Here is a 55,930-nt window from a genome sequence, read left to right on the forward strand (position 1 = left end):
AGGTGAAACACATGCCAAACATTAAATCAGCGATTAAACGTACAAAAACAAACAACGAACGCCGCGCTCATAACGCGACAATCAAATCTGCTATGCGTACTGCAATCAAACAAGTTGAAGCTTCTGTTGCTAACAACGAAGCGGATAAAGCGAAAACTGCTCTTTCTGAAGCAGCGAAACGCATTGATAAAGCAGTGAAAACAGGTCTTGTACACAAAAATGCCGCAGCTCGATACAAATCTAGACTTGCGAAACAAGTGAACGGACTTTCTGCATAATACAAAAACGATCCCTTTAACGGGGATCGTTTTTTTCATTCAGTCCGGAGAAGCTCAAGGAGAAAGAGCTCCAGCAAGAGCTGCTTGTCCTTTTTCCCCGTTTTCATTTCATAATCCATTACTGCGAGCCTTTCTATAATACGCCGCAGCTCTTCTTCAGAAAATAGCCTCGCCTGATCCATCGCCAGCTTTACCCGGAAGGGGTGCACCTTTAAGTTGGAAGCGATTTGCTTTTGGCCGTATCCTTGTCCCGCAAAATACTTTGTCTGCATAATCAGACGGAATTGGTTGGCGATCAGCGCCATAATTTTGATCGGTTCTTCGTTTTGTTTTAAAAGATCATAAAATATTTGAAGACTTTCCGTCCGTTTTCGGTTCACGATTTTGTTGATCAGCTCAAAAATATTCTGCTCCAAACTTCTTGCGACAAGCTCCCGGACATCTTCAAGCGTGATCTCATGTCTGTCACCGGTGTAGGCGGAGAGTTTTTGTATTTCCTGATATATGGAAGACAGATGGCCGTTTGCAAGCAGAACCAAATGCTCGGCAGCTTCTGTATCCATCGTTTTATTTTCGGATTTCGCCAGATTAATCGTAAAATCAGTCGTCTCCTTTGCATTCAGCTCCTTAGCTTCAATCATAAGGGCTTTTTGCTTCAGCGCTTTCGTCAGCTTTTTCCGTTCGTCCAGCTTTTCATACGGAGCCACAATCACAAAGACCGTATAAGGCGCAGGCTCCTTCAGGTAAGTCTCCAAAGCGCTTGTATTATGCTCTATTTTTTCTTTCTTTTTTTCCCCTGTTAAAAAAGACGGATTTTTTACGATAACCAGCCGCTTCTCTCCCATAAACGGAAACGTTTCCGCATCGGTTATGGCCTGGTCAAGCGGATCCTCTTCAAGATCAAAAACAGACAGGTTAAAATCTTTAGTCTCCTCATCAACGACAGCTTGTCTGATCCGGCTGACAGTCTCTTGGAGCAGATACGTTTCTTTTCCGTATAAGCAATAAACGGAGCGGACATCCCCTTTTTTCAGGGCTTTCCAAACATCAAATACCATGATCGTATGACTTCCTCTCTTTCTTGATCCCCTTCTATCCTAAATTGAGTTCGGCAAATAGTAAAGAGGAAGCTTTAAAAAGGACAGCTTCCTCATTTATAATAAACGCCTGATTCACAAGCTCCCGGGTCTGCTTGTAAAAAGGCGATAATCACAAGAACAGAAAACGTTACCATCACTTCTAGATTTTTCAAAACAATTCCAGTATACTTAGGGAAGTCAGGAGGGATGAAATTGAATGATTTTGAAAAAAACGTTCAAAGCAAACGAAATGATGCTGTTGACTCAGCTGTCGGTTTTGTCGTGTCCTTCGGATTTTTCGCCTTTTTGTTCGTGATGGCAACAGCCATCCATCTTATCGGCTCTTAGCCGCATTCCGGGCTGCTGTCAATCGGCAGTCTTTTTTACTTCTTGCGCCCTGGTTTCTTCTATATCATATGGAGGGAAGACGGAAAACGTTCCGGCGCCTTTTTCAAATCTGTATTGAATCGTTCCGCTGATATCGGTGCGAAGCACATTGACAGAGTACGCCTTCAAACGATCCAGCACTTCTTCGTGCGGATGATGGTATCGATTCTCTTTTCCTGCTGAAATCAGCGCTGCTTCCGGCTGAAGCTGTTTCAAAAAGGCTTCACTCGTTGAGCTTTTGCTGCCATGATGACCCGCCTTCAATATATCAGCCTTCAGTTTCGGATACGTTTTCAGCACTTCTGTTTCGCCGTCCGATTCTAAATCTCCCGTCAAAAGCCAGCTCACTCCGCCTAAGACCGTCCAAAGCACCAGTGACGAATCATTTTTACTCTTTCCGTCAGACGACTCCGGAGACAGCACCTGAAACTGAAGATCACCGGCTGTAATGGTGTCGCCCCGCTTTGCTTCGGCAACGGGAATGTTGTTTTCTTTCGCCATATTTAATATGTTCTGATCCTTCGGTTCTTTTACGAATCCCACGGGGACAATTAACCGTTTGACTCTATGATTTTTGATTAACACTCCGGCTTCCCCGATGTGATCCTGATCCGCATGGGTTAAAATCAGCGCATCCAGCTTTTTCACCCCTTTTCCGTTTAAAAACGGAATCAAAACCTTCTCGCCGATAGAATACGGGTGGCGTTTTTCTTTCCATGATTCTCCGGGATAAGCAATCACTCCCCCTGTATCAACCATTACGGTCCCTTTGCGGTGCGGCGCGCTTATAAACAGCGAGTCTCCCTGCCCGATATCAAGCATATCCGCTTCTCCCCATGGGCTGAAATACGGACGGCATATTAAATAAGCCAAAACCGCGCAGAAAAAAAGAGCCGATTTCCTGAGTTTTAAAAAACCTCCCTTTTCTAAAGCCGCAAAAAGCGTAAAAACGGAAACCGCAAGCAGAAGAAGGGAAAGAAAGTCAGGCTTTAACACAATCATAGTAAATAAATCAATGGATGCCGCATATGTAATGAAATCATGCACAGGCTTCATCACAAGGTCAAACATATTAAACAAACATTCTCCCATCTGCCTTGAAAGTAAAAGAAGAAGGAAACCGATGACAGAAACCGGAATGACAAATAACGTATAAAATGGCACCATCACCATATTCATCGGAAAACTGGCAAGTGAAATTTGCTGAAAATGATAGAGAAGAAACGGAAGTGAGCTGAGCTCTGCGATGAATGAGGCCATCGCAAGCCCGGCAAGTCTGCTTTTCCCTGCTTTCTTTAAAATGGGGGATGACAGAATTAAAGAGGCGCTTACCGCAAAGGAAAGCTGGAAGCCCGCCTGCCAAAGGAGGTAAGGATTAAACAGCAGGAGCAGCAGATAAGACAGAGACAATGCAGCAGAGGAATGAATGCCGCGTTTAACAAGAGTTCCGGCGATATAAAATCCCAGCATGAGGGATGCGCGCAATACGGATGGGGCGGCACCGCTCAGCAGCGTATAGACCGGCAAAAACAGCAGCAGCAACATCCCCGCCTTTTCTCTAGTCAGCCCGATTCTGATCAGAGCATAAAATAGTCCCGCCGTAATAAGACCGACATGCATTCCGGAAATCGCCATTAAATGAACGACTCCCAAATTTTGATATGCACTCAGTATATCGTCTTCTATAGAAAATCTTTCACCTAAGGTCAGCGCTTCAACAATTCCGGCGGAAGATTCAGGCACGTGATTCCGAATGATCGAAATCAAATTTTTTCTGATGCTCAGCAGTTTAAACAGCGGCTGTTTGGATTTTTCACACTGCTGAATAGAAGTCACGGTAAATAACCAGTGAATCTGCTGAGAGTAAAGATAATCCTTATAATCAAAACCCCCGGGAATCGTCGCATGTGCAGGCTGTTCCAGAGAGCCTGTAAACGTGCAGCGCATCCCCGGTTCAAGCTGTTCAATGAGTCTCTTTTCCTCAAGAGACCGGATTTTGTACGAAGCCGCCCATTTTTCCTTGTCATGTGTACGGATAACGGCTGACATTTTCGCTCCGTCAACCTTCGGAATATTAGTGATGACGGCCTGTTCAGTATAACTGCCGGCCTGATACCGCGTTACATTCGCAGCGTCACAAACCGTATAAAGAAAGAAATAAACACAAAAAGAAACGAGGCAGACAACAACCGGAGCAGGCTGCTTTGTTTTTATCATAATAAAGAGAAGATACAGAAGAAAAAGGAGCAGAACCCAGAAGACATGAGCGGCGGCAATTCCCGCAGTTGCAGAAACCGCCGCCAGAGGCAGAAGAAGGTATTTATATTTCATTTATACGTAACTGGTAAACAGCTCATTGGCCTGTTCATGAATTTTTTTCAGTTCATCTGCCTTAACTCCCGCATCAGATAATTGCTGAATCAGACCTGCGACAAAAGACAATTTTTCGCGGTTTTTCAGATCGATGATCATTTCATCAAGTTCGACCTGCTCCACCTTGACTCCGGCTTGGCTGAACAGCTCTTTTGCATAAGGCTGTGTTTTGTAATCTTCGGCATAATAGACCGTTTTGATGCCTGCCTGGATAATTGATTTGCAGCATTGAATACAAGGATAATGTGTCACATAAATTTCGGCGCCCTCCGTCGGAACACCGAACTTAGAACATTGCAGAATCGCATTCATCTCTGCATGTATGGTCCTCTGGCAATGATTATCTATTAAAAGGCATCCTTCATCAGCGCAATGGACGCCGCCGGCGATTGAGCCGTTGTATCCGCCGGCAATCATCCGCTTATCTCTGACTACGGTTGCCCCGACTGACAGTCTCGGACATGTGCTTCTCAGCGCCAGCAAATGGCTTTGCGCCATAAAATATTGATTCCATGAGATTCGTTCCACAAGTGTTCCCTCCAAAAAGTCTTGTTGCTTTTCTAAGTTTACATAGATTTAAGCAGAACCGTCAATTCACTTTACCGTAATGGAAGTTTTTATCCGCTCAAATGACTTTTCTCCAAAGCCTGATACCTTCATCAAATCTTCAGCAGTCTGAAACCGTCCGTTTTCTTCTCGGTAGGCGATAATGGCTTCCGCTTTTTTCTGCCCCACCCCGGAAATTGCCTGAAGTTCGTCCAAAGATGCCGTATTGATATTGACAGCTGCATTTTCCTTTTCACCAACTGCTGTTTTCGGATGATTCCCCTCTTCGCCTTCACTCGGAATATAAACAATCGTCCCGTCCTGCAGCTGCTCTGCTAAATTAACATTCAATTCATCCGCCTTTTTCTTCAGGCCGCCGGCTTTTTCAATGGCTTGCGTCACTCTGTCTCCCGCTTTCATTTCATACACGCCGGGATTTCGGACCGCTCCTTTCACATCAATCATAATCTTATCGTCTGCGGTGTCTTTTTTGTCCGCGACGGATGCGGAGGCTGTTTGACCGAGCACGGACTGCTGTTTGACCGGCTCTTCCTTTTCAGAACGAAACAGCCAAATACAGATAAAAACTGCCCCTGCCGCAAGACAAGCGCCCAGAATTTTCAGGTTCCGCCGCATCCGCTCCGTCATCATCGCTTTCGTCATATTGCATTGCCTCCCCGCATAAGGTTTAGAGGATTAAGGGAAAAAGGAGGGGAATTCATTGAAAATAGGCTTTATCGGCACCGGAAACATGGGAACGATCCTGATTGAATCGTTTATCGAATCAAACGCTGCCGATCCCTCACATATCACCATCACAAACAGAACAATCGAAAAAGCATTAAAACTAAAAGAACGTTTCAGCGGCATCCACGTCACCGAGGATCAGGAAAAGCTCGTACAGGATAATGAAATCATATTCATTTGTGTAAAACCGCTGGATATATATCCTTTGCTGAAAAAACTCACACCGCATTTACGGAAAGATCACATTTTAATCTCCATTACCAGCCCCGTTCAGACGGATCAGATTGAACATACGGTTCCGTGTCAGACGGCCCGCGTCATTCCGAGCATTACGAACCGCGCCTTGGCCGGCGTCTCGCTTGTTACGTTCGGCAAAAGCTGCAGCGAGTCTGCAAAAGCGGATATTCAAACGCTGTTCACTCATATTTCAAAACCTGTGGAAATCAGCAGCGGCATTACAAGAGCGGCGTCAGACATTGTCAGCTGCGGGCCCGCTTTTATGAGTTATCTCGTTCAGCGCTTTATTGACGCGGCAGTGGAAGAAACGGACATCACCAAAGAAGAAGCCGTGATTATGTCGACAGAAATGCTTGTCGGTCTCGGAAAGCTTCTTGAAACGGGGCATTACACGCTTCCCGCCTTGCAGGAAAAAGTATGCGTAAAAGGCGGCGTCACCGGAGAAGGACTGAAGGCTCTCGAAAGCGGCGTTCAGGATATGTTCAATCGTGTCTTTCAGCGTACACATGACAAATACGATGAAGATATATCGTTAGTGAAGAAGCAATTTCACGTGTAACTGAGTATGCCATAAAGAGCTTTATCGCGCCAATCGCAAAAAATGCATTTTAAAAACCATCGTTCCGTTTAAACGATGGTTTTTGGTTTGCCTGCCGTAAAGAAAAGACGTTCAGACTCTGTTGAAGGAGGCCGGTCTGTAAAATCAGCCGTCACTTTCTTCAATTCAAATCCGGTCTCTGCAAGCATTTGTTTATATTCTTCAATGTAAAATGTTTTTTGCTCATGCGTCTCGTCATAGCGGTCATAAGATTGTCCGTTCCATACGAAAAAGGACATATCATGGATGACAGAAAGCTCTTCATCGCCGGCAAAGCTTTGCCAGATATAGCTGATCTGCTCATCCTGATCCGCATGGGTGCTGTCCGGAAAAAGCTCCGTCATTTTATACGGGGAATGGACGTCAAACAGAAGCAGGCCGCCCTCCTTCAAAACTTGAAAAACACTTTTGAAGGTGCTTAAGACATCATTTTTCGTTTTTAAGTAATTTAGGGAATCACAGCAGATGACTACGGCATCAAACTGTTCTTCAAAACCGGAAAGCTCTCTCATATCCTGCTGGAGAAAAAGAATCGGCTTTCCCGTTTTTTTCTGCTGGGCACAGCTCAGCATATCTTCACTCAAATCAATCCCCGTGACTTCGCAGCCTTTTTCAGCAAGCCTGATGGATATTTCTCCGGTTCCGCAGGCAAGATCAAGCACCCTTCCCTTTTCCGGAAGAGACGCTTCGATCCAGCCCGCCCATTCATCATACGGCGCATGGGACATTAACTCGTCATATACACCGGCGAAGCCTTGGTAGATCATGAGTTCAAGCCGAGTTCAAGCTCTGCGAGCGGCGCGTCGCCCCATAGCTTTTCAAGATTATAGTAGCTTCTTTCATCTTTATGGAAAACGTGGACAATGACGTCGCCGAGATCAACTAAAACCCAGCGGGCCTCATCAAACCCTTCCATCTTTTTGACATCAATGCCGTTTTCTTCTGCCTGATCTTTAATTTCGCGCGCAATGGCCTGAACCTGTTTATCAGAATTCCCGTGGCAGATTAAAAAGTAATCCGCTACAAGTGAGATTCCTTCCATGTCCAGCGCTAAAATATCTTCTGCACGTTTATCGTCGCATGCTTTTGCCGCGATTTTTAATACGGAAGCTTGATTCATTTTCCATATTCCTCCTGTCGTTTTTGAGACACCAGCCAGTTATAGGTTGCAAACGTCTCCGGAAAGACCGGCTGGTTTTTTTTCATCAGAAATATCATTGTATTTTTCATCGCTTGTATGAGCGCTTCGTTCAGATCTGTTTCCGCCAGACGGCGCACCTCTTCCACTCCGGGAAAGTGGCGGCCGGGTTCAATGTAATCCGCAACGTAGATGACTTTGTCTAAAAGGGTCATTCCGGGACGCCCTGACGTGTGATAGCGGATCGCATCCAAGATCTCGGGATCAGTGATCCCCGCTTCTTTCTCAGCCAAATACGCTCCCACAGGGGCATGCCACAGCTCGGCATTGTAATCCAAGAGCTCAGCCGGCATTTTTTCCCGCACGATGATCTGCTTCATTTCTTCTTTCGGCCGGAATTTTGCATAATCATGAAAAATAGCCGCCATTTCCGCTTTTTTCGGATCTGCTCCGAATCGGCCTGCGAGAATAACCGCCGTATCTGTCACGCCGATTGTGTGGATGTAGCGATGCTCGGTCAGCTGTTCTTTGACGCAGGCAAGTGCTTCCTCACGATTCATATAAATCATTCTCCTCTATATACTGCCTCACTTTATCCGGCATTAAGTATTGCGTCGGCTTTTTTGCTTTGAGACGTTCTCTAAGCATCGTTGACGAAACGTCAAATTCCGGAACGTCGGCAAAAAGCAGAGGGTACGGGGTCTCGATATGATACCCCGGGCGCCGCACTCCGATAAATTGAATGAGCGTGAGCAGTTCGTCCAATTTGTACCATTTCGGCAGATATTCAATCATATCCGCCCCGATAATAAAGAAAAGCTTGTCGTTCGGGTGCCGCTCCTTCAGTAAACGGACGGTATCATAGGTATAAGAAGGGCCTTTCCGGTCCATTTCCGCAAGCTCAAGCTTAAAGAAGGAATTAGAGCTGATGGCAAGCTTCAGCATCTCCACCCGGTGCCGGCTGTCTGTAAAGTCTTCATTCTGCTTATGCGGCGGGATTTTATTGGGCATAAACCAAATCTCATCGAGCTCCGCCTGATGAAGGACTTCATTAGCCATCAGAAGATGTCCGTTGTGCGGAGGGTCAAATGTGCCCCCGAATATTCCGATTTTCTTCATGTCAACCACCTTACGGAAGCTCGATTTGTTTATTTTCCTTTGATTCCTTATACAATACGATCGTATTTCCGATCGTCTGCACCAATTGTGAGCGGCTGCCTTTCACAAGGGCTTCTGCGACATCGTTTTTATCGTCTTCGCAGTTTTGAAGCACGCTGACTTTAATCAGCTCTCTTGCTTCTAAAGCCTCGGCAATCTGTTTCACCATGTTTTCGTTGACTCCGCCTTTTCCCACTTGAAAAATAGGCGTTAAATGATGCGCTTTTGAACGCAAAAACCGTTTTTGTTTTCCTGTTAACATTGTGTTCCTCCTAGTTTTCCTTCAACAATTGCTCTCATTAAGCCGCTGTCAGGCTCTTGTTCCGTCCACAGCTTGAAAGACAGTGCAGCCTGTTCCACAAACATGCCGACACCGTCAAGGGTTGTTAAACCTCTTTTTTCAGCTTCTTTTAAGAACGCCGTTTGAATCGGGTTGTATACGATATCACAAACGATGGCGCCCGTTTTGGCCCGTTCCAATGAGAGCGGCACGGCATCCGTTTTCGGATACATGCCGACAGATGTTGTATGAATAATGACGTCATATTGTTCAAGCTGATTTTCAGCTTCTTTTAAAGTAAGGGCGCGTTTCTGCTGAAAAGAGGGAGCAGCCGCAATCAGACTTTCCGCTTTTTCCGGCGTGCGGTTGCAAACGTCAAATTGTTTCGGCTCTCTGCGGACGATCGTCGTAAAAATCGCTCTTGCCGCCCCTCCCGCCCCAATCATGAGGATGGAGAGCTCTGATATCGGTTTGTCCAATACTTTGACTAAGGATTTATAAAACCCATCTCCGTCAGTATTATACCCGATGAGCCTGTCTCCCTCTCTTTTGACGGTATTTACGGCCCCGAGTACTTTCGCGCTTTCATGTATTTCATCCAGATGCTCCATGATCGCGACTTTATGCGGGACTGTGACGTTCACTCCGCAGATGCCAAGCGCCTTGATTCCGTTAACGGCGTCCTTGAGATGATGAGGTTCCACCTGAAACGCAAAATACTGCCCGTTGATGTTCTTATCTTGCAAAGCCGCGTTATGAATATCGGGTGACATTGAATGCCCGATCGGATTTCCGATTACTCCGTACAATTGTTTCATGCTCCCTCTCCCCTTCTCTCTATATTAATGAACGGCGGACAAATACGTGTACGCCTTTCGGAGCGTATGCCGTTATTTTTTTATCTGCTTGCTGCACCGTGACCCAGCCGAGTCCGGAAAAAACGATATCCGTCTTTCCTTCTTTAATCGTAAACGTGTGGGCCGTAAGCTCCGGAAATTCATCCAAATGATCTTTTCCGGGCGGGGTAAGCAGTTCTCCCGCATGCTTTTCGTATAAGGCATCAGCATTTTCAAGCTTTGTTCTGTGAATCATCAATTCATTCGGCATATAGCATACAAACGCCGTTTTATCGCCTGATACATAGTCAAACCGGGCAAGCCCGCCGAAATAAAGCGTTTGTTTTTCATTCAGCTGAAAAGTGCGCGGCTTCAGTTCTTTTTTCGGTGTCAGCACCTTTAAGTCACGCTTGTCCACGTAATGCGCCATCTGGTGATGGTTAATGATTCCCGGCGTATCATAAAGCGCAGATCCGTCATCAAGCGGGATTTCAATCGCATCAAGCGTCGTGCCCGGAAATTGAGAGGTGGTAATAATATTCTCTTCCCCTGAGACCTCTTTAATAATCCGGTTGATAAATGTGGATTTGCCGACATTGGTACACCCCACCACATACACATCGCGCCCTTCGCGGTAATGTTCAATGGCGTCAATGACTTCCTTCATCCCTTGTCCGCGGGAAGCGCTGATTAAAAAGACATCAAGGGGTTTTAAGCCGTATTCTTTCGCTTCGCGTTTCATCCATTGGACGAGCCGTTCCCGCTTTACGGATTTCGGCAGGATATCGGCCTTATTACCGACAAGAATGATCGGATTACCGCCGACAAAGCGGTTCAGCCCGTTTATCCAGCTTCCGTTAAAATCAAAAATATCAACGACTTTGACAATTAGAGAGTCAGTATCGCCGATTGTGTGCAAGATATTTAAAAAGTCATCATCCGTTAATGAAACATCTTGAATTTCATTGTAATTTTTCAGTCTGAAGCAGCGCTGACAAATGACATTCTCCTTCGTGAGCGATGCCTTTGGCGCGTATCCGAGACCTTGTTTATCCTCGGTCTGGATCGTTACTCCGCAGCCGATGCAAACAACCTTTTCCATTCCTAATCCTCCCACTGAATATGGCCTTTACGTTTCAAAGAACTCAATATTCTCCGTTCAATCCGGCGGTTAAAGCGCGTCATGACTCCGTCAGAGGAAGCGACAGGCACGACGAGGATCGTATGATACCCGTTTCTGTTTCCGCCGAGAACATCAGTAAGCAGCTGATCGCCGATGACCACACAGTCTTCTTTTTTCAGCTCCATGCTGCTGACAGCTCTTTTAAAGGCGCGCCCCATCGGTTTTCTTGCCTTATAAATAAACGGTATGCCAAGCGGCTCCGAGAATAATTTCACTCTTCGTTCATTATTATTGGAGACGATCGTGACTTTAATGCCGTGCTCCTTCATTTCTTCAAACCACTCGATTAATCGAGGTGTCGCACTCGGTCTGTCCCACTCCACAAGCGTGTTGTCAAGGTCTGTAATAATCCCTTTCACATTGCGTTCCTTGAGCTTTTCCGGTGTGATATGAAATATATTTTTCACAAATTCGTCAGGTAAAAAAAACTTTTTTAACAAAACCCGCACCCTTCCTTTTCTTTCTATCATCTATATGTCGAAACCTGTCAGATTTAAAAACAAAGTCGGACTCAGTAAAAAAATTTCGACAAAAATTGGGTTTCTTCACCAGTTGTGGATAAAATTACACACATTATCCACTCTTATTACATCCGGATTTATCCAGATTATAAACAAGATACTAACAAGTTATCCACTTACGAGTGTGGATAACAGAACGATTGTTCTTATTTGTATTTCATGGTAGATTAAAGATAACCTCACCATGATTGAAACGCAACCTTCCATCATATGCTTGCGTCTGATGATTGATTACAATTGTAAGGAGGTGCCACTCCCATTAATTGGGTCCCCGGCATGAGAAAGCTTTCTGATGAATTACTAATAGAATCTTATTTCAAAGCCAATGAAATGAATTTGAGCCGTGAATTTATCGAGTTAATTGAAAACGAAATCAAAAGAAGATCGCTCGGACACATTATTTCCGTTTCTTCTTAAACAGAAAAAATTCCCGGGCGAATTTCCTTTTTTTACTCAGATGACTGATATTATATCACTTCGGTTATGCGCATTACTACCACTTTCAACAAAAAACACCCCTAAAATAGAGGTGTTTAAGAGGAACGGCTGCTATATATTGAACCAATACAGACCGCCCAGAACGAGAATGACGACGAGCAGCACAACAAAAAATGCGTACCAGTACCCCGCATTCACCCGAGGAGGCGGGCATACAGGATATTGCGGAGGGAAACCGCGGTTCATAGCAATCGCCTCCAAAAGATGTTTTTTCTACAGCCTATGAAGCAGAAGCAAAACGGTTTAGGCAGCTGACGGCGTCAGCGTTCCAAAACCCGCCCATTTTTTATGCCTTCAATTAAGATTCTTGCGCCTTTTGGCGTCATATGATTTCCGGAGGGATCTATCAGTCCGGATTGGATCAGCGCCCGGTCTGTATCTTTGCCGCCGTCCGCGCGTATAAAGTGTTTCCAGTTATCCACCAGCGGCACTTTCAACTCAGCTGCAACCTGCCTCGTAACGCCGTTATAGGAATTATGCCATGTTCTCGCGCCGCCTTTTTCTTTAAAGGCTGAGGCTTTATATCTCGAATAGTAATAGAGATGATGCGTTCCGTTTCCTTCTATAACCGGGATGCACGTCATTAAAATCGGCTTTATGCCGTGATTTCTGCTTTCGTTTATGAAATAAGTCAGGTTTTCTTTAAACCGTTTCTTTGATACTCGCGGCTGATCTCCCGTCAAAATGCCCGCATCATTTGTTCCGAACATGATAAATAAATATTGGGGCTTACGCTCCAGCACGTCGCTTTGAAAGCGCAGGCGCGCATCCTCAGTCGTCTGGCCGCCTATTCCCGCATTTATAACCGTAAGACGGCCGCGTTCCGCTGTTTTTAAAATGTTTACCCACTGCTGCGCCTTCGGATAATCACGATAATCCCAGTTGGAACCGCGCGTATTGCTGTCGCCGAACGCGACAACACTTTTCTCTTTGCCCGCAGCGCATCCTGATAACAGACAGGTTATCGTAATAAAAAGAACAGCAAACTTCATTTTCTCCCCCCCCAAACCTTACCTCCTATGGTACACATCTCTTTGGCGGCTTTCAACGCGGCGCTCTCTTTACTGGATATGAAAAGGACCGGAATCCTGTCCGATCAAATCCGAGACCTTAACAAACGTGTAGCCCTGCTTTTTCAGCTGGGGAATGATTTCTTTCAAAGCCTCAACCGTCTGGCGCCGGTTTCCTCCGCCGTCATGCAGAAGAACGATATCTCCATCTCTGGCATGTGAAACAACGTGCCTGACGATTTTTCCTTTTCCGGGCCTTTTCCAGTCTCTCGGATCTTGGTTCCATGACCACATGATGATATGATAGCCCTCTTTTAAGAGGCTTTTGAAAGCCGTATGATTCAGCGACCCTCCCGGCGGGCGGAATAACTTGTCCCCTTCCGGCTGCAGCGATCTGATATGATGCGCGGAGCTGTGAAGCTCTTGTAAAATGTCTTTGCGTTTTAAACGGTGAAAATAAACATGGTTCATCGTATGGTTGCCGATTTCATGCCCTTCTTCAACGATGCGTTTTGCCGTTACGGGGTATTTGTCTATACGGCTCCCGATACAAAAAAAGGTTGCTTTAACATTGTGCTGTTTCAGCACGTCTAACACAGCCTCCGTATAGACAGGATGGGGGCCGTCATCGAAGGTTAAAGATAGCTTCTTTTTTTCAGACCTTATATCCCAGTACACGTTTCCCGTCTTCTCCATGTCACTTCTTTTTAAAGATTTCGCATCGGCGGACACGGCAGTGAGACCCGTGAGGACGCATATCATGATGATCAGACGAAAGCATCTCAACGTTTACACCTCCAGTAAACACTACTGTTAACGTGTCCCCTTTTGTATAAAATCATTCTCTGCATCAAATGATGCACATCACCCGCTTCCCGCATGTTTTTGTCCAAACCCGGCTGCCAGCCGTTTCTCATCAAACGGCAAATGCTGATAAACAAGTACGCTTATCGGACAGCTTATTTTAATAGAAGGAGATAGATTTGTGCTGTATACTAATTGAAAAGAGGTGAACGTACAGATGATAAAAAAGGGATTCAGTCTTGCCGTCATCATTGCTGTCGTGATGATCGGCTTTATGCAAAAAGACGTCTGGCTCAGCATGATTCGCGCGGGCGGCATGTACGCCGTGCTTATGAGTATCCTTCTGGTCGCAGCTGACGTATTTTTTCCGATCGTTCCATTCGCCATTATCGCGGCCTTAAACGGAGCGGTTTTCGGGATTGTAAACGGAGTGTGGATTACATTGTCAGGCGCAATGCTCGGAACAATGGCATTGTTTTTTCTCGTCCGGTACGGATTCAGAGACTGGGCCAGAAAAAAACTGGTGGCTTACCCGGCCGCGGCTCAATATGAAGGTTCATTTCATCAGCACGCGTTTACGGCGGTGCTTTTCGGGCGGCTCATTCCGATTATACCGTCGCTTGCCATGAATACCGTCTGCGGGCTGAGTAATATACGATGGCCGATCTTTTTTTCTGCGTCGGTGCTCGGCAAAATTCCGAACATTGTGATCGTGACCGTCGCAGGCGCTTCATTTACAAGCAACAAACTGCTGTCTTTCGGGATTTACGGAATGTATATGCTCGTCTTAATGGCGGTCATTTATAAGAAGTTTCCCGGTCTTTTAAAAACAACGAAAAAATGAAGCGCGTACCGCCTCCTATTCCGGCGGTACGGCTCCTCTCATTCTGAGAACTTTTCCGTTTAATTCTAAATTGATGCAGCTTCGTTCCGCGTTCTCTTTGCTGCTCAGTAAAGGTGCACATAACCGATTTTTTGGCTGCGGTAAAAGTTGATGGAAGCTTCAAGCTGTCCGATCGGCTGCCCGTTATGAAGAAGCAGCTTAAAATTGTCGGGTGAGCATTAGATTTGGGATGACAGCCACCTGAGATACTCATCCTCACGAAATGAAACGGCCGTCTCTTTATGTTTCTTTAAATTGATCCGCTTGAAACACATCGGGAGTCCTCCTTTTTGAGGCCGCAAATAAGAACGAGCATAAAACGGCTGCCAACGCCAGCATAACAGCAGCCCCTGCGATGACGATGACGCGGACGGAAGAACCGACAGCCGCCGCTCCGAAAACCGCCGTTACCAATATAATGAAGACGGCTTCGACTAATGAATAAAAGCTCCCCACTCTCCCCATGATGTCCACCGGAACATTCTTTTGATAAAACGTCAGAAAGCCTGTATTGGCAAACGCCAGAAAAAAAGCGAGAAGGAAAAATCCGAAAGCAGCCGTCCAAAAAACGTCAGAAAACGCATAAATCATATATCCGGCCGCTGTGAATAAAGAGCCCATTCCCATCAATAAAGAAGCCGGCATTTTTTTATTAAAGATTACATTGACAAGCGCCCCCGCAATAATGCCTGCCCCTGAGACACTGACAAGAAAACCGTAATCGGCATCAGTCAGCTGAAGAACTTCTTTTGAAAAAGCGGCTTCAAGCGAATCAAGCGCGGATGGCATAACGGTCATGACCAGACTGAATAAAAAATAAATGATCATGACATTTCGCGCCGTTCGGCTGAAGCGATAGACGAGCTTCCAATCTTCTTTGTACACTGCCAAAGAAAGCTTCCGTGCGGGAGAATGTACGTGGGGCTCATTTTCAAGGTTCGGCAGCATCATCGTGATGAAACCGGACAGCACTAAAGCCGCCGCATTCACCCAAATCGCAAAAATCGGCGTGCCGGCGATAAAAAGCAGCCCGGCCGCAGCCGGCCCGAGGAGAAAAGCCCCTGATTCCGACAAAGCCCTTAGTGAATTGAATCGTTTTCTCCTTTCAGCCGGAATAAGCATCGTCACATACGCCATGGAACACGGACGAAACATCGCATTGGCCATTTGAATCAAAAACACGATACAATAAATGAAAAATAAAGACCTTACAGTAAACATCAGCGGCAGAACGGCAATGAATGCAGCCCGGATGAAATCAAGCGACATCATCATATTCCGTTTGTTACACCTGTCGATGATGCTGCCCGCCCACCCATTTGTCATCAAAACAGCCGCAGGCCTGATTAAATAAAGGATGGAAACCGCAAAAGCAGACCCCGTTTCTTTTAAAACAATAAGATTAAGAGACAAAAAATAAATCCATTCACCAATATTTGCTATCCCGATTCCGGTTAACAGAAGCATCGGGTACCGCCAAGACTTCAGGTTTTTCATCTTATCCCTCCCTTAGAAATAAAAAACGCCCTCAAGACAATAAAGTCTTGAGGACGGGAAACAGCCCGCTATGCCACCTCAATTCGGTTTGGTGCCGGCCTCTTGCCGGGTACAAAGCTTACTCGGTAACAGGAGTATCCGCCGCATCATCCTCGTTTTTCATGATTCCGATGCGAAGCTAAGAGGTTTGTTTCAACACATCCATTCATACTCCTTCACAGCTCCCGGAGCTCTCTGTCATGAATGATATCTGTCTACTCGTCTCTTCAGCGCTTTTCGTTATATTCTTTTCACCCTTACTTTTTTTAACAATATACAGGCTCAATCAGCAAAAATCAAGAGGCTGTAAGAAATAAAACCTGCCTTTGATTAATTTCCCTGTACAGACACAAACAGCCTGACTGCCACATACAGTTACATATAGGCTTTTGCCTACATAACTTTGTGGAGGTGAGGATGGTGACAGGTGTTTTTGCAGCGCTCGGGTTTATTGTGAAAGAACTCGTGTTTTTAGTATCATACGTGAAAAATAATGCCTTTCCACAACCGCTCTCAAATAGTGAGGAGAAAAAATACTTAGACCTTATGGCTGAAGGCGATGAACACGCCCGCAACATGCTGATCGAACACAATCTCCGTTTAGTCGCCCATATTGTAAAAAAATTCGAAAACACGGGAGAAGACGCAGAAGATCTGATCTCCATCGGTACAATCGGGCTGATCAAAGGAATTGAAAGCTACTCAGCCGGAAAAGGCACGAAGCTTGCCACATATGCCGCACGATGTATTGAAAATGAGATTTTAATGCATCTGCGCGCATTGAAAAAAACGAAAAAAGACGTCTCCCTTCATGACCCGATCGGCCAGGATAAAGAAGGGAATGAAATAAGCCTGATTGATGTTCTCAAGTCGGAAAGCGAAGATGTGATCGACACCATTCAGCTCAACATGGAACTTGAAAAGGTCAAAAAATATATCGATATTTTAGACGACCGCGAAAAAGAAGTCATCGTCGGCCGCTTCGGGCTTGATTTAAAAAAAGAAAAAACGCAGCGCGAGATCGCAAAGGAGCTCGGCATTTCAAGGAGTTACGTGTCGCGGATTGAAAAACGCGCATTGATGAAGATGTTTCATGAGTTTTACCGGGCGGAAAAGGAGAAGCGGAAGAAGAAAGGAAAGTGAGCGAAAAGCCGGATCTGACATCCCGGCTTTTTCTGCATTTTAGGACATTCCTCTTCAAGTATAACTTCAGGATTTAAAAGTAAAACATAACAAATGAATAGAATTGGTACAATCGTTAACCTTTTCAATAATTTTTTTATTGATATTTAACCCCTTCAACACAGCCCTCCCTTTTTAACAATCCATTTCATTTGGGCTCACCCCCATCATTGAATGTATTTTCTATGAAAAATGATTTTGAACCTCATAGGAACCCTTACATGACAGGGTTTTTGTTGTTTTTCATTGTTTATCAAGATCTAAAGCAAAAGAACTTGCTATTTCTCAAATACATCCACCAAATTTTCAATGTTAGTTTGCTTTTCATACATACTACTAATAAAAGTAAAACCTTATTAGAACTTTACAAGACAAGCTGAATTGACTATAGTCTAATTAGACTAAAATATTGATGTAAAGAAGTGAAAAATCAGATGATAAAGTCTTTTTTAATGTTGGGGCAGTCGAATATGGCGGGCCGTGGATTTTTGAATGAAGTAGACCCTATCTATAATGAAAAAATTAAAATGCTGCGCAATGGACAGTGGCAGATGATGACAGAGCCGATTAATTACGACCGTCCGGTTTCCGGCGTTAGCTTGGCGGCATCTTTTGCAGATGCTTGGTCGAAAGCTCATCCCGATGAAGAAATTGGCTTGATCCCTTGTGCGGAAGGCGGCAGTTCATTGAATGACTGGCATCCGGAAGGCATCCTTTTTCAGCATGCTTTGTCCGAAGCCCGCTTCGCCCTCCAATCCAGTCAAATTTGCGGAATCCTTTGGCACCAAGGTGAGAGTGACAGTTATCGTTTGCTGCATGAAACTTATTACGAGAAATTAACTCTTATCATTGAGACGCTAAGAAACGAGTTGAAACTTGATGATGTACCGTTGATTATTGGAGGGCTTGGTGACTTTCTTGGGAAGACCGGTTTTGGACAGCACGCGACTGAATTTCGACAGGTTAATGAACAATTGCTGCGTTTTGCTAATGAACAACAGAATTGTTATTTTGTTACTGCTGCAGGTTTGACTGCGAATCCTGATGGCATTCATTTAGACGCAGCTTCACAACGCAAATTCGGTTACCGCTATTTCGAGGCTTTTTCGAAAAAGCACCATATCCTGAAACCCATTTCGGGAGAGGAGCAATCACTGAAAGTGAATGGTGACTATTCTAAAACAGAACAGATTTACCTTCATAGTATGGATTTGGCTTCGGGTAAAATCACGTACGCGGAATTTGAGGCGCGGATGGCGAAGGTGATGAAACCATGATTCCCTTACTTATCCTTGGCTTGCTCATCCAAAACCCCGGAGCTCACGGCTATGACCTTCTGGCCTTAATGGAAAGACGTCATTACAAATACATTGTTAACTTTACGAAAGGTTCATTTTATTACAATCTGCAGCAACTTGAAGAAAAGTGTTTGATTGAACAGATTCAGCAGAAACCCTCAACCAGCGGGCGTGAAATCCGTAACTTTAAAGTCACAGATTCGGGAAGGGCAGAATTTGAAAAATTAATGATCAAATACGGCACCAAATCGGAATATGTGAACCTGCAATTTTATGGGGCGTTACTCTTTGCCGATGAAATCGACAAAAATAAATTACTGGATCTGATCCAATCACAAATCGATCAGACTAAAACTCGAATCGAGCTCCTTGATGAATACCTGTCCATCACTCAAGAAATTCCCGGCACAATCAATTACTTTCGCCGTATGAATGAAAATTCCCGTTCACATCACTTGGTTAATTTAGAGTGGTTCGAAAAATTGAAAGCAGAAATAGAGTGAACTATTGCATAATAAAAAAATGCAATGTGGAATATATAAGAATATTTTAGCTAAATATAAAACCTGTGTCGCAGATATCTAGTAACATTATTGATACAGGTTTTATACCCCTTCTTTAATTAAACCAGCTAATAGGGTTGTCAACACTTGCCCCCCAACAAGAGCAAGTGAATCTGCTGCGCGTTCTTCTTTTTCAATCCGTATGAATAACCACTTTTCACCACCTATTCAGTATCAAGTAAGTCAACTGATTTTCTCCTTCTTCCGCTAAACTGCTGCTTTAGTCGAATAAAAAAAGTGATCTCCCTTAAGGAAGAATCACTTCCTCTAATTGAACAAGCAGTGAAGATGAACATCGTTCTCGACATCAACTAAAATTTTTTAACTGCCTCCGCGTATGCAGCTTTCAATTGATTGATAGTAAACCCCTCCCGCAAGAAAACTCCGTCTTTTTCTATTTTCTTTTCAATATAAAACAATGATAACTTTCTTTCATCTTATGAAACCCAACCAGTTATTAGATGTTTTCTTTATCTGTACAAATACAGGTGAGTAACTTAATTTATTACATATAAGTTATCCTGCAAAACTGTGCACGAAATGTCGGGCAGATACATTTCGCTCCTGTTATTCTTTTGTTAAAGGAGGTCAAATAAATGGATTCGCTTAAAAGGATGAACAGCGCATTAACGTATATTGAAGAAAACCTCACGAACGCTATTGATTTCAAAGAAGCAGCAAGGCTTGCTTTCTGCTCTGAATATCATTTTAAAAGGATGTTTTCCTTCCTTACAGGTATTTCATTATCGGAATATATTCGCCGCAGACGTCTTACTCTTGCAGCTTTTGAACTTAAAGACAGAAGCGTAAAGGTGATTGATCTTGCAATAAAATACGGTTATCACTCACCAGATTCTTTTGCACGAGCATTTCAAAATCTGCATGGCATAAACCCATCAGAAGCTAAACATAATGGCCATTCACTTAAAGCTTATCCGCGAATGACCTTCCAGTTATCAATCAAAGGAGGAAATGAAATGAACTATCGCATTGAAGAAAAAGAGGCATTTCGCATCGTCGGCATTAAAAAAAGAGTCCCTATTTTGTTCAAAGGCGTGAATCCTGACATTGCATCGATGTGGGAAAGTTTAGATGAAGCAGCAATCAAACAACTAAAAGAGCTTTCTAATGCAGCGCCTGCAGGGCTCATCAGTGCATCCACGAACTTTTCTGAAGGCCGGACAGAGGAAAACGGAGAGCTTGATCACTATATTGGCGCAGCCACAACGAAACATTGCCCAAATCACCTATCACAGCTTGAAGTCCCTGCCTCAACATGGGCTGTATTCGAAGCAGCCGGATCATTTCCGGATGCACTGCAGGAAGTATGGGGGCGGATTTATTCCGAATGGTTTCCATCGTCACATTATGAACAAATTGAAGGCCCAGAAATCCTGTGGAACGAGCATAAGGATGTAACATCGCCATCTTTTAAAAGTGAAATTTGGATACCCATTTCAAAAAAGGAATATATCTGACAATGAAATTAGAGGAATTAAAGGTTTTAAGGAAGGGGTCTTATCCCTTCCTCTTTATGTCACTAACCCCATCTGCGGCAATATTGATGCCACTAATCTTCGAATTGAGTTTTTTAATGAGCAGAGCCGATCTTACTGAAAATATAAATTGAGGTGTATTGCGTTTTGATGATCTGCTTCTCACTTCTTATTTTCCGCCTTAACGTCCGATCATTTCTGCAATTCTTCCCCAAAGTCTGACGTTGATGATTGACCGCCAAGTCTCCCGTTTTGATTCCTGCCTTCACGGTTTCCCGAAGTGAGTTTTCTATTAATTCCGCTGCTTCTTTCCGGAAATAAATCACTTCACAACAGACAAACTGAAGGCGGTATAAAAAAACAGCTCCGTTAAAATGGCCGGAACTGTCTTTCAATTTGCAGTTATCTCCATCCGTTAGTTTAATTAGAATTCAGATAATCCAAGACACGATCAACTCTTTCATTGACTGAGTAATCTCCTTCAATTTTTAACAATGGACAAGATAAATCCGCCATCCAATGTTCGTGTAAAGCTTTGCTTCTAACTTCCATTCCGGAATGATCATATAAAGAAGCCCACTCTAAAAATGTTTTTGATTGTTCATATTTACTGCCGCCGGCTAACACTTCGTTTCCATAACGCTGAAATTCCCTATGCCTTAATCTCTCAAGCCGTATGTCCTGCGGAATCCATAAGAAGATGACTAGGTCAAAATAACTTTTTAGATCATCGCCCCAGCGGCACACTGCGCCAGAAAGAATCCATTTCTCATTTATTGTCAAGTCTTTTTCAAGCAACTTTCTTCTTTCAGGGATTTCTCTTTTTTTAGTGAATTTATCTGTCCAATAGTAATCATCAGTATCAAGATGCGTATGCGGCAAATGCTTTGATAATGCAACACCCAATGTTGACGTTCCGACACCAGAGGCTCCCAATATGTGAATCTTATTTTTCATACTTCCCCTCCTTATGAAGCAACCAAACTCCCTGTTGCATAAGATACTTACTATTATTTTGACATAAATCCCCAAAAACCTTTACTTTGCCAGGGGAATCCAGATGCGGTTAAAACCATACCGCTTACGAACTTCATAGTCATTTTCAAACAGTGATTAACTTTCTCTCCGGCCTATTTTAATATCCTCATACACTTTTTCAAAAGTCTCGATTGGCAGTGAAAACTTGGTTGTTTTCTCGTTGCGGTAATTGATTACGATCTCAATTTGATTATTTTTTTGTTCAGACCCAATAAGTGCATTCTCCCATTTATCTCTGATTGAAATGATACAATTTTCCATTTTTCTTTTCCTTTTTCTTATAAATGTAATTCACTTTAACTCCCCTTTCATTGATCGGCAAAAGGTTCCGTAATAAGGAAGCTCCTTAAAAAAAGGATCAAAACTTTTATCAAGTTTGATCCTTTTCCCTTTTTAGTCATTTCTTCGCGAACGTTTATAGACATTCATGGTTACCAGCCAGCTCATAACAACGATTCCTGTAAAAAGAATGAGCATATTACTGTACAAATAAGCGGAATGATCATCGTTAACAGGCAGCAGCCTTTGATTCAGCAAGCTGATCGATAATAAACCGCCTGCAATCGAAATACCCGTTCCCTCTGATAAAAAGCTCGTAAAATTAAGCAGACTCATTCCGGCGCCGGCTTCCTTTTGTTTCAAACTGCCAGACACAATTGTAGATATAACCGTTTTTGTGAAGGAGAGCCCCCCAAAAACAAAAACGATTATGACGGTCATAAGCCAAGGTGCCGCATCTATGAAAAAGGCAGCGATTAAAAAGCTGGAAGACATCAATACAATCCCAATGGTCAGCACATACAAAGAACCTTTCCGATCAACAAGCAATCCTCCAATGTAACCGAAGATGATGACGCTCATCGTCCCGGGGAACATAATCCCGCTTCCAATTGCCGCAGTACTTAAATGGTGAACATCTTTCATCATATAAGGAACCATAGACACAAATCCTGCAGCAGTGCCGAATATCAGGCCTCCGCTAAGGACGCCCGTCATAAACAAAACATTTTTCCCCAGTGCAGGGTCAACAAAGGGATCTTGAGTTTTCCTAATATGTTTCACAAATATCAGGAAAGCCAGAATACTGATGATCAGAAAAGACATTCTATATGACGTTGTAAACAGCAGAAAAAATACGGTGCCTGCAGACATTAATATAATCCCCGTCATATCAAAGCGCCCGCTGATTCTTTCTTCCTTTTCCAGCAGTTTCATCAGGAATGGAACGGTGATAACTGTTGCTGTCGGAATAAGCAGCAAATATGACCAGTGAATATAATGAGCGATCATTCCGCCAATAGCTGGTCCGACACCTTCCCCCATTGCCACCAGCGACCCGATCAGACCAAATGCTTTACCCCTGTTTTCTTTCGGAATATAGCGTACTACTGCAACCATCACAAGAGCCGGGAATGCGGCTGCACCAGCCCCTTGAATAAATCGGGCCAGAATGAGTACAGGAAAGAAAGAGTGTCCGACAAATCCAATGATCGACCCGAAGCCATTTACCATAATTCCAAATAGGAGCAGTTTTTTGATGCCCAGCTGATCTGATAACTTCCCATACAGAGCAGTTCCGATGGAAAAGGTTAACATAAAGGCCGTGTTCACCCAGTTTGCACTCGCTGGCAGTTTATGAAAATCGTTGGCGATATCAGGTAGCGAGACGTTCAAAACCATTTCATTTAATACGCTGAAAAATGACAGAACACAAAGCCAAATGAACACTTGGTTGTGCCGTAAAGCTGACTGTGAATAAGGCGTATTCACAAATTTCCCTCCATTAATGAGGGCAGACGCAGTTTATAGGGCCATTGATACGCTTCCCTCTTTTAATTGTACCCTGTTCATTTTTTTGCACTTCATACATAACTCCCCCTGCATTGATTGATATACCTTATTATAAATCCTCAAGCCGATGTTTTGAATACTTTGCGGCACACACCCGCTAAATGACGAAACATCAAATACTGTTATATTTAAAATTTACAGTACCAAAAAACCGCAATTTCATTTGCTGTTGAAAAATTGGAATAAAGCATTGTATCGATCGCTCCTATGACAAAGTTATTTTTGGCATAAAAATGACAAGCTGAAACATTAATATCTTGTGTTTCAAGCATAAGACCGCATAAATGATTCTCCTTTGCCCACTCAATCGCTTTATGTAATAAAGCCGTCCCGACACCATTTTTTCTATAATCTTTTGCAACGGCAATGTCTTCAATCAGTGCGTATCCATTCCAATTAGAACGAAGCTTACTCCGGCCGACACAGTCGTTCTCTGCGTAATAAAAAAAGACAACTTTATCCGCTTCTTCAATATAACTGACATCAATGTCTTCATCGTCATATTTTTTGACATAAGGTTCAGCAAATTTCTCCTCTGTATATGTCCAAACATTGTTTTCAAATGAAGGGATGATTCTCCCTGAAACAACGAAAGGTTCGTTTGGTTTATAGAAGTCTTTCATATTGAATTGAGTCATTTTAGTTATCATCATAATCGCCTTTCTGCAGTTATTGAACTCACTTTACACCTTTTGAACTGTTGATTCGTCTGCATGTCACGAAGACTAAAACAAAAAAGATACCAACATCGATTGGTATCATCTATTCGTTCGAGCCCTTACAACAACATCCTATTTCGGAGCTTCCAAACCAAATGTTGTCCATTCCTCTTTTGCCGGACCATAAATACCCGGAACAGGTAAACCTGCTTGTCTCATAAGGACAGTCATTTGTCCTCGATGATGGTTTTGATGTTGAATTAAAAACATCAAAAGTGAACCATTCGGCAATTGCTGACCAATAAAGTTGACACATTCTTGAAGTGTATCGTCAGTCCATTGCGTTTTTAACGCCTGCACAAATGCATTACTGGCTTGATGATAACTCTCAGCAATAAACCGCGCCGATGCAGGAACAGGATAATCTTCAGCCGGAGCGTGGAACGTTAAATCTGTGTTCGAGGTAATGATATGAATGGCCGCGACAGTATGCCATGCAATACGGCCTAAAGTCCAATGTTGTGAAGTGATTTCTTGTTTAAGTGATTCATCAGTCAGATGATTCAGCAGTTTTTGTGTCGCATCGGCTTCGAATTCCCAAGATTTCAAAAAATGGTCTAAGGTTTGAAACATAAAAATCCTCCTTATCCTTTTTTGTATTTCTATGTATCTGCAGTTCAATTATAGTGCTCCGTTTAGTTAAAAAAGAACAAAACGATAGACAGACAATACAATAACAGACAAAATATAAGAACAAACAGATCACTCTATACTTCCTTTTCTTCAATCGGCAAAAAAGGATAGCTGTTCAAACAGGATTCTTCAGTGTCTAATATTTTCGCTTTACAAAAGTCCATACCGTCTTAGTGATTGAACCGGAGATAAAACAGCTCCCCGTCATCATAGCCACCCAAATGAAAAATGTCGGTTCGGCACCTATTACAATAAACATAAATATCAAGGACAAAATGAATACAATAACAACCATCATCCATACTTTTTTGAAGATGAAATATCCTAAAATCCCTAACAGAAAAGAAGCTGTTGGAAGAAAAATGAGAATGATATACGCGGGACTCAACAGCGGGCTAATACAAACACCTCCCAATTTCAAAACGAGGAAGTTCCTACTTTTTGTCTGATATCAAATGATATGAAGTGATTTATTTCATCTTGATATTACGCCGTTTCATTCATTTTATACATATTATACCAATACAATTGGGTCAAATATAGATATTTATTCATTTTTAACATATTTTCGGAAAATCAGGAGTGATTTAAAGTCGGAGGATAGCCCGCTTTTTCTTTTCCTAGTAAGCCCTGCCGCATTGGCTTTAGCCGATCTGCTTTCTCATTGTTTTTGCAGCGCTAATATTCTCATAATCGTGTGCATGACGCTGCTTTCGTCATTTGATTTGATGACAAAGTGCGCCGCATCTTTTATTTCATCAACGGCGTTCTTAACCGCAAAGCTGTAGGATGCCGCTTCCATCAATTCTTTGTCATTGCGGCCGTCTCCGAATGCCATTGTTTCATCAGCCGAAACCCCTAATAATCGCTGCAGTTCTTGTACTGTTGATCCTTTATGTATTCCGATATTTGATATGTCCATCCAGGTATCTTCTGATGCTACGATATATAATTGGTGAAAAAATTCATGCAGCTTTTCTCTCGTTTCCGGACAGTTGGCGTCGGGGTCATGAACCGTAATCTTGATAAAATCGTCTTTTATCTTAGTAAAATCAGTTATTTTCGTTACATGTGCATAAGAGGCATTTACATATTTCATTTCACTTTCAGACAGATTTTCTTTTACGATCGCGCCTTTTTTTGTGCACGCGATAATGGTGTGCCCGCAGCTGATTTTTTCTAAAGCGCCTATAATTGACAGTCCGGCTTTATTGCTGATCAAAGATTCATATACGAATTTGCCGTTCTTTTTCATACGTGCGGCACTGTCTCCTAAAATCCAAAAATCTTTCGCGTCTTCTCCGAATAAGGCTTCCACCCTTTCACACTGTTTCCCGGTGCAGATGGCGAAAGCGACATGCTGTTCCTCCATTACTCGTTTTGTCTTTTCAAATAACGTTCTGTCAAAATCGCCTTGATTATTTAAAAATGTGCCGTCTAAATCCGTAATCACTAATTTAATCATCGTTCAGCACCTCCGCAGTTAAAATGTCTTTTTTCAGACAAAGGGTTTTTCACATTTGAGAATGGAATCAATCGCGTTTAAGACCCCTTCCTCATTGTTTGATTGCGCGATATGCGCCGCGGCCTGTTTAATGCTTTCCTGCGCATTATCCATAGCGACTCCGTATTTCACGGCAGACACCATCTCCAAATCATTGCCGCTGTCTCCGAAGGCCGCGCATTCTTCATCATTTATCCCCCATTGTTTCTGGAGAAGCCTAATCCCGCTTGCTTTATGAAGCCCCGGTATGATCAGATCTATGTCACCGTGCCCGCTTGATACAGGCGTGACGAAAGACCCGATGGCGTCTTTTAAATGCCTCAGAAGTGCGGAACAATGTTCGGCGGGAAAACTGATGGAAAATTTTAAAATGTCATCATCGATGTTTTCAAAATGCGGCACCCTTTTTAACACATAATAATACTTACTGGCATGCAGATATTCATCTTCACTGGCATTTTCATGAATATACGCGCTTTTTTTTCCGCAGACAATGACGTTTTTCACCTCATACTGCTCTAAAGCACGGATCACTTCTTTTATAGTGTCTTCAGACATGTTACCCGCGAATAATTCTTCTCCGGCATTCACGACGAAAGCGCCATTCTCGGCAACGAAAGCGATTTCACTTTTGATTTCCGGAAAGAAGGATGTAAGCTGCGCATATTGGTTTCCGCTTGCTACGGCAAATTTAATTCCCCGCGCTTTTAATTCACGATACTGATTCATAAAACGCTCTTTGTTATATGCCATTTCATCATTCAAAAACGTTCCGTCCATATCAACCGCTATCAGTTTGATACTCATATTGTCCTCCTTTTTTCGGCCGCTTTTGTCAGAGACCCTTGAAGAGATCATGCATAAGCGTATGAACGAATTATATCCGCAGTTGTTTTGCACCGTAAATCATTGGCTGACGTCTTGTTTTGAATGACACAAAAAGTGATTTGTCACATAAAAATAACACTATGTTTCTTTTAAAAATGATATGTTACGATGAGATGTACATTCACCATTCTCATAAAAAGGAGAATCCCCCTGCATGTTCACACACGAAATGATTGCTTCATTTAACGAGCTTGAAACTTCTTTATACAACTACATCTCCCAAAACAGCGAGAAAGTCGTCTATATGCGAATCCGTGAATTGGCAAATGAAACCCATGTATCTACGGCTTCTATTTTACGTTTCTGCAAAAAAATAAACTGTGAAGGGTTTTCGGAGTTTAAGGTGAAGCTGAAAATGTATGCGGAGGCAAATAAAAAAACGATTTTAAAGAGTCCCCATCATTCCGTTGCCGAGTTTTTTGAAAGAACAGTAAGCGGAGGGATGGAAGAAAAGCTGAAGGAAGCAGCAGCCCTTGCAGCCGATGCAGAAAGCGTCATTTTTATCGGAGTGGGTAGTTCAGGAATTCTCGCCGAATACGGAGCCAGATATTTTTCGTGCTTAGAGAAACTTTCAATGTATATTAAAGATCCTTACTTTCCGGCCCATTCCCATTTCCGCCATAACAGCATCACGATCGCATTATCGGTTTCAGGTGAAGGAGATTCTACGGTGACTCATCTGAATCAGCTGAAACAAGAAGGAAGCCGGGTCATCAGTATTACAAATCATAAACATTCAACCATTGCCAAAATGTCCGATGTGAATATTTCATATTACGTGACGGAAGAATGGGTTGAAAATGCGAATATCACCACCCAAATCCCCGCTATGTACATACTTGAATCAATGGCTCGGGAGATATACAAATTGAGAGATTAAATTCAGGAACGGACCACGGAAATTTCGGCCTTTTTGTAAAAGTAACGAGAAACCCTTCTCTGCTGCCAGAGAAGGGTTTTGAAGATCACAGATGAGACACAATACACTTTGCATGGCCCGCCAGTTTATATTCTCCCAAACCGGAAGGCAGGAGAATGTGATCTCCTTTTCTAAAGGGATGTTCATGCCCGCCTGCAATTATTATTCCGTCTCCTTCGATCACGCTGACAAGAAGGAAGGGATGATTCTGGAATAAATTTGCTTCACCTTTTACATCCCACTTTTCGACTGAAAAATAAGGGCATTCTATTAAAACAGCTGCCAGCAGATCATCTGTTTGTTTATATTGAACGGTCGGCCGTTCACGGACAGATGGAACGTCTGTCACTTCTATACTTTTTTCCAAATGGAGCTCGCGCAGCCTGCCGTCCGCATCTTTTCTTCCGTAATCATACAATCTGTAAGTCGTATCTGAATTTTGCTGCGTCTCTAAAATAAGTGTGCCCTTTCCAATCGCGTGAACGGTGCCGCTTGGGACAAAGAAGAAATCTCCCGGCTTTACCTTAACTCTGTTCAGAAGTCCGTCCCATTCTCCGCGCTCAATCATGGATATCAGTTCTTCTTTTGTTGTTGCGTTGTGGCCGAAAATGATCTCCGCATCTTTTTCACAATCAATGATATACCAGCATTCGGTTTTTCCAAGTTCCCCGTTTTCATGCATTTTGGCAAAGTCATCATCCGGATGCACCTGAACGGACAGATCTTGGTCCGCATCCAAAATTTTTGTAAGAAGAGGAAAACGGTCTCCTTCAAGGTTTCCGAATAAATCTCTGTGATGCTCCCACAATTCACCGAGCGTACATCCTTTATACATGCCGTTTCGAACTGTGCTCTGTCCATTTTGATGAGCGGCAAAGGCCCAGCACTCCCCTGTCCGCTCGGACGGAATATTATAGTGGAAATCACGCAGGGCGGCGCCTCCCCAAATTCTTTCTTTGAAAACCGGATTGAAAAATATCGGTTCAGTAGACATGATCATCCCCCGCTTTATTCGATTTCTTCCAGAAGCCCATACGCCTCTTCTTTTGTCTGAACGGAGAGCAGCCTTTCCCGATAGCTGTCATCCATCAGTTTTCGGGATAACATCTGCAATATTTTCAGATGCTGATTTCCGCCGCTTTCCTTCGGTACGGCAATCATAAAAATCAGTTTTGCATCAGAACCATCAAGGCTGTTCCAGTCAACACCCGAACGTCTTATTCCGAATGCGACACCCGGCGTTCTGACGGCATCAGACTTTCCGTGCGGAATGGCGATATTCATACCTATCGCCGTGGTTCCCTGCTGTTCACGGCTCAAAATGGCCTGTTTAAATCCGCTGTCAGACAGAAGCATACCTTTACGGGACAATTTCTCGATCATTTCATCGATAATGTCATCCCTCGTTTCGCCGGATAAATGCGGTTCAATCAAGTCCGTGCTGATAATGTCAGTCAGTTTTTTGATTTCGGTCATCCCGGCTTTTCGGCTGTCAGCCTGAGATGGTTCCTTTGTTTCTTTTGCCGCTGCAGCTTCATTTGGTGCGGCAGACGGCAGCACCTCACCGGGCGCGGGGGATTTCGCCATATCTTTCTTCAGTACATTAACCAACAGAGCGGTGACAAGAGAGCCTGCTGTTACAGCGATAAAAAACATCAATACATGATCTACTGCTCCAAGTACAGCAACGATGGGGCCGCCGTGTGCCACTCTGTCCCCCACATGGCCGATCATCGCTATCACCGAGCCGGTCATAGAACCCGCCATAATACTCGGGATCACACGAAGGGGATCTTGGGCCGCAAATGGAATGGCTCCTTCCGTGATACCGAAAAGGCCCATCGTAAATGACGCTTTTCCCATTTCTCTTTCTGCGGCGGCGAATTTTCTTTTTCCTAAAAACGTCGCAATCCCAAGCCCTATCGGCGGTATACAAATGGAAACGGCAATCGGGCCCATAATTTCATAATTTCCTTCTCCGATCATTGCCGATCCGAATAGAAAGGCCACCTTGTTTACGGGTCCTCCCATATCAAAGGAGATCATCGCTCCTAAAATCAATGCCAGGAGAATTGAGCTCGAGCCTTTCATTCCCGCAAGCCAAACCGTTAATGATGCGAAAATATGAGCGACGGGGGCGCCGATCAGAAATACAAACGCCAAACCGACGATCAGTGAGGCAAACACCGGAATAATAATGATCGGCATAATCGGCTGTATTGCTTTAGGAACTTTACATTTTTTGATTCCAAGCGCCGCATATCCCGCCAAAAATCCCGCAATGATTCCTCCAAGAAATCCTGCGCCGCTTGCACTGTCGTAAAAGCTGCCGGATGCCGCAATATATCCGCCGATCATTCCGGGGACAAGACCCGGCTTATCGGCGATGCTGAACGCGATGTACCCGGCTAAAATCGGGATCATGAATGAAAAAGAAGCGCTGCCGATCTGTTCAATCGTTTTCCAAAAAGACGCATCCGGAATGACTAATCCCTTTGGTGTTTTTTCTCCTCCAAGCGTCAATGCAACCGCTATCAATAATCCGCCGACGACAATGAAAGGAACCATAAAAGAAACGCCGTTCATTAAATGACGGTAAATCGGGTTTTGTTTTTTGCCCTGCTGACTTGCGGTTTGAGCTTTTGAAGCAGATTGATAGACCGGCACTTCACCGCTAAGCGCTTTTTGAATTAATTCTTCCGGTTTGCGGATGCCTTCCTGAACCCCGACGGCCAGCAGCTTTTTTCCCGCGAATCGGTCTTTGTTCACCGAACGGTCCGCCGCGATAATGATTGCGTCTGCTTCCCGGATTTCCTCTTCGGTCAGCCTATTTTCCACCCCGATTCCGCCCTGGGTTTCCACTTTGATCTCAACGCCTAATCTGCCGGCTGCTTTTTGTAAATTTTCAGCAGCCATATACGTATGGGCAATGCCGTTCGGACATGATGTAATCGCTAACAGTTTCATATAAATCCTCCTTTGCAGTCTGAATTTCAAGATCTTGTCTCAACTTTATACTGAAATCAGCCTGTGATAAGCGTGTTTTTTTACCATAAGTTCCGGAAATAACGGCATTTTTCCCTATAAACAGAAAAAAAGCAGGGAGCCATTCCCTGCTTTTAATAGTTTAAATACGATAAAAACGTCATCACATTTTTTTCTTCCGTCAGTTTTTGAATAAATGCCGGCTGCTCGCTAAGATAGGAAAGCTCACTGAATAATTGCTTTACCTTGTTTTGATCTTCGTGTTTGACGGCAAGCATAAATACAAGCGACACCTTTTCCGTTCCCCACTCAATGGGCTCTTTTAAGGTGGCGATTGCAATGGCTGATTGTTTGATATATTTAGAGTTCGCGTGAGGGATGGCAATACCCGCCCCGATATTTGTCGCCGACATTTTTTCTCTCATTACTGCATGAATGCCATACTCTTTTTCTACATAGCCTTTTTCATACAAAGCCTGCGCCAGCTGTTCAATAACCTGATAACGGTGCTCTGTCTCTTGCTGTAAAAAAACGAGAAACGGAGTCGTATCATTCAGCATTTTAAACGTTTTTTGCTCCCGGCGGTGTGATGTATCAAGCTGTTGCATAAATGCGCTGAGCTTCTTTTCATCAGCAGGTTCCAAAAGCGGTGATACGACGATATGAGGGATCGTTACATTTCCAAGCCCTATCGTAGAAATGACGAAATCTATATCTTTATGCTTTTTGATATACTCTGTCAGCTCCGCTTTTGCGATACAGTCTTTTATCGTAATGTGGTGAAATTTGCGTTCAATTTTAGTCTGCAGCAATTGCGACATGCCAATGCCCATATGGCAGACGATGATCGTCCTTTTAGGGTTATGACTGCTTCGGCGCAGCCGTTCGATCGCTGCCTGAAAATGCAGGGTCAAATAGGCCGCCTCTTCTTCAGGAATATAAAGATCAAATGTTTGATTGATGTCTTCTAAAACGTCAATGATAAGATGAAACAAATAAGGATACATTTTTTTGATGTCGTGGAGCATGGGGTTTGAAACAGAGAGATCATAGCTCAGCCGCTTCAACACCGGATCGAGATGAATGTTCAATCCGTTGATCAATTCCTGGTCTTTGTGAAAATCCAGCATTTTCAGTTCTGAAACACGATTGATCAAATGCCTGACGACTTTGGAAAGCTCAGAACCTTCAAGATCAAGCTTCTTTTCTTGCTGCAATGGATAGCGGACTTTCCCGCCTATTATATGTAAAGTTAAATAGACGGCTTCTTCCTCGGGAAACCGGATGGCAAATACCGGCTCAAGCCGTTTTAAACAAGCCAGTGTCCATTCATATTCTTTCTTCTTTTTTACCGCCTCCAGCTGCCTTGCAGAGATGGCGACCGGCTGTTTCATTTTGATACGGCGGATGGTCAGCAATGTATGCAGCAGCAAACTTTCAAATGTTTCATCCGTAAAATAGATAGAATGGTTTTTTTGTAATAACTTGATTTCTTTTCTCACAAAGTCCGCTTCATGACTTAAAAACTTACTTTTTATAAATTGGCTTGTAAACTCCGCATTATCAATCAAATCTGAAATTCGCGCCAATGCTTTTCTTTTGTTTTTTTCGTCCCCTTCAATCTTTAAGCCGAGCCGCTGTTTAGAAACCAGTGTGAGATCAAATCGCTTCAGCCACTCTTCAACCGCACTGATATCCTTTTTAATGGAAGCTCTGTTTACAAAATGCTGTGCGGCAATTTCTTTTGCGGAAACGGGCTTTGAATTCATTAATAAATCATAAGCGATGTGAAGTATTCTTTCTTCATCGGTCTTGTGCCTGCATGTAAAGTGCTCATTATAAATATGCCGGCTTAACCGTGACCTTTCCTGTTCAGATATATGTAAATAGACGCCTAATCCCGGTTTGCGGATCAGCTGAGCTTGAGCATGTTCATTCAGGAAATCTTCAATCGTTTTCAAATCATTCCTGATCGTTTTTTCAGAACAGCGGACCCTGTCTGCGAAATCTTGCACAACTAAGTAGTCATCAGGTTCAGATAACAACAGATACAAAATCTTTTTCTGTCTTGAATTCATGTATTTCATCTGTTTTTCTATCCTTCCTGTCCGTTTCTGCTGGAGCAATTGTGATAGGTTAAATATACCGCGCATACGAAACCGTTTTCATTGTATAGTGAAACAAAAGAGTAAAAAGTTTTGTTTTTTACCGCAGATTCCGGAAAAATCATGTTTTATACTGAGGCTGTTCACCTTTGGTTGACAACAAAACACCAACCGTTTTTAAACGATTGGTGTCGGCAGCGAAAACCTGCTGTTACAGCCAAAATGTTTCGCCAAGCGCTAATGCTTTCAGGTTTTCAGGAGGTAATGCACGCCGGGCCCACTCGCCGTGCAGTCTGCTTAATGCTTCCGGGCCTGTATCATCAGCAAGCCGGAATGCCCCGTAATGCATGGGAATGAAACTGTCAGCCTTCAGCTCTAAAAAAGCTTTCACGGCGTCTTCCGGATTGATATGTGACACTTTCATAAACCATTCGGGTTCGTATGCTCCGATCGGCATCAGAGCCGCCTTAATACGAAACCTCTCTCCGATTTCTTTAAAGCCTTCAAAATAGCCTGTATCTCCTGCAAAATAGATGGACTCGCCGTTTTCGCTTTCTATGACCCAGCCTCCCCAATGAGAAGTATCGGTATCCCAAAGCGTTCTCCGGGTCCAGTGCTGGGCCGGAACAAATGATATATTCACCCCCCGCATCTCAAAACGATCCCACCAATTCATTTCATGAACCTTTTTGCGGCCTTTTTTGATGAACAGCTTTTTCAATCCCGCAGGCACGTAAAAATCCGGGTTTCCTCTCAGTTTTTTTATACTCGGAAAATCAAGATGGTCATAATGCCCATGTGAGATGAGCACGGCATCAATGTCAGGCAGTTCGCTCAATTCATATCCCGGCTCTGTCAGCCGTTTTTGAAAACCCATCCTCCGCGCCCATACAGGGTCGGTCATTATGTTAAGCCCCTGTATTTGGATCAGAAATGAAGAATGGCCGATCCATGTTATGGCGGTTTCCGTCCGATTGACGGCAACATCACGGACATCCCTTGTGACCGCTTTCGGAATATTCTCGCTTAAATCTTTACTTTTTTCTCTTCGTTCTTTCATCCATTTCCACATGTCCATGAATCCATGTTCATTCTTCACGCCATTCAAGTTTTCATATCTTTTTTTCATTATCATTCTCCCTTGAAACGTGTATTCCATTAGATCCACCGGACATTTATACAATGTCTGTAAATACCGCCCCGCTTGCTTCGGCTAAATCATGAGGCGCTACTTTTAGCTGCATTCCGATTTTCCCCGCACTGACAATCATAAACGCCAGTGTTTCAGCGGATCTATCAATAAAAGTAGGAAACCTTTTTTTCATTCCGATCGGAGAGCAGCCGCCGCGTATATAGCCGGTCACTCCCAAAAGGTCCTTCATTGCAATCATTTCTATTTTCTTCTCACCTGCCGCCTTCGCAGCCTTTTTCAGATTCAGTTCTTTTGCAACGGGAACGACAAAGACGTAATAACGATCAGTTCCTGCAGATGCCACTAAGGTTTTATAAACATATTCGGCAGAGTATCCGATTTTTTGTGAAACGGAAAGACCGTCTGCGGGCTGTTCCCCTTCTGTTTTGTAACCTAATAGCTCATAGGGAATGTTTTGCTGCTCAATGATACGGACAGCATTTGTTTTCACTGTTTTTTTCGCCATGGTTTTCCTCCGTTTTCTGTATTTCTTTCTGCTTTATTTTCAACTTCGATTTTAATAAAATGACCGCTCAGTTGCGTGCTTTGTAATAATCAAGTGCAAACTGTTTAAAACGCTCAGCAGCGGGAGAGAGAGCATGGTTTTTTAACTGGGCTAACGCTATGGTGCGTTCGCATTGGTAATCTGCAACCGGGAGAAAAACGACCGGAAAGTATGAATGCTCCGCGGTTTTCGGCAGCACTGCAGCCCCCAGACCCGCGGCGGTCAGCCCTAATATGGTTGACACTTCCTCTCCTTCAAATGCGAGATGCGGGTGTATATTCAAATCCCGGCACATCAGATCAAACATATATCTCAGCCCGTATCCCGGTTTAAATCCGACAAAATCCTCGTCCTGCATCTCTTTCATTTGAATGCTTTTATTTCCTGCAAGCGGGTGGTTCTCAGGAAGCACCGCATAAAGAGGCTCTTTCTCCAGCACTGTCCATTGTAAAAGCTCGCTGGGAAGCGGCGGGGAGCTGAGACAGATATCCGCATCTCCCGTTTCCACCATTTTGCGAAGCGTTTCATTTGCGCCTTGATAAAGCCGGAAGGTCACGTTTGGGTATAGCTTTTTAAATTCGGCAATCAGCTGAGGCATCAAGCGCAGCCCGAGCGTATGAAGAAAAGATACAGATATTTCGCCGTGTTCCAGGCTCATATTTTTTTTCACTTGTTCAACGCCTTCATTTAAAGCTCGTCTCGCTTGTTTTGCTTTTATTAAGAACTGCTCTCCGTGCCTTGTCAGCCGGACGGCTTTTGTCTCTCTGTAAAATAACGGCGCGCCTAATTCTTCTTCGAGCCTGATAATCGATCGGCTTAATGCCGGCTGAGAAATCATTCTTTCTTTTGCCGCATTTGTGAAATGCTGATGAGTTGCCGCCGCAATGAAGTTGTCAATTTGATGAAGCTCCATTTTCTCCTTCTCTCCTTTCCTCATAACCTACACGCATTAATTCTATAGTTATTATAAATTAGACACATTGAAATGAAAAGCGTACGATACATATATAACCAACAGTGAGAAAAGAGGGACATTCATGACGTTTATTCAGCCTCATACAAAGGCTTACAGAAAGGCCAGCTTGGCTCTGTTTATCAGCGGCTTTGTGACATTCGCCACGCTTTACACGACACAGCCGCTTATGCCTTTGTTTTCGGAAGAGTTTCATATTTCCGCTGCGGCTGCCAGCTTAACTTTATCCATCTCAACAGCCGTTTTGGCATTTTCATTATTGGCCGCTGCTTCGTTGTCTGACGGATTCGGCAGAAAAAAATTAATGGTGCTGTCGTTAACAGCCACTTCTGTTTTAGGTCTATTAACAGCGTTCAGTCCGGCTTTTCCGGCGCTTTTGGCGATGAGGGGGCTGCTCGGTATTTTTCTGGCAGGCGTTCCTGCTGTCGCTATGACATATGTAGGCGAGGAGTTTGATCCGAAGGGCCTCGGGAAAATGATGGGCCTGTATATCAGCGGCACAAGCATCGGGGGAATGAGCGGCAGGCTGTTAACGGGGCTTCTGACTGATGTATTCGGCTGGCGGCCGGCGCTTGCCATTATCGGCATTCTTTCTATTATATTAAGCTATTTGTTTTGGCGTTTTCTTCCGGCTCCGCGCCATTCATCTCAGCGGCATGCGGGCGTAAAAGCGGCATGTAAGGAATACGGAGCGGTTCTACACCGCAAACGGCTGCTTTTGTTAATATCTCTGGGATTTATATTAATGGGGAGTTTTGTGACATTATATAATTATATCGGCTTTCATTTAATGGCGGCTCCTTATCATTTGTCACAGACTGTAATCGGTTTTATTTTTATTGTCTATCTCGCGGGAACGTTCAGCTCTGTCTATATGGGGAAAAAAGCAGATCTTTTCGGAAGTGCAAAAATGATTAAGATTGCGATTTTTGTTATGCTTGCCGGCGCAGCGGTGACACTTTTGCCCCAGCTTGCCCTTAAAATTGCGGGCATTGCCGTGTTTACCTTCGGCTTTTTCGGCGCACATTCAATTGCAAGCGCCTGGGTCGGCCGAGCAGCCGGTGATCAGCGCGCGCAAGCTTCTTCATTATATCTGCTTGCATACTATATCGGGTCAAGCGCGGCCGGGTCTTGCGGCGGTTTCTTTTGGACGCATTTTCATTGGATCGGTATCATTTCATTTATTTCGGTTTTGCTATTGCTGTCTTATCCAATTTTATTTGTGGCGGAATTCAGAAAAAAGGGACATAGCCGCCTGCATGTAAATCAATAAAAACATTAAAGATTTGTGTCTTTTGTCCGATACTAAAGATAAGGCCGGCACGATACTCCCTATAACTATTCCTTTTGATTCAGTAGATTTCAAATATCGTGCCGGCTTTCTTCAATTAAAACACAATCTTCAATTGCCTTACGCTTCTGTTACACACCTGCCCAAACATCTTTCGCATATCTTCCTTCCACCTGCAGCTGTTCAAGCCAATTCGAGGAAACTTTTGAATCAGTGTTATGCACCTTTTCATACGCCTGAAGCAGTACATTTTCGACAGCCGGAGCCATTTTGCTTCCGTCTCCGCATATATAGAGATGGCCGCCTTGGTCAAGAAGCGCAATAATCTGTGCAGCCTCGCGAAGCAGGACATCCTGTACGTAAACTTTACAGTCCTGATCTAATCTGGAATACGCCCGATGCACGGTGACAAGGCCGTTTTTCTCCGCATGGTCGAATTCATCTTTGTACAGATCGTCTTCTTCAGGGTGTCTGCAGCCGAAGTATAAATGAGCTTCGCCCAGGCTGTTACCGGACATTTTTTCTGCAGCCCGCGCCTGGATAAATCCCCTGAACGGTGCAATTCCGGTGCCTGCTCCGATCATAATGAGAGGCGTTTTCGTATTTTCGGGCAATTCGAAACCCGACTGCGGCGAGCGGATGAAACAGACGGCAGAATCGCCATTTTGTAATCCGGCTAAATAGTTCGAAGCCACGCCCTTGTATTCTCCCCGGCCGCTCCACGCCGGAGCCGTCACAACGCCGACCGTGATACTGAGCTCCCTTTTGTTTGCCTTCGGTGAGCTTGAGATTGAATAATAGCGCGCCTTTAAGGACGGCAGAAGTTCTAAAAAGCGCTCAAACGGCAGTTCACAAGCCGGATAATCTTCCAGCAGGTCCAGCATGGTCATTCGTTTTTTCAGCACGTTTTCTTTATATGCCGCATCGTCAGAATAAAGATGCTCCAATTCTTTTTGGTGCGGCGGGCACACGGTATGGGCGGCAAGTTCGCGAAGCTGGGCTCTCGTTGCCGGTTCCTGCAGCTCTACATATGACGCCAAAAGCTCAGGCGCATTAACCGGCCGGTCCATCGGCAGATGAGGCAGCTGCCGGCCCTTGATCTTAAAGTGCTGATTTGGGTCGAGACCGAATCGGCGAATGACACGGCTGATCAGTTCCCCGCTGTTTTGCGGAAGCACCCCGAGATGGTCTCCTTCCCGATACGTTTCGGTCTTCGGGAGACGCAGCTCAATATGCCGGACTGAACGCTTGCTGCTTTCGGTATGAAGCTCTTTGTTTGTGATGACTTCCGCCTCAAATGCTTTGTACGTTTTGGCAATCGGCGTCTCGGCTGCTTCACTTACGTATTCGATTGATAACTGTGATTTGTTTGCCTGTTTTGGAGCGGCCTCTATATGAAAAGCCTTCATGATGTCCTTCCAGAATGAGTCTTCCCAGGCTTCCTGACTGTACTCAAAATCATCGGCATTGTCGCCCTCCCCGATAGAAGTCAGCCGTTTTGCCCCTTTTTCTTCAAGCACTTTGTCTATCAGGCGGGGGATTCTCTGGTAAGTGGCGGCCCAGTTGCGGTCTCCGCAGCCGAAGACGGCGTAAGAAACACCCTTTAATTCCTGATCCTCAAGGGTTTCCGTCCATTTCACAAAACCCGCCGCATTATCAGGCGGCGCCCCGTTATAAGAAGCCGTCACAATAACGACTGCGCCTTTTACAGGCAGTTTCCCGGCATAATCATCAAGCGGGCCGGTTTCAGTTGAAAATCCTTTGCTTCTGCCGATGTCAGCCAGCTCTTCCGCGATTCCTTCCGCAGTTCCCAAATTTGAACCGTAAAGAATGAGAAGCGGCGTTCCGTGGGACGGGATTTCTTTCATTTCTTCTTTGTGACCGCCGCCTTCAGCTTTATGGTTTTGTACGGGCTGATGATTGGACACGTCCTTGTTTTTTACACGGATTTTAAAATCACCGGGCTTAATGGTTAAAGCTTCTTTAATCGTAAGCTCATAATCAGTATGATCAATCAGTTCAAAGTGTTTAAGGACAAGGCCGAGCACCATTGTCGCTTCCTGCAGGGCAAACTGCATCCCGATGCATGCGCGCTGTCCGTTTCCGAACGGCTTATAGGCATCAGCCGGAATTGCCGCGGGATCGCTGAACCTTTCCGGACGGAATAGCTCGGCATCTTCTCCCCACGCGCTTTTATCCCGGTGAAGCTGCGGAGTCAGAATCGTCACCGGCTGTCCTTTCGCAATCGGATATTTCCCGCCGAGAACCGTATCTTCTTTCGCGTACAGGGAAAATGCCGGGGCAGTCGGATACAGCCGCAAAGTCTCGTTTAACACCATGCGGATATATGTCAGCTGCTGAATCTGCTTATATTCAGGTGTCTCTCCCGTCAGCACCCGCTCGGCTTCCTGAACGGCTTTTTTCAATTTATCTTTATTTTTCAGCAGGCAGTAAATCGCGAATGAAAGCAGTCCGCTTGTGGTTTCATGCCCCGCGATCAAAAAGGTAATGATTTGATAACGGATATTTTCATCATCCAGCCTTTCACCCGTTACAGGATCTTTCGCTTCAAGCATCAATGCTAAAAGGTCAGACAGATTCTCATCCGGATTTTCCCTCCGCTCAGCTATGATCCGGTCTACGAGTTCATTCATCACTTCAATATCCTGCTGGAACTGATGTCTCGTTTTGATCATCAGCTTGTCCTGCAGGCTGTGTCTCTGCGATTGGCGCATTGCCTCCTGCAGCGCGCGAAGCATACTTGTGATAAAAGGATGCTGTGTGTCGCGGTAAAAGCTGTTAAAGCGGTAATGAAATCCGCACAGGCCGATTGTATCTAGCGTCAGGCGCGTCATATCTTCGGCAACGTCAATTTCTTCATTCGGATTTAATCTGCTCCACTTCTGCACGAGCTGCATGGCAATATCAAGCATCATTGAATGATAGCCTTTCATCGCCTTCTGGCTGAAGCTCGGCAATAAAATCCGATGCGCTTTCTGCCAATTCTTTTCGTGAGTCCAGCTCGTAAATAGTCCGTCACCGCCAAACTCACGGACTTTCAGCAAGGCTTTGCTGAGGTTTTTATCAAATCGCTTTTCATCACAGACTTCTGCCGCGAGCTCGCGGCCTGAGACGAAGACCCCGACAGAGCTCGGAAATTCGAAACGAAAGATCGGGCCGTATTCTTCGGCAATTTTCCAGAGCGATTGTGACAGTTTTTCTTTTTCCAAGTGAGGGAGATTTTTCAGAGGTCCGTATGTTTTCGGCTGCGGTATAGCGCTTAGCTGTTTCATATCGATCTTCCTTCCTTCGGCGAATAGTTAATGAGTTCTGATGGCATCCCAAGAACATTGTTCCAATTCTTTCAGAAACGGTTTTGTTATTTCGACGCTTCCCGTCCGGATAAGCTGATAGAGTTTGAGATATGCCCCGAGCAGCAGCGCCATCAGCACATTGGACGGCAGATTGCGGAGCACACCTTCAGACTTGCCGCGCTGAAAAAAGACGTCAAGCATCTGTGTTATTTCATCAAGAAGCTTACGGCTCGTTTCATTCAGAAAGTAGGCGTCCTTATTCGTTTCAAGAAAAAACAATGCATACTCACTTTCCTTCGTAAAATCAATCAGACAATAAAACAGGTGATGAAACCCTTCTCTTACAGAGATACCCTGAAAGTCCGTTTTGACTTTTTTCATAAAACGCTGCGCACTTTCCTGATACAGTACGTTCACAAGTGTCTCTTTACTGTCAAAGTAACGGTAGATTGTGCCGGTTCCGACATCGGCCTGAGCGGCAATCATCGGAATCGTCGTTGCGTCAAATCCTCTATCTGTAAACAAAGTAAGCGACGCTTTCATAATGAGTTCAACCTTGTTTGAAGCTGTCATTTCATCCCCCTTTCCAGATGCGGAATGAATATTCATTCCGTTTGTTCAAAATATTTAAAATGTACGGTCATCTGATTACCATTGTATAAGAAAAAAACTTTTTTTAATATAAAATAGATGTGAAATAACCAAAAATAAGGAAATATGCCCAATTTCACAAAAAGAGCTGCAGTGACTTAAGCAGCTCTTTTTATTTCCCAAGAAATATTCTATTTAATGGCAGTAATAAAATGGAACGAATCTCTGCTGACAACTGAAATGTCTCTGAAATGCTGATCATAGAGCACCTCAATCACATCCTTCTCACTCATCCGCGAAGGTTTCAAAACCATATAGAAACACCCGTCAATTTGAAGAACGCGGTACACTTCTTTACATGCTGTCCTGTAATCGATGACTGTTTCAGCAGTATGTAATGAGAAAACTTTATGAAAGCTGCGATCGCGGAACGGTAAGCTTTCAGGCCTCCCCTGCTGAATGTTTCCGCGCCCGGCTTTTATAACCGAACGGTTTGCGCGCTGTGTTTTCCGTATTTTACGTTTCGATGTTTCTATGCTTTTAAGACTGCCCTTTTCAAGCTGTCCGATGATTTGTTTAAACATTGAGCCGTTTCCGGTCCCGATTTCCAAAATGCGGTCGTATTCCTGTATGTCCATCAAGATTTGCTGAATGACTGACTCTGCCGGTTCTGATGCAGCAAAGTATTTCGCGCGCATTCGTTTTAATGCTGAAGATGTATGTTGCAACATTGTATAACACCCGCTTTTCCATTCCTGTGATTTATTATTCAGAAATAATATTACCTCGTATTAGTATGAGGTACTAACTAGACGCACTTCTCTTCATGAACGTTTCGATTTATTTGAAATTTATATTTGTTTTCATAAAAAAAAGACGGAAAACGTAGGTTTTCCGCCTGCTCTAGTACCAATAATACGGTGCTATATATCTTGTCTGCCGGGAAAGCGCCGCCATTCTCTGCCGGCGATACGGGTTGCCGTAGCCGTGTTTAAATGAATGGGGCATTGACGCATACCCGTGCCCGATGGATGGAATTCTGTTCTGACCGCCTTGCATGCTATCACCCGCTTACCAATTTTTCTTTCTTTACCATGGTATGCAGGCCGTCTGCGACGTGACAGCAACATCCTCGCTAAACCTGGTCCTTCTCCATTGTGTAATGATTCAGCAGTTCAATTCTGAACATGATGATCTCCTCCTTCTCCTCCGTTTTGGCCCTTCGTGTCCGTTCAGTTCATATAAAAGTGTTTCAGCTGGCGTTCTTTCGCTTCATTATAAAACTCTTCGACCTGCTGTTCTCGTTCATACTCTTCCGCACTTTTAAAACGCTTTGAAATGGTCAGTGTTAAAAAGAAAAGATTAATGGTCATTATCGCTCACCCCCTTTCAATATCCGCACAAGCGAAAATAACCCGCAGCAAACTTCATATGCGCTGCGGGCAGACTAAATCCGCAGACAAAAGAAGACGTGCTTCTTTCCCTGCGGGGAGCTGCGAATGTCCTGATACTCCGAAATTAACGTGCTTGACGGGCAGAGGTTAAGGAAGGACACGAACTCTTCCACAGGCTGAATCGGTTCAATTGTAAATTTTGATTGCCGTTTAACGTCGTCATGTGATTCAACCTCCCTTTGCTTTTTTCTTACTTTGTAAGTATATCCATCAGCTTCCATTTTGTAAACATTTTTTTCAAGATTTGGACGGAAAATGTGCTGGCATTCCGCTTCAATTGTCCGTGTTTTCCGGCATCTTTCTTACCTCAGGAAACTCTTTTCATCCCTTGCTTTTTCTGATCTTTTTTTGAATATGCAATAAAATAAATAAGGCCGACAAACACTGCCCCGCCGATTACATTCCCGATAAAGGCCGGAATGAGATTGCCAATCAGATCACCCCACGAAAAAGAACCTGCAAAAATCGCAGCCGGGATGATAAACATATTGGCTACAACGTGCTGAAAACCAATCGCGACAAACGCCATAATCGGAAACCATATACCCGCGATTTTTCCGGCACCGTCTTCTGCGCCGAAAGAAAGCCAGACGGCCAAACAGACAAGCCAGTTACAGCCGATCGCCGAAACAATAACTTTTCCAAACGGCATATCCAATTTGCCTTGTGCGACCGCAATCGTTTTTTCCAAGTAAGGTCCTGTTTCGGTTAATCCGACAACATGTCCGAAAAAGTAAGCGACAAACAGTGCGCCGACAAGATTCATCAACGTCACGATCACCCAATTTTTCACTAATGCACCGGCGGATATTCTTCTGGAAAAAAGCGCCATAGATACCGACATCATATTACCCGTAATCAGCTCCGCGCCGGCAAGAACGACGAGCACCAATCCGATGGGAAACACGGACGCCCCGATTAAACTCGACAGGCTTCCCCATTCTTTCGGAAGGTCGCCGATGACACGGATATCAAGCAAATAACCGAGTGCGATAAACGCTCCTCCCAAAAATCCTAATACAATCAGTGCTGAAAGCGGTGAATGCACCTTTTTTACCCCTGATTCGACCGCAAGCTCCGCTATTTCGTCCGGTTTACGAAAAGCCATAATAACCCCTCCATTTATCATTTCAGCCCCGCAGTTTCCAAAGACGCCTAACAAAAAAGGCAGCATTCAAACAGCCCGTCTAAAACGGGTTTGAATGCTGCCTAACTTGTATGCATACCCATACAACAATATCAAGCAGAATGAAAATATCAGCTATAGAAAATGTACAGATCATGCACACATTCCATAAAATTCGTCCTTAAGCCACTGCAGGCAGTTCATATCATATCAAATGTGACAATTTCGTGTCAATTGAATTTTTTTCAGCTTTTGATTTCTTCACGGCGCTCTTCAATTGTTCGGTCAAAGACAAATACAGACACCGCAATATTCTCTTCGATCTTGATGTCTGAAAACAGATGCACGAGCTTTGCTCCGATGAGCTCTTCCATTCCGTCAGGCGTTTGTTTTGAATACAGTTCCTGAATTAAGCTGGTCCGCGCCGCATGAACCATTTCTCTTCCTTCAGGCGTGCGTGCGATAAACTGCTCACTTGCGCTTAGATTGCCGTAAAGCGTTGATACCGCCATGTTATCCACAAAAACGGTGTGAATTCGTTCCGGCCCCTTTCCAAATAATTCTTTGCGCAATTTCCGGATAATATCGTTAAATTCATGAATTTTTTTAGACATATTGTCCCCTCCGATTTTAGCCTATGAAAGACATTCCCGGTTCCCCTTTGTGACATTTCACCTGGTTAAAGTTTTCCTTTCGTATTGTATTATAATAAATATCACCTTATAATAAAAGCAGTGAAGATGGATTTGTAATAGGAAACGTGTTATGAGTCTATCGTTTTATACAAATAGGATTGGTCTGTTAGTAAGACTTGCTAGTGAACTATTCCGCCATGCGTATTTATACCGTTCTCCGGACAGGAGGCCGGTATCTATGTGCATGGCTTTTTTTCGAGTTTAAAAGATGGAGGGGAATTGGAAGTGACAGACGTTCAGTCTATCCGTGTCAAAATTGACGGCACGGAGTATGAAGCACCAGAGGGGTCTAAGATTTTAGATATTTTAAATCAAAACGGAATTGAGATTCCGCAAATATGCCATGTACCGGAAGTAGATCCGATTCAAACATGTGACACCTGTATTGTTGAAGTAAACGGGAAATTGCAGCGCTCTTGTTCCACGGCTGCAGAAAACGGGATGTCCATCTCGCTTACGTCGGGAAGGGTAAAAGAGGCTCAGACAGAGGCCATGGACCGCCTGCTCGAGAATCACCTGCTTTACTGTACGGTATGCGATAACAACAACGGCAACTGCACACTGCATAATACAGCGGAAATGATGGGAATTGAGCATCAGAAATATCCGTATACGCCGAAAGATGATTCAAAGTGCGCGGTTGATATGTCTCACCCGTTTTACCGCTATGATCCGAACCAATGCATTGCCTGCGGCCAATGTGTGGAAGTGTGTCAAAACCTTCAGGTGAATGAGACCCTTTCAATTGATTGGGAGCGCGACCGCCCGCGGGTCATTTGGGATGAAGGCGTCGCCATTAATGAATCATCCTGCGTCAGCTGCGGCCAATGTGTCACTGTCTGCCCTTGTAACGCACTGATGGAAAAATCAATGCTTGGCCAAGCCGGATTTATGACAGGAATAAAAGAAGATGTCATGGAACCGATGATTGATTTAGTGAAAAATGTTGAACCCGACTATACAAGCATCTTCGCCGTGTCAGAAGTGGAAGCGGCTATGCGCGATAAACGGACGAAAAAAACAAAAACAGTCTGCACGTTCTGCGGCGTCGGATGCTCTTTTGAAGTATGGACAAAAGGCCGTGACATCCTTAAAATTCAGCCTGTTTCCGATGCTCCGGTTAACGCGATTTCCACTTGTGTGAAAGGGAAATTCGGCTGGGACTTCGTAAATTCGGAAGAACGGATTACAAAACCGCTTATCCGGAAAAACGGCGCATTTGTTGAATCGTCATGGGAAGAAGCTCTTGATCTTGTCGCTTCAAGACTCGGTTCGATCAAGGCCGAACACGGAAATGGTTCTGTCGGCTTTATTTCTTCTTCTAAAATTACGAATGAAGACAACTACGTTATTCAAAAATTAGCGCGTCAAGTATTTGAAACCAACAACGTGGATAACTGTTCACGCTACTGCCAGTCACCGGCAACGGACGGCTTATTCCGCACAGTCGGTATGGGCGGTGATGCCGGCACAATTAAAGATATCGCAAAAGCGGGCCTCGTGCTTATCGTCGGCGCCAATCCGGCGGAAGGACATCCGGTTCTGGCCACACGCGTGAAACGCGCCCATAAGCTGCACGGACAAAAATTAATTGTTGCCGATCTGCGCAGAAATGAAATGGCTGAACGGTCCGACCTCTTTATCAGCCCGAAACAAGGGACTGACCAAGTCTGGCTCATGGCAGTGACAAAATATATGATTGACCAAGGCTGGCACGATCAAGCGTTTATTGATGAGAATGTCAACTACTTTGAAGATTATAAAGAAACGCTGAAAAAGTATACATTAGAATATGCGGAGCGCATCACCGGACTTTCTCAGGATACGATCATCCGCATTGCCGAAATGATTCGTGATGCAGACGGCACTTGTGTTCTTTGGGGCATGGGCGTTACCCAGAATACAGGCGGCTCTGATACATCAGCGGCGATTTCCAACCTGCTGCTTGCCACAGGAAACTACCGCCGTCCGGGCGCCGGAGCTTATCCGCTGCGGGGACATAACAACGTTCAAGGCGCTTGCGATATGGGAACTCTTCCAGGCTGGCTTCCGGGGTATCAGCATATTACCGATGATGCGGCACGCGCTAAATTCGAAAAAGCTTACGGTGTTGAAATTGACGGCAAGCCGGGTCTTGATAATATTGAAATGCTCCATGCGATTGAAGAAGGAAACATGAAAGCCATGTATCTCGTCGGTGAAGATATGGCGCTCGTCGATTCAAACGCCAACCATGTTCATGACATTTTATCCAGCCTTGATTTCTTTGTTGTACAGGATATTTTCCTTTCAAGAACGGCGCAATACGCGGATGTCATCCTGCCTGCGGTTCCATCTCTTGAAAAAGACGGAACATTTACAAACACAGAGCGTCGTGTACAAAGATTGTATCAGGCGCTTCCGACACTCGGCGATGCCAAACCCGACTGGTGGATTATTCAGGAGGTTGCCAATCGTTTAGGCGCTGATTGGAATTACACGCATCCAAGCGACATTTTCTCAGAAATGGCGAGCCTTTCTCCTCTGTTCGGAAAAGCAAGCTACGACGTTCTTAGCGGCTGGAACAGCTTCCTGTGGGGAAGCTTTACGGGAGAGAGCACTCCGCTTCTTTATGAAGACGGCTTTAACTTCCCGGACAAAAAAGCCCGTTTTGCGCTGAGCGATTGGGTGGAGCCTGCCGTATTCCCTGAAGAATATGACCTGCATATTAACAACGGACGGATGCTTGAACATTTCCACGAAGGAAACATGACAAACAAATCGAAGGGCATTCAGTCTAAAGTGCCGGATGTATTTGTTGAAGTATCGCCGGAGCTCGCGGCTGAACGCGGAATTTGCGACGGAACAATGATCCGGCTCGTCTCTCCTTTTGGGGCGGTTAAATTGAATGCGCTTGTGACAGACCGTGTCCGCGCAAATGAGCTTTATCTGCCGATGAACTCTACAGATAAAGATTCTGCGATTAATTTCCTGACCGGGCCTGCGTATGATTCACGGACACATACACCTGCCTATAAACAGACAAAAGTCCGCATGGAAGTGCTCGGTTCCTGTGATACACCGCCGCTTCCGAAAACGAATCCGCGGAACAAAAAACGTCATCCGCAAAACGGTGTGGAAGCTCAGCGAAAATGGAACCGTCCGGGCTATGTGCACCTAACTGATTAAGGAAAGGAGGAAACATAATGGCAAGCCCAATTACTGAAATTCAAAAAGAAACGAAAACAGAGGAACAGCTGAAAGCTGAAAAACTGGAAGAACTGAAGACGCTTCTCGCAGAAAATGAAGAAGCCGTCGCGAAAACGATGTCCATTATGGCAGAGCTGAATGGCTTGGGCATTTTTGATGCCGCCGGCTATATGCTCCAGGCAAAAGAGGAGATTGCCAAAATCGCACTCGGACAGATTTCCCGGGAACCTGTCACCAATCTCCTGAATACGATGATGGCCGCGGGAGGCGCGCTGTCAAAAGCTGATCCCGAATTTATGGGCAGACTTTTAGAAAGCGCCATGGCCGGGACGGATCAGGCGCAAAGATTTTTAAAAGAGGACAGGAAAGTCAGTATGTTTGAACTGATGAAAGCCGTCGGTGATCCTGATATTAACCGCGCGCTCGGCTTCGGGCTGCAGTTTTTAAAAGGAATGGGAAAAGAATTACGCGAAACCCCTTCTGAATAAGAAATGAAAAAGCCATTGTCAAAAGACAATGGCTTTTTTTTATTCTTCGGCCTCTTCCAGCCTCTTTTTATAAATAAGTGAACGGTCAACGCAGAAATAAGCGCCCGCTAAAAATGCACAATCCGTTACAAACATCAGCATTTTCTGGCCCGCAGTCAGCCCTTGTCCGGGAAGAACCGCGCCAATATAAATGAAGGTGCTGACTGCAAGCAGAATAAATGCGTAATGCTTAAAATCTTCTATTAATGATTTCAGTCTTTTCTTCTCCATATAAGGTCACCTGCCAGTTTTATAGTCTACCAACATTATAATACAAGCTGACAGCCGACAGAGAATGTAAATCTATCCATTCTTTATAAAAGTGAATCAAGCGCCTGTTTCACATCCGCCGTTAAATCCTCAGTATCCTCAATACCGACTGAGATCCGTACGAGCCCGTCGGTAATGCCAAGCGCAAGACGGCGGTCGCGCGGGATCGAAGCGTGCGTCATTCTGGACGGCACGGAGATTAAGCTTTCAACCGCTCCTAAGCTTTCCGCGATTGTAAACAGGTTCAATTTTTCTAAAAACGCGTCGACGCGTTCACTGCTGCCGATATCAAAGGAAATCATTCCGCCGAAACCGGAGCTTTGCGCTTTTGTCAGCTCATGGCCCGGATGTTTCGCTGATCCCGGATAGTAGAGCGTCTGAACGGCATCATGCGCTTCAAGCAGCTCGGCGATTTTCCCGGCGCTGTGATTGATGGCATCCATTCTGAGTCCCAGTGTTTTAATGCCTCTCATTAAAAGCCATGAATCCTGCGGTCCTAAAACGCCGCCTGTTGAGTTTTGCACATAATGAAGCTTTTCACCGAGCTCTTTATCAGCCGTGACGACTAAGCCGCCGACGACATCGCTGTGGCCGCCGAGATATTTTGTCGCGCTGTGCAGCACGATGTCCGCGCCGAAGCTGAGCGGCTGCTGGAAATACGGCGTGTAAAACGTATTATCGACGATAAGCAATACGCCCGCTTCTTTTGCGATGTCAGACATCAGTTTGAGGTCAGTCACTTTCAATAGCGGGTTTGTCGGTGTTTCGATATAAATGGCTTTCGTATTCGGGCGAATGGCCTTTTTGACTTTTTCTTCACTGCTCGTATCAACAAAGTCCGCTTCAATACCGAAGCGGTTCAGCACACCTGTCATCACCCGGTAAGTGCCGCCGTATACATCATCCGTCAAAATAACATGATCGCCGCTGTCAAACAGCATCATGACGGCAGTAATCGCAGCCATGCCTGAGCCGAACGCATATCCCGCCGCGCCGCCTTCAAGCTCCGCAATTAAGCTTTCAAGCGCCGTCCGCGTCGGATTGGCCGTTCTTGAATATTCATAACCCGTATGCTCGCCCGCTTTCGGCTGCCGGTACGTGCTTACTTGATAAATCGGTACGGAAACCGCTCCTGTTTTTTCATCTCCCGTAATTCCTCCGTGCACCATCAGCGTTTTTTTCTTCATCTTACTGACCTCCTTGAAAAATGTTTTTGCTTATATATCGATCGCTGCCGTCAGGGAAAATAGTGACGATATTTGATCCGGCGGGCGCTTTTTTCGCTTCTTCAAGCGCTGCATAAAGAGCCGCCCCTGAAGAGCTTCCGATTAAGAGGCCTTCTTTCTCGGCCGCTTCTCTGACAAGCGAAAACGCCGTATCGTCTTCCACTGTGTAAATGGCGTCAAAATGGTTCTCGTCCATATAATCAGGGATAAACTCCATGCCGATGCCTTCCGTTTTATGGGCATGCGGCTCTCCTCCGTTCAGGATCGAGCCTTCCGGTTCAACGATCACCGTTTTGACGGCAGGATTTTTCTCCTTTAAATAAGCTGCCGTACCGGCAAAGGTGCCGCCGGAACCCGCTCCTGCGACAAAGGTGTGGATATCCCCGCCGAGCGCGTTCCATATTTCAGGTCCGATCGTTTTATAGTAAGTCAATGGATTTACTCGGTTTTTAAATTGCAGAACGGCATAAGAATTATTAATCTCTCTCTCCAGTTCAAGCGCTTTTCGAATGGCTCCCTGCATACCTTCTTCTCTCGGCGTATGCACGATGTCCGCTCCGAGAGCTTTCATAATTTGCTGCTTTTCTCTGCTGAAATGCTCCGGGACGCAAAAAACGGCGCGAAGCTGATGCTTTCTGGCGCACAGAGCGAGTCCGATCCCGGTGTTTCCGGCAGTCGCTTCGATGATAACACCGCCCGGTTTCACCTTTCCCGTGCGTAGCGCATCTTCAATGAGCATTCCGCCCAGCCTGTCTTTAATGCTTCCGCCCGGATTCATCATCTCAAGTTTAGCATAAACCGCTGTTCCCTCCGGTATATCAAAATGCTTGAGACGGAGCAGCGGTGTATTTCCGATCAGTTCTGTAATATCTGTTATCACGTTCAATATATGTCCTCCTCCTGGAAAAGCGGAGGAGAACGAGAATCCCCCGCTTAGTGAATTCGTTTGATGACATTCAGGACAAGCTCAGTTGAATGAACGGCAGCCTGTTCTAAAAATTTATCAAATGAAACGTCAGATTCTTTTCCGGCAATATCAGATAAAGCTCTGATGACAACAAAAGGCGTTTTGAACTGGTGGCACACCTGTGCGACAGCCGCAGCTTCCATTTCAACCGCGTACAAATCCGCAAATTTGGCGCGTACGTCTTCAACCCGCTTCGGATCATTCATAAAAGAATCTCCCGTAGCGATTGTGCCTTTGGCGACTTGAATGCCGTTCAGTTCAGAAACCGCTTCCTCAGTAATACTGATCAGCTTTTCATCAGCTTTGTATGCTGCCGGAAGACCCGGCACCTGTCCGTATTCATAGTCAAACGCCGTCACATCCACGTCATGATGGCGGACATCTGTTGAGATGACGACGTCGCCTACATTCAATGTATGATGAAAACCGCCCGCTGAGCCTGTGTTAATCACATAATCAGGTTTGAAACGGTCAAGCAGAAGCGTCGTGCTGATCGCGGCGTTGACTTTTCCGATCCCCGATTTCAGCAAGATAACTTCGACGCCTTCATAGCTGCCCGTCGTAAACTCACAGTGAGCGATCATCTCTTGTTTTGCGTCTTTCAGTTTGCTTCTTAAAATCGTAACTTCCTCTTCCATTGCTCCGATGACTGCCAGTTTCATTTATACACAATCCCTTCGATTTACCGTTTAATCGCCTCCATTATCCAGACAAAGTCATTTTGCTGCGTAAACCGCGCGGCAAATCCCTCTTCTGAAAAGATGTTTTTCATTGTCCCGAGTGTCGGATAATGTTCCGTCTTTAAATCGTCCGCTAATTGATGATAGCCGTTTCGGATTGCTTTTTTAATTGTTTCATCATAAGCTTCATGATCTTTAAAGACGGTATCGGCAAACACTATTTTATCATGCTTCTGAAGGATTGTGCCATATTGCTTTACAGCCGCTTGCTTTTCTTCATCGGTTAAATGATGAAAGGCGTACGAGCTGACGATGGTATCTATTTGAAAAGGCGGAGCGGGAAACTCCAGAAAATCTCCGTCACTGAACACGGCTTTGTCAGAAAGCTTGTCAGCCGCCAGTTTTCTCATTGACGGAGACGGTTCTACACCAAACACCTTTTTGTTCGCGGCGGCTAATTTCGCCGTTAAATTCCCTGTGCCCGGTCCGAACTCTAAAACGTTAGAACCCGAAAGTGCGACGATGCTGTCAAGAATATTGTCATACCCTTTAAAAACATCAGCGTATTGTTTGTCTGCCCCGTGCACTGTGGCATCATAAGTCGCTGCCCAATCTTCAAATAATGGAATAAATTCACGGCCCATATTTTTCACTCTCCATAATTTATAATTCCTATGAGTATAGTATGGATTAATCGTGGAACAGTTCCTATCCTATCACAAAAAAGAATGGAAGGGTACTAAAATACTTTGGGATTATTGCGCAATTACGGCAGAAAGGCTTATACTTTCATTGACTCAGAAGAAAAATCAGGAGGATCTGTACTGATGAATTTTCAATTGGATTTAATCAAAGATAAAGTAGAATTTTTCGAAGCGGCATCTTTGCAGGAGCTTGAAAAGAAAATAAACGTTCAGGTTGAAAACAACCAGGCGATTATGCTTCGCGTCCGTTCTGTATCCCATCAGGTGACGGCCGTTGACGGCAGAATCCTTTACAGCGCGTCGGTGCATTTTTCAGCTGACGTATGACAGAAAAAAGCAGCTGAATAATCAGCTGCTTTTTTGCGGTTATTTTAACGTTTCTACTTTTGTCGGCTTCCAGCCTTTTTTGTCTTTCCAAGTGATGGTGACCTGATACTTTTTGCCGTTCGTTTTGTCTAAAACTTTACCCTTCGCATCTTGCGGGCTTCCATTGTTTCCGAGCCACAGCACTGTCATGTGATCTTTTGACACGCCTGTTGCGTAAGAGATGGCGTCAAGCATTTCGGACCAGTCTTCAGAGCTTGAGTCATACGTCGCCGCATGTTCTCCCGTCTGCTTTGTTCCGACCGCTTTCCATTTTGGGTTAACAATTGTTTTCTCAACATCGCTTGATGAGCCGCCCTCTGTTATTTTTGCGCCTTTAAAAGGATCGCTTGAATCAGAGTCTTTTTTGCTGCTGTCATCACTTTTCGATGAATCATCGTCTTTTTTGCTGTCAGAGTCTGAAGATGAATCAGATGTGTCCTTATCCTGTTTATCTTTTTTGTCATCGTCTGATGCCGTATCTTTTTTGCTGTCTTTTATGTCTTCATCCGATGTCTGCTTCGTCTTGCCTGATGCAGGTGTTTCCTGCTTCTGGCTCGTGTCCGCTTTTTCGCTCACGTCGCTCGACGGACTGTTGATGAAGAGGCTGACTGCAACGACGACAATAAGAATAGATACGATAGCAATTAAAATGTTAAGCACCATATTTGCTTTTCTGCGCTTATCACGGTTTTCAAAACGAGATTGTTTATTGCTCAATCATTCTGCACTCCTTTATCCCTCTTGCTCAGCATATATTTTAACATGGGCTGAGCGGTTGTTCTATGTCTGATTTGTTTCATTTTCATGTACCTTTTTAACAATATCATAAAACACTGTATTTGTCAGAGCCTTATCCCCCGGCGTGTCCATGTGCAGCACCACGAGAGCGTATTTCGGCTTGTCCGCGGGAAAGTATCCCGCAAACCATTTGTGGTAAAGCGTCTGTTTTTCTTTTGTGAACATTCCCGTCTGGGCCGTTCCCGATTTGCCTGCTATCTCATACGGCAGATCCTGAAACCTTCGGCCGGTTCCTTTCGGTGAGGTGACGACTTCTCTGAGAATTTTTTGAAGCTGCTGCGCCGTATATTTGTCGATGTTTTCCCCTTTTAACGGCTGATCTTTGAATGACGCCATCGTCGTTTTGTTTTTGTATTCAATTTTGTCCGCGATTTTGACTTGTTTTTTCTCACCGCCGCGCGCGATCGCCGCCATCATATTGGCGACTTCAAGAGGCGTGACTTTCACGTTTTTTTGCCCGATCGCCGTCTGTGCGACGGCTTTTTTTACGGTTTTGTCTTTGTCATCTCCCCAAATGACCCCGCTTTTTTCATTATACAGCTGCCTGAATCCGTCTTCCCGGTACAGCTTGCCTTCCCAGCCCGCCCGCTGTGTGAGACCTAGTTTCTCCGCCATGTTTTCAATAACGGAATCATCTTTTTTGATCAATTTTTCCGCAAGACTTGTAAACGTATAATTGCAGCTTTGGGCAAAGCTTTCTCCAAAACTGAGCGTGCCTTTGTCATCCCCCGGCTCTCCGTACAGGTTGAGATTGCAGTTAAAGGATGTGCCCGGCTTCACTTCGTTTTGTTCTATTGCGGCTGCGGCGATCACCGTTTTAAACACTGATCCCGGATAAATCGGCGTCAGCATGTAATTTTGCAGTGTCTGCTGCTTTGACATGTCGGCGTCAGGCTTTGATACCATTCCGAGCACACTGCTTTTTTCAATGTCTAAAAGGACGGCTCCCCCCTTTTTTAACCCGCGGTCTTTCAATACATCTTCCATTGCTTTTTGAATATTGCGGTCGATGGAGGTTTTGACTTGCAGCGGATAAAACGCGTTTGCTTCAGCCGTATATTTGACGTCCATTCCGAATAAAGGGTTTCCCCTTCCGTCGACATGATACAAAAGTTTTGTGTCCTGATCCGCCAGTAAAAACTCATCAAACGTCCGCTCCATCCCGCTTGTCCCGATTTTTGCCGTGATCGGCAGTTCCTTCCTGCCGGGGTATTTCTTTTTCAAAAGCTCAGGGTCCTGGTTTGTCGCGCCCAACAGATGAGCGGCTATGTTTGTTTCTTTGCTGTCTTTCATATATACGCCGTAAATGCCGGGATATTTCAAAGAATTGATATTTGCCACGGATTGTTTCGTCAAATGTTTTATTTTTCTGCTGTTCAGGATCACCGGTTTTTTTGCTTCCGTCAGCAGCTGCCTGAGCTCCCCCTGTTTCATTCCGAGAATGTCTGATACCCGGTCAACCGGCCAATCCTGCGTCACGAGAAAGGGAAACAGTATGACGGCAGGCTGCTTTTTTCCGGTCAGTTCTTTGCCGTTCCGATCAAGAAAAGAGCCGCGGCCGTCTGAAATAAGGACTTCTTCCGTCCGCTGCTTGACGCTTTCCTGAATCAGATTAATATTGGATTTTGAAAAAGATTCTGTAAAAAACAGCTGAATTTCAGCCAGCCTTGCAAGCAGAAAGAAAAACACGAGCAGAAAACAAATCACGGCCGTTTTCAGCCTTTTTGATACGATCATAAAAAACACCTCATCCACATTTTGGACGAGGTGTTTCATTGTTAAACGGATCTTATGAAATTTTCACAATTTTCACGAGCATTTCTCCGCCCGGCGTCTGAACTGTCACTTCTTCGTCCACTTTTCTGCCGAGCAGGCTTTTTGCGATTGGCGAGTCGTTTGAGATTTTTCCTTCAAACGGATCAGCTTCAGCGCTTCCGACAATCGTGTAAGATTCTTCTTCACCGTCGGGCAATTCGATGAATGATACGGTTTTTCCCAAACCGACTACATTTGAACCGCCGTCGTCCTCGATGATTTTCGCATTGCGGATCATGTTTTCAAGCGTCGTGATGCGCCCTTCCACAAATGCCTGTTCTTCTTTTGCGGAATCATACTCAGAGTTCTCTGACAGATCTCCGAAGCTTCTTGCGATTTTAATGCGCTCTACTACTTCTTTACGTTTAACCGTTTTCAATTGCTCTAATTCTTGTTCAAGTTTTTGTTTTCCTTCGTGAGTCATCGGAAAAACTTTTTCTTGTGCCATGTTCCTTCACTCCTTGGTGGTTGTCCCTCAACAATAACGTGTGATTATGTATGAGAGCATAAACGAAAAAATCAAGAATGAGAACACAGGGCAGTCCTCGTTCTTCTCTCCCATATAGGTACTGTTTATCTTAAACTGAATGTGTGTTTTCTGCAAATGTTTCGGTTTATAAACAGGGAAAGAAGGGAACTGTCTCATTCCCTTCCAGCCTATACATAATATGGTCTGAGTTATTTATGTCTATGCTATGGTATTACAAAATTGCATTTTGTTCAAGGATCGTTTGAATCTTCGTGACCATCAGATCAATTGCGACGTGGTTTTGTCCGCCTTCCGGAATAATGATGTCCGCGTAGCGTTTCGTCGGTTCAACAAACTGATTGTGCATCGGTCTGACGACGGACACATACTGCTCAATGACAGAATCGATTGAACGGCCTCTTTCGTTAATATCTCTCATAATCCGTCTGATGATACGGAGATCCGCGTCCGTGTCGACATAAAGTTTCATATCCATGAGGTCGCG

The 55,930-nt window shown here is 44.6% G+C and carries 59 protein-coding genes and 3 pseudogenes (1 of these 62 cut by a window edge); 14 read left to right on the forward strand and 48 right to left on the reverse strand.

Annotation, left to right across the window (positions count from 1 at the left end; all coding sequences use genetic code 11):
• Nucleotides 1-11: 11 nt before the first annotated feature.
• Nucleotides 12-278, forward strand: a complete 267-nt coding sequence (gene rpsT / locus L3V45_RS12485; RefSeq protein ID WP_003152876.1) for a 30S ribosomal protein S20 — start codon at nt 12-14, stop codon at nt 276-278.
• 16 nt (nt 279-294) lie between these two features.
• On the opposite strand, the pseudogene holA reads toward rpsT, so the two are convergent.
• Nucleotides 295-1,336 (reverse strand): annotated as a pseudogene (gene holA, locus L3V45_RS12490) (DNA polymerase III subunit delta).
• A gap of 39 nt (nt 1,337-1,375) precedes the next feature.
• Nucleotides 1,376-1,530: pseudogene (locus L3V45_RS12495) on the reverse strand (hypothetical protein).
• 40 nt (nt 1,531-1,570) lie between these two features.
• On the opposite strand from L3V45_RS12495, the gene L3V45_RS12500 reads away from it, so the two are divergent.
• Nucleotides 1,571-1,705, forward strand: coding sequence for a YqzM family protein (locus tag L3V45_RS12500; RefSeq protein WP_003152870.1), 135 nt, complete (start codon nt 1,571-1,573; stop codon nt 1,703-1,705).
• A gap of 18 nt (nt 1,706-1,723) precedes the next feature.
• On the opposite strand, the gene L3V45_RS12505 is transcribed toward L3V45_RS12500, so the two are convergent.
• The 3 genes from L3V45_RS12505 to L3V45_RS12515 form a co-directional block, all read right to left on the reverse strand.
• Complete coding sequence (locus L3V45_RS12505) at nt 1,724-4,075, reverse strand: DNA internalization-related competence protein ComEC/Rec2 (RefSeq protein WP_234949402.1); 2,352 nt, start codon at nt 4,073-4,075, stop codon at nt 1,724-1,726.
• Nucleotides 4,076-4,645 (reverse strand): ComE operon protein 2, encoded by a 570-nt coding sequence (locus L3V45_RS12510; RefSeq protein WP_003152868.1) that lies wholly within the window; start codon nt 4,643-4,645, stop codon nt 4,076-4,078.
• Between the two features lie 66 nt (nt 4,646-4,711).
• On the reverse strand, nt 4,712-5,326 hold the full coding sequence (locus tag L3V45_RS12515) for a helix-hairpin-helix domain-containing protein (protein WP_043867297.1): 615 nt from the start codon (nt 5,324-5,326) through the stop codon (nt 4,712-4,714).
• Between the two features lie 58 nt (nt 5,327-5,384).
• Between L3V45_RS12515 and comER the strand changes: the two genes are divergently transcribed.
• Nucleotides 5,385-6,206, forward strand: a complete 822-nt coding sequence (comER, locus tag L3V45_RS12520; protein ID WP_014305449.1) for a late competence protein ComER — start codon at nt 5,385-5,387, stop codon at nt 6,204-6,206.
• Nucleotides 6,207-6,274: 68 nt separating this feature from the next.
• Here the strand turns inward: comER and L3V45_RS12525 are convergent, their stop codons facing one another.
• The 8 genes from L3V45_RS12525 to L3V45_RS12560 are packed head-to-tail and all read right to left on the reverse strand — an operon-like array spanning nt 6,275 to nt 11,280.
• Nucleotides 6,275-7,012 (reverse strand): class I SAM-dependent DNA methyltransferase, encoded by a 738-nt coding sequence (locus L3V45_RS12525; protein ID WP_014305450.1) that lies wholly within the window; start codon nt 7,010-7,012, stop codon nt 6,275-6,277.
• Nucleotides 7,009-7,365 carry a ribosome silencing factor gene (rsfS, locus tag L3V45_RS12530; RefSeq protein WP_003152864.1) on the reverse strand — a complete coding sequence of 119 codons (357 nt, stop codon included), beginning with the start codon at nt 7,363-7,365 and terminating at the stop codon, nt 7,009-7,011. Before rsfS ends, L3V45_RS12525 begins: the two co-directional genes overlap by 4 nt.
• Nucleotides 7,362-7,943: a bis(5'-nucleosyl)-tetraphosphatase (symmetrical) YqeK gene (gene yqeK / locus L3V45_RS12535; RefSeq protein WP_003152863.1), complete on the reverse strand. Its 582-nt coding sequence runs from the start codon at nt 7,941-7,943 to the stop codon at nt 7,362-7,364. The genes rsfS and yqeK overlap by 4 nt, the downstream gene beginning before the upstream one ends.
• Complete coding sequence (locus L3V45_RS12540) at nt 7,933-8,502, reverse strand: nicotinate-nucleotide adenylyltransferase (protein ID WP_003152860.1); 570 nt, start codon at nt 8,500-8,502, stop codon at nt 7,933-7,935. The genes yqeK and L3V45_RS12540 overlap by 11 nt, the downstream gene beginning before the upstream one ends.
• 10 nt (nt 8,503-8,512) lie before the next feature.
• On the reverse strand, nt 8,513-8,803 hold the full coding sequence (gene yhbY / locus L3V45_RS12545; protein WP_003152858.1) for a ribosome assembly RNA-binding protein YhbY: 291 nt from the start codon (nt 8,801-8,803) through the stop codon (nt 8,513-8,515).
• Nucleotides 8,797-9,639, reverse strand: coding sequence for a shikimate dehydrogenase (aroE, locus tag L3V45_RS12550; protein ID WP_003152856.1), 843 nt, complete (start codon nt 9,637-9,639; stop codon nt 8,797-8,799). The genes yhbY and aroE overlap by 7 nt, the downstream gene beginning before the upstream one ends.
• Before the next feature lie 19 nt (nt 9,640-9,658).
• Nucleotides 9,659-10,759 (reverse strand): ribosome biogenesis GTPase YqeH, encoded by a 1,101-nt coding sequence (yqeH, locus tag L3V45_RS12555; protein WP_014305454.1) that lies wholly within the window; start codon nt 10,757-10,759, stop codon nt 9,659-9,661.
• 2 nt (nt 10,760-10,761) lie between these two features.
• Nucleotides 10,762-11,280 carry a YqeG family HAD IIIA-type phosphatase gene (locus L3V45_RS12560; RefSeq protein ID WP_003152852.1) on the reverse strand — a complete coding sequence of 173 codons (519 nt, stop codon included), beginning with the start codon at nt 11,278-11,280 and terminating at the stop codon, nt 10,762-10,764.
• A gap of 357 nt (nt 11,281-11,637) precedes the next feature.
• Between L3V45_RS12560 and L3V45_RS12565 the strand changes: the two genes are divergently transcribed.
• A complete protein-coding gene (locus tag L3V45_RS12565) occupies nt 11,638-11,778 on the forward strand; it encodes a sporulation histidine kinase inhibitor Sda (RefSeq protein ID WP_003152850.1) in 141 nt (46 codons plus the stop codon).
• Between the two features lie 132 nt (nt 11,779-11,910).
• Here the strand turns inward: L3V45_RS12565 and L3V45_RS19520 are convergent, their stop codons facing one another.
• The 3 genes from L3V45_RS19520 to L3V45_RS12575 all read right to left on the reverse strand — a co-directional run bounded on the left by L3V45_RS19520 (nt 11,911) and on the right by L3V45_RS12575 (nt 13,655).
• On the reverse strand, nt 11,911-12,045 hold the full coding sequence (locus L3V45_RS19520) for a hypothetical protein (RefSeq protein WP_003152848.1): 135 nt from the start codon (nt 12,043-12,045) through the stop codon (nt 11,911-11,913).
• 74 nt (nt 12,046-12,119) lie between these two features.
• The gene (locus tag L3V45_RS12570) at nt 12,120-12,851 is read right to left on the reverse strand and encodes an SGNH/GDSL hydrolase family protein (protein ID WP_003152845.1); all 732 of its coding nucleotides are present in this window, start codon (nt 12,849-12,851) and stop codon (nt 12,120-12,122) included.
• A 69-nt stretch (nt 12,852-12,920) separates the two neighbouring features.
• Complete coding sequence (locus L3V45_RS12575) at nt 12,921-13,655, reverse strand: polysaccharide deacetylase family protein (RefSeq protein ID WP_236837020.1); 735 nt, start codon at nt 13,653-13,655, stop codon at nt 12,921-12,923.
• Nucleotides 13,656-13,890: 235 nt separating this feature from the next.
• Between L3V45_RS12575 and L3V45_RS12580 the strand changes: the two genes are divergently transcribed.
• On the forward strand, nt 13,891-14,517 hold the full coding sequence (locus L3V45_RS12580; protein ID WP_003152841.1) for a TVP38/TMEM64 family protein: 627 nt from the start codon (nt 13,891-13,893) through the stop codon (nt 14,515-14,517).
• A 279-nt stretch (nt 14,518-14,796) separates the two neighbouring features.
• Here L3V45_RS12580 and L3V45_RS12585 read toward each other — a convergent pair whose 3' ends face one another.
• Nucleotides 14,797-16,053, reverse strand: coding sequence for an MFS transporter (locus L3V45_RS12585; protein ID WP_207579561.1), 1,257 nt, complete (start codon nt 16,051-16,053; stop codon nt 14,797-14,799).
• A gap of 456 nt (nt 16,054-16,509) precedes the next feature.
• On the opposite strand from L3V45_RS12585, the gene sigK reads away from it, so the two are divergent.
• From sigK to L3V45_RS12605, 4 genes are all read left to right on the forward strand, one after another.
• Nucleotides 16,510-17,235 carry an RNA polymerase sporulation sigma factor SigK gene (sigK, locus tag L3V45_RS12590; RefSeq protein ID WP_020956104.1) on the forward strand — a complete coding sequence of 242 codons (726 nt, stop codon included), beginning with the start codon at nt 16,510-16,512 and terminating at the stop codon, nt 17,233-17,235.
• A 473-nt stretch (nt 17,236-17,708) separates the two neighbouring features.
• Entirely contained in the window at nt 17,709-18,551 is an 843-nt protein-coding gene (locus L3V45_RS12595) for a sialate O-acetylesterase (RefSeq protein ID WP_095315588.1), read from the forward strand.
• Complete coding sequence (locus tag L3V45_RS12600; RefSeq protein WP_234949403.1) at nt 18,548-19,075, forward strand: PadR family transcriptional regulator; 528 nt, start codon at nt 18,548-18,550, stop codon at nt 19,073-19,075. The genes L3V45_RS12595 and L3V45_RS12600 overlap by 4 nt, the downstream gene beginning before the upstream one ends.
• Before the next feature lie 656 nt (nt 19,076-19,731).
• A complete protein-coding gene (locus L3V45_RS12605) occupies nt 19,732-20,613 on the forward strand; it encodes an AraC family transcriptional regulator (RefSeq protein WP_234949404.1) in 882 nt (293 codons plus the stop codon).
• A 438-nt stretch (nt 20,614-21,051) separates the two neighbouring features.
• Here the strand turns inward: L3V45_RS12605 and L3V45_RS12610 are convergent, their stop codons facing one another.
• The 9 genes and pseudogenes from L3V45_RS12610 to L3V45_RS12640 all read right to left on the reverse strand — a co-directional run bounded on the left by L3V45_RS12610 (nt 21,052) and on the right by L3V45_RS12640 (nt 27,183).
• Entirely contained in the window at nt 21,052-21,588 is a 537-nt protein-coding gene (locus L3V45_RS12610) for an ATP-binding protein (RefSeq protein WP_003152819.1), read from the reverse strand.
• Nucleotides 21,589-21,744: 156 nt separating this feature from the next.
• A pseudogene (locus L3V45_RS19595) lies at nt 21,745-21,964 on the reverse strand (hypothetical protein).
• 98 nt (nt 21,965-22,062) lie between these two features.
• The gene (gene tet, locus L3V45_RS12615; RefSeq protein WP_003152815.1) at nt 22,063-23,439 is read right to left on the reverse strand and encodes a Tet(L)/Tet(K)/Tet(45) family tetracycline efflux MFS transporter; all 1,377 of its coding nucleotides are present in this window, start codon (nt 23,437-23,439) and stop codon (nt 22,063-22,065) included.
• Nucleotides 23,440-23,472: 33 nt separating this feature from the next.
• Nucleotides 23,473-23,535, reverse strand: a complete 63-nt coding sequence (locus L3V45_RS19670) for a tetracycline resistance efflux system leader peptide (protein ID WP_134816631.1) — start codon at nt 23,533-23,535, stop codon at nt 23,473-23,475.
• 113 nt (nt 23,536-23,648) lie between these two features.
• Nucleotides 23,649-24,170 (reverse strand): streptothricin N-acetyltransferase SatA, encoded by a 522-nt coding sequence (gene satA, locus L3V45_RS12620; RefSeq protein WP_003152814.1) that lies wholly within the window; start codon nt 24,168-24,170, stop codon nt 23,649-23,651.
• A 141-nt stretch (nt 24,171-24,311) separates the two neighbouring features.
• Entirely contained in the window at nt 24,312-24,812 is a 501-nt protein-coding gene (locus L3V45_RS12625; protein WP_003152812.1) for a DinB family protein, read from the reverse strand.
• A gap of 196 nt (nt 24,813-25,008) precedes the next feature.
• Complete coding sequence (locus L3V45_RS12630; RefSeq protein WP_082181312.1) at nt 25,009-25,293, reverse strand: DUF2651 family protein; 285 nt, start codon at nt 25,291-25,293, stop codon at nt 25,009-25,011.
• 240 nt (nt 25,294-25,533) lie between these two features.
• A complete protein-coding gene (locus L3V45_RS12635) occupies nt 25,534-26,337 on the reverse strand; it encodes an HAD-IIB family hydrolase (protein WP_003152810.1) in 804 nt (267 codons plus the stop codon).
• Between the two features lie 33 nt (nt 26,338-26,370).
• Nucleotides 26,371-27,183, reverse strand: a complete 813-nt coding sequence (locus L3V45_RS12640; RefSeq protein ID WP_003152808.1) for a Cof-type HAD-IIB family hydrolase — start codon at nt 27,181-27,183, stop codon at nt 26,371-26,373.
• 235 nt (nt 27,184-27,418) lie between these two features.
• Here L3V45_RS12640 and L3V45_RS12645 point away from each other — a divergent pair, with 235 nt between their 5' ends.
• Entirely contained in the window at nt 27,419-28,144 is a 726-nt protein-coding gene (locus tag L3V45_RS12645) for a MurR/RpiR family transcriptional regulator (protein ID WP_236837021.1), read from the forward strand.
• Between the two features lie 85 nt (nt 28,145-28,229).
• Here L3V45_RS12645 and manA read toward each other — a convergent pair whose 3' ends face one another.
• The 6 genes from manA to L3V45_RS12675 form a co-directional block, all read right to left on the reverse strand.
• Complete coding sequence (manA, locus tag L3V45_RS12650) at nt 28,230-29,177, reverse strand: mannose-6-phosphate isomerase, class I (protein ID WP_003152805.1); 948 nt, start codon at nt 29,175-29,177, stop codon at nt 28,230-28,232.
• A gap of 14 nt (nt 29,178-29,191) precedes the next feature.
• The gene (locus L3V45_RS12655) at nt 29,192-31,150 is read right to left on the reverse strand and encodes a fructose-specific PTS transporter subunit EIIC (protein WP_236837022.1); all 1,959 of its coding nucleotides are present in this window, start codon (nt 31,148-31,150) and stop codon (nt 29,192-29,194) included.
• A 152-nt stretch (nt 31,151-31,302) separates the two neighbouring features.
• Entirely contained in the window at nt 31,303-33,255 is a 1,953-nt protein-coding gene (locus L3V45_RS12660) for a mannose transport/utilization transcriptional regulator ManR (RefSeq protein ID WP_236837023.1), read from the reverse strand.
• Between the two features lie 229 nt (nt 33,256-33,484).
• On the reverse strand, nt 33,485-34,402 hold the full coding sequence (locus tag L3V45_RS12665; RefSeq protein ID WP_072588437.1) for an MBL fold metallo-hydrolase: 918 nt from the start codon (nt 34,400-34,402) through the stop codon (nt 33,485-33,487).
• 46 nt (nt 34,403-34,448) lie between these two features.
• Nucleotides 34,449-34,931: a Cys-tRNA(Pro) deacylase gene (gene ybaK / locus L3V45_RS12670; protein WP_069013536.1), complete on the reverse strand. Its 483-nt coding sequence runs from the start codon at nt 34,929-34,931 to the stop codon at nt 34,449-34,451.
• Nucleotides 34,932-34,998: 67 nt separating this feature from the next.
• Nucleotides 34,999-35,883: a LysR family transcriptional regulator gene (locus tag L3V45_RS12675; protein ID WP_003152795.1), complete on the reverse strand. Its 885-nt coding sequence runs from the start codon at nt 35,881-35,883 to the stop codon at nt 34,999-35,001.
• A gap of 124 nt (nt 35,884-36,007) precedes the next feature.
• Here L3V45_RS12675 and L3V45_RS12680 point away from each other — a divergent pair, with 124 nt between their 5' ends.
• Nucleotides 36,008-37,216: an MFS transporter gene (locus tag L3V45_RS12680; RefSeq protein ID WP_003152792.1), complete on the forward strand. Its 1,209-nt coding sequence runs from the start codon at nt 36,008-36,010 to the stop codon at nt 37,214-37,216.
• Between the two features lie 149 nt (nt 37,217-37,365).
• On the opposite strand, the gene L3V45_RS12685 is transcribed toward L3V45_RS12680, so the two are convergent.
• The 7 genes from L3V45_RS12685 to L3V45_RS12715 form a co-directional block, all read right to left on the reverse strand.
• Nucleotides 37,366-40,527 (reverse strand): bifunctional cytochrome P450/NADPH--P450 reductase, encoded by a 3,162-nt coding sequence (locus tag L3V45_RS12685; RefSeq protein ID WP_236837024.1) that lies wholly within the window; start codon nt 40,525-40,527, stop codon nt 37,366-37,368.
• Nucleotides 40,528-40,554: 27 nt separating this feature from the next.
• Nucleotides 40,555-41,121, reverse strand: a complete 567-nt coding sequence (locus tag L3V45_RS12690; protein ID WP_003152789.1) for a TetR/AcrR family transcriptional regulator — start codon at nt 41,119-41,121, stop codon at nt 40,555-40,557.
• A gap of 209 nt (nt 41,122-41,330) precedes the next feature.
• Complete coding sequence (locus L3V45_RS12695) at nt 41,331-41,870, reverse strand: class I SAM-dependent methyltransferase (protein WP_003152788.1); 540 nt, start codon at nt 41,868-41,870, stop codon at nt 41,331-41,333.
• A gap of 172 nt (nt 41,871-42,042) precedes the next feature.
• Complete coding sequence (locus L3V45_RS12700; protein WP_007408227.1) at nt 42,043-42,198, reverse strand: hypothetical protein; 156 nt, start codon at nt 42,196-42,198, stop codon at nt 42,043-42,045.
• A gap of 173 nt (nt 42,199-42,371) precedes the next feature.
• Nucleotides 42,372-42,512 (reverse strand): YrzI family small protein, encoded by a 141-nt coding sequence (locus L3V45_RS12705; RefSeq protein ID WP_003152787.1) that lies wholly within the window; start codon nt 42,510-42,512, stop codon nt 42,372-42,374.
• A 388-nt stretch (nt 42,513-42,900) separates the two neighbouring features.
• A complete protein-coding gene (locus L3V45_RS12710; protein WP_007408225.1) occupies nt 42,901-43,701 on the reverse strand; it encodes a formate/nitrite transporter family protein in 801 nt (266 codons plus the stop codon).
• A gap of 263 nt (nt 43,702-43,964) precedes the next feature.
• Nucleotides 43,965-44,333: a Na-translocating system protein MpsC family protein gene (locus L3V45_RS12715; RefSeq protein WP_003152783.1), complete on the reverse strand. Its 369-nt coding sequence runs from the start codon at nt 44,331-44,333 to the stop codon at nt 43,965-43,967.
• A 306-nt stretch (nt 44,334-44,639) separates the two neighbouring features.
• On the opposite strand from L3V45_RS12715, the gene fdhF reads away from it, so the two are divergent.
• Both fdhF and L3V45_RS12725 read left to right on the forward strand, forming a co-directional pair.
• Nucleotides 44,640-47,582, forward strand: coding sequence for a formate dehydrogenase subunit alpha (fdhF, locus tag L3V45_RS12720; RefSeq protein WP_094247929.1), 2,943 nt, complete (start codon nt 44,640-44,642; stop codon nt 47,580-47,582).
• Nucleotides 47,583-47,599: 17 nt separating this feature from the next.
• Complete coding sequence (locus L3V45_RS12725) at nt 47,600-48,091, forward strand: helical membrane plugin domain-containing protein (protein ID WP_003152780.1); 492 nt, start codon at nt 47,600-47,602, stop codon at nt 48,089-48,091.
• Nucleotides 48,092-48,130: 39 nt separating this feature from the next.
• Here L3V45_RS12725 and L3V45_RS12730 read toward each other — a convergent pair whose 3' ends face one another.
• The 5 genes from L3V45_RS12730 to L3V45_RS12750 all read right to left on the reverse strand — a co-directional run bounded on the left by L3V45_RS12730 (nt 48,131) and on the right by L3V45_RS12750 (nt 51,917).
• Complete coding sequence (locus L3V45_RS12730) at nt 48,131-48,361, reverse strand: YrhC family protein (RefSeq protein ID WP_003152779.1); 231 nt, start codon at nt 48,359-48,361, stop codon at nt 48,131-48,133.
• A gap of 83 nt (nt 48,362-48,444) precedes the next feature.
• On the reverse strand, nt 48,445-49,587 hold the full coding sequence (locus tag L3V45_RS12735) for a bifunctional cystathionine gamma-lyase/homocysteine desulfhydrase (protein WP_003152778.1): 1,143 nt from the start codon (nt 49,585-49,587) through the stop codon (nt 48,445-48,447).
• Nucleotide 49,588: 1 nt separating this feature from the next.
• Nucleotides 49,589-50,512, reverse strand: coding sequence for an O-acetylserine dependent cystathionine beta-synthase (locus tag L3V45_RS12740; protein WP_014305481.1), 924 nt, complete (start codon nt 50,510-50,512; stop codon nt 49,589-49,591).
• Nucleotides 50,513-50,559: 47 nt separating this feature from the next.
• Entirely contained in the window at nt 50,560-51,255 is a 696-nt protein-coding gene (mtnN, locus tag L3V45_RS12745; RefSeq protein WP_003152774.1) for a 5'-methylthioadenosine/S-adenosylhomocysteine nucleosidase, read from the reverse strand.
• A 20-nt stretch (nt 51,256-51,275) separates the two neighbouring features.
• The gene (locus L3V45_RS12750; protein ID WP_003152772.1) at nt 51,276-51,917 is read right to left on the reverse strand and encodes a class I SAM-dependent methyltransferase; all 642 of its coding nucleotides are present in this window, start codon (nt 51,915-51,917) and stop codon (nt 51,276-51,278) included.
• Nucleotides 51,918-52,100: 183 nt separating this feature from the next.
• On the opposite strand from L3V45_RS12750, the gene L3V45_RS12755 reads away from it, so the two are divergent.
• Nucleotides 52,101-52,304: a YrzA family protein gene (locus L3V45_RS12755; protein ID WP_014470751.1), complete on the forward strand. Its 204-nt coding sequence runs from the start codon at nt 52,101-52,103 to the stop codon at nt 52,302-52,304.
• Between the two features lie 39 nt (nt 52,305-52,343).
• Here the strand turns inward: L3V45_RS12755 and L3V45_RS12760 are convergent, their stop codons facing one another.
• The 4 genes from L3V45_RS12760 to udk form a co-directional block, all read right to left on the reverse strand.
• Nucleotides 52,344-53,060, reverse strand: a complete 717-nt coding sequence (locus tag L3V45_RS12760; RefSeq protein WP_014305483.1) for a YrrS family protein — start codon at nt 53,058-53,060, stop codon at nt 52,344-52,346.
• Between the two features lie 63 nt (nt 53,061-53,123).
• The gene (locus L3V45_RS12765; protein ID WP_014305484.1) at nt 53,124-54,878 is read right to left on the reverse strand and encodes a peptidoglycan D,D-transpeptidase FtsI family protein; all 1,755 of its coding nucleotides are present in this window, start codon (nt 54,876-54,878) and stop codon (nt 53,124-53,126) included.
• A gap of 52 nt (nt 54,879-54,930) precedes the next feature.
• Nucleotides 54,931-55,404 carry a transcription elongation factor GreA gene (greA, locus tag L3V45_RS12770; RefSeq protein ID WP_003152766.1) on the reverse strand — a complete coding sequence of 158 codons (474 nt, stop codon included), beginning with the start codon at nt 55,402-55,404 and terminating at the stop codon, nt 54,931-54,933.
• A 253-nt stretch (nt 55,405-55,657) separates the two neighbouring features.
• Nucleotides 55,658-55,930, reverse strand: partial view of a uridine kinase gene (gene udk, locus L3V45_RS12775; protein WP_003152763.1) — the 3' portion only. The gene runs 363 nt beyond the window's last position; only the last 273 of its 636 coding nucleotides appear in the window; its start codon lies beyond the right edge, outside the window; it ends in the stop codon at nt 55,658-55,660.

It is taken from the genome of Bacillus sp. R45 (assembly GCF_021729365.1).
GTDB lineage: Bacteria > Bacillota > Bacilli > Bacillales > Bacillaceae > Bacillus > Bacillus velezensis.

What these genes read in the sequence shown, in the direction of transcription:
- rpsT (WP_003152876.1), top strand. Translation starts at nt 12, where the DNA reads ATGCCAAACATTAAATCAGCGATTAAACGTACAAAAACAAACAACGAA.
- L3V45_RS12750 (WP_003152772.1), bottom strand. Translation starts at nt 51,917, where the DNA reads ATGGGCCGTGAATTTATTCCATTATTTGAAGATTGGGCAGCGACTTAT.
- L3V45_RS12525 (WP_014305450.1), bottom strand. Translation starts at nt 7,012, where the DNA reads ATGATCTACCAAGGCTTCGCCGGTGTATATGACGAGTTAATGTCCCAT.
- L3V45_RS12640 (WP_003152808.1), bottom strand. Translation starts at nt 27,183, where the DNA reads ATGAGTATCAAACTGATAGCGGTTGATATGGACGGAACGTTTTTGAAT.
- L3V45_RS12675 (WP_003152795.1), bottom strand. Translation starts at nt 35,883, where the DNA reads ATGGAGCTTCATCAAATTGACAACTTCATTGCGGCGGCAACTCATCAG.
- L3V45_RS12700 (WP_007408227.1), bottom strand. Translation starts at nt 42,198, where the DNA reads ATGCAAGGCGGTCAGAACAGAATTCCATCCATCGGGCACGGGTATGCG.
- L3V45_RS12635 (WP_003152810.1), bottom strand. Translation starts at nt 26,337, where the DNA reads ATGATTAAATTAGTGATTACGGATTTAGACGGCACATTTTTAAATAAT.
- L3V45_RS12570 (WP_003152845.1), bottom strand. Translation starts at nt 12,851, where the DNA reads ATGAAGTTTGCTGTTCTTTTTATTACGATAACCTGTCTGTTATCAGGA.
- L3V45_RS12565 (WP_003152850.1), top strand. Translation starts at nt 11,638, where the DNA reads ATGAGAAAGCTTTCTGATGAATTACTAATAGAATCTTATTTCAAAGCC.
- L3V45_RS12595 (WP_095315588.1), top strand. Translation starts at nt 17,709, where the DNA reads ATGATAAAGTCTTTTTTAATGTTGGGGCAGTCGAATATGGCGGGCCGT.
- L3V45_RS12600 (WP_234949403.1), top strand. Translation starts at nt 18,548, where the DNA reads ATGATTCCCTTACTTATCCTTGGCTTGCTCATCCAAAACCCCGGAGCT.
- L3V45_RS12690 (WP_003152789.1), bottom strand. Translation starts at nt 41,121, where the DNA reads ATGACAGCTTCAAACAAGGTTGAACTCATTATGAAAGCGTCGCTTACT.
- yqeK (WP_003152863.1), bottom strand. Translation starts at nt 7,943, where the DNA reads ATGAATCGTGAGGAAGCACTTGCCTGCGTCAAAGAACAGCTGACCGAG.
- L3V45_RS12680 (WP_003152792.1), top strand. Translation starts at nt 36,008, where the DNA reads ATGACGTTTATTCAGCCTCATACAAAGGCTTACAGAAAGGCCAGCTTG.
- L3V45_RS12755 (WP_014470751.1), top strand. Translation starts at nt 52,101, where the DNA reads ATGAATTTTCAATTGGATTTAATCAAAGATAAAGTAGAATTTTTCGAA.
- yhbY (WP_003152858.1), bottom strand. Translation starts at nt 8,803, where the DNA reads ATGTTAACAGGAAAACAAAAACGGTTTTTGCGTTCAAAAGCGCATCAT.
- manA (WP_003152805.1), bottom strand. Translation starts at nt 29,177, where the DNA reads ATGTCTACTGAACCGATATTTTTCAATCCGGTTTTCAAAGAAAGAATT.
- L3V45_RS12725 (WP_003152780.1), top strand. Translation starts at nt 47,600, where the DNA reads ATGGCAAGCCCAATTACTGAAATTCAAAAAGAAACGAAAACAGAGGAA.
- L3V45_RS12505 (WP_234949402.1), bottom strand. Translation starts at nt 4,075, where the DNA reads ATGAAATATAAATACCTTCTTCTGCCTCTGGCGGCGGTTTCTGCAACT.
- L3V45_RS12515 (WP_043867297.1), bottom strand. Translation starts at nt 5,326, where the DNA reads ATGACGAAAGCGATGATGACGGAGCGGATGCGGCGGAACCTGAAAATT.
- rsfS (WP_003152864.1), bottom strand. Translation starts at nt 7,365, where the DNA reads ATGAATCAAGCTTCCGTATTAAAAATCGCGGCAAAAGCATGCGACGAT.
- L3V45_RS12610 (WP_003152819.1), bottom strand. Translation starts at nt 21,588, where the DNA reads ATGAAAAATAAGATTCACATATTGGGAGCCTCTGGTGTCGGAACGTCA.
- L3V45_RS12580 (WP_003152841.1), top strand. Translation starts at nt 13,891, where the DNA reads ATGATAAAAAAGGGATTCAGTCTTGCCGTCATCATTGCTGTCGTGATG.
- ybaK (WP_069013536.1), bottom strand. Translation starts at nt 34,931, where the DNA reads ATGGCGAAAAAAACAGTGAAAACAAATGCTGTCCGTATCATTGAGCAG.
- mtnN (WP_003152774.1), bottom strand. Translation starts at nt 51,255, where the DNA reads ATGAAACTGGCAGTCATCGGAGCAATGGAAGAGGAAGTTACGATTTTA.
- L3V45_RS19520 (WP_003152848.1), bottom strand. Translation starts at nt 12,045, where the DNA reads ATGAACCGCGGTTTCCCTCCGCAATATCCTGTATGCCCGCCTCCTCGG.
- L3V45_RS12645 (WP_236837021.1), top strand. Translation starts at nt 27,419, where the DNA reads ATGTTCACACACGAAATGATTGCTTCATTTAACGAGCTTGAAACTTCT.
- L3V45_RS12705 (WP_003152787.1), bottom strand. Translation starts at nt 42,512, where the DNA reads ATGACCATTAATCTTTTCTTTTTAACACTGACCATTTCAAAGCGTTTT.
- yqeH (WP_014305454.1), bottom strand. Translation starts at nt 10,759, where the DNA reads ATGGAAAAGGTTGTTTGCATCGGCTGCGGAGTAACGATCCAGACCGAG.
- L3V45_RS12765 (WP_014305484.1), bottom strand. Translation starts at nt 54,878, where the DNA reads ATGATCGTATCAAAAAGGCTGAAAACGGCCGTGATTTGTTTTCTGCTC.
- L3V45_RS12695 (WP_003152788.1), bottom strand. Translation starts at nt 41,870, where the DNA reads ATGTTGCAACATACATCTTCAGCATTAAAACGAATGCGCGCGAAATAC.
- L3V45_RS12655 (WP_236837022.1), bottom strand. Translation starts at nt 31,150, where the DNA reads ATGAAACTGTTAGCGATTACATCATGTCCGAACGGCATTGCCCATACG.
- satA (WP_003152814.1), bottom strand. Translation starts at nt 24,170, where the DNA reads ATGATAACTAAAATGACTCAATTCAATATGAAAGACTTCTATAAACCA.
- L3V45_RS12710 (WP_007408225.1), bottom strand. Translation starts at nt 43,701, where the DNA reads ATGGCTTTTCGTAAACCGGACGAAATAGCGGAGCTTGCGGTCGAATCA.
- L3V45_RS12585 (WP_207579561.1), bottom strand. Translation starts at nt 16,053, where the DNA reads ATGAAAAACCTGAAGTCTTGGCGGTACCCGATGCTTCTGTTAACCGGA.
- L3V45_RS12735 (WP_003152778.1), bottom strand. Translation starts at nt 49,587, where the DNA reads ATGAAGAAAAAAACGCTGATGGTGCACGGAGGAATTACGGGAGATGAA.
- greA (WP_003152766.1), bottom strand. Translation starts at nt 55,404, where the DNA reads ATGGCACAAGAAAAAGTTTTTCCGATGACTCACGAAGGAAAACAAAAA.
- L3V45_RS12730 (WP_003152779.1), bottom strand. Translation starts at nt 48,361, where the DNA reads ATGGAGAAGAAAAGACTGAAATCATTAATAGAAGATTTTAAGCATTAC.
- L3V45_RS12660 (WP_236837023.1), bottom strand. Translation starts at nt 33,255, where the DNA reads ATGAAATACATGAATTCAAGACAGAAAAAGATTTTGTATCTGTTGTTA.
- L3V45_RS12685 (WP_236837024.1), bottom strand. Translation starts at nt 40,527, where the DNA reads ATGAAACAGCTAAGCGCTATACCGCAGCCGAAAACATACGGACCTCTG.
- L3V45_RS12715 (WP_003152783.1), bottom strand. Translation starts at nt 44,333, where the DNA reads ATGTCTAAAAAAATTCATGAATTTAACGATATTATCCGGAAATTGCGC.
- L3V45_RS12605 (WP_234949404.1), top strand. Translation starts at nt 19,732, where the DNA reads ATGGATTCGCTTAAAAGGATGAACAGCGCATTAACGTATATTGAAGAA.
- L3V45_RS12625 (WP_003152812.1), bottom strand. Translation starts at nt 24,812, where the DNA reads ATGTTTCAAACCTTAGACCATTTTTTGAAATCTTGGGAATTCGAAGCC.
- L3V45_RS12540 (WP_003152860.1), bottom strand. Translation starts at nt 8,502, where the DNA reads ATGAAGAAAATCGGAATATTCGGGGGCACATTTGACCCTCCGCACAAC.
- aroE (WP_003152856.1), bottom strand. Translation starts at nt 9,639, where the DNA reads ATGAAACAATTGTACGGAGTAATCGGAAATCCGATCGGGCATTCAATG.
- L3V45_RS12665 (WP_072588437.1), bottom strand. Translation starts at nt 34,402, where the DNA reads ATGAAAAAAAGATATGAAAACTTGAATGGCGTGAAGAATGAACATGGA.
- sigK (WP_020956104.1), top strand. Translation starts at nt 16,510, where the DNA reads ATGGTGACAGGTGTTTTTGCAGCGCTCGGGTTTATTGTGAAAGAACTC.